We start from the raw sequence: 43614 nt of genomic DNA, 5'->3' as shown, positions 1-43614 counted from the left end.
TTCCGCCGCCTCGTAAAGGATTATGAACGTTATGCCCAGACGCTCGCTGGACTGCACGTCGTCGCGTTCGCGTGCATCATGATGAAGCAAGCTGTGGCAATCGCGGCGGGTTCATAACAGCCTCTAGTGCAATGTCCAGAAGTCGGCTTCGGGTTGGACTTTTCAAAGAGCGACCTATTTGAACAGAAACATGAGAAGCTGCTTAATAAATTGCAGACGTCCTCGATGTTTCTGGATGCCACCGTGGACATGAAAGTGACTGGCTATTTTGAAACGGTTCAACAACGCAGAATGTTGTTTGTCACCCGCATCCATCGCTGAACTTATTAAGGCCGCTTTTCTGGCTGCGCCTACCAAGAGCAGTCAGTCCTCTAACTACTCCCCCTCCCCCCGATACACCGGCAACCCCAGCCCGCGCCAGATCGCCACGGCCCGCAGCCCGAACCCCAGCAGCGCCGCGATCACCCCCGCGACCGGCACGTCCAGCCCGACCCAGCGCAGCGCCACGAACAGCCCCGACGCGAACGCCGCCGCCGTCACATAAAGCTCCGGCCGCAACAGGATGGACGGCTCGCCCGCCAGCAGATCGCGCATGATGCCGCCGACGCAGCCGGTGACGACCCCCATCATTCCCGCGACGAAGGGCGGCACGCCGAAACTCATGGCCTTGGCCGCGCCGAACACGGCAAAGGCGGCCAGCCCGATCGCGTCGAGCCAGTCCAGCGCCCGGTCGCTCCACCAGCGTCGCGGGGTGAACCACACGACCAAAGCCGCGCCCATGCAGGCGATCGCCGGCACCGCATCCACCACCCAGAAGACCGGCGCCCCGATCAACAGGTCGCGCACTGTTCCGCCACCAACCCCCGTCACCAGCGCGAAAAAAGAAAATGTCACTAGCGTCTGCCGCAACCGTGCCGCCGCCAGCGCCCCGGACGCAGCGAACACGAACGTGCCCACGATGCTCAATGTCTCGAGCACCGGGCCGATGGATGTAACGAGCAGGGGAGTGGGAGGAAGCATCCCCCGATCTAGCGCCCCATATCCATTCGTGTCGAGCGTAGTCGAGACATGACTAGCATTGCGCTGGCCGCTTCTCGACTACGCTCGAAGCGAACGGAAAAGAGTCCCCAAAAAAAACCGTTCGGGCTGAGCGAAGTCGAAGCCCTCCACTGAGCGCAGCGAATTGGCTTCACTCCGCTCAGCCACGCCCTTCGACTTCGCTCAGGACGAACGGAGGTTGGGCACTCCCCCTATTTCCGCCCCTTCTCCCCCGCCAGCCGGCTCATCAATATCGCGGCGCGCTTGGCCTGCCGCTTCATGGTGGACAGGTCCGCCTTTTCCGCCGGGCTATGGTCGCCGCTGGACGCCAGCCCCAGCCCCACCAGTCCGTCCGTATCGGCCGCCACGAAGCTGATGTCCCCCGCCCCGCGCTTCAGCGGATCGAGCGCCGCCATTTCCGGCAGGCCAAGGTCGCGGTTGATGCCGTTCAGCTTGCCGAGCAGCGCCTTGTTCCCCTGGGTCGGAGCCATGGACGGATAGCCTTGATCGAAGGCGATCTTCGCCGATGTGCCGTTCAGATGCTCGCGGTCTACGATCGCCTGCATCTTGCCCCGCACCCGCTGCGTCTGTTCTTCGCTCAGAGTGCGGAAATCGCCCTTCGCCACCGCGATCGGCGGGATGATGTTGGTCTTGCCCGTCACCGCGATGCGCACGCCGTCCTTGTCGATGTCCGCGCTCTGCCCGCCGCCGATCAGCCCGGCATTGAAGGTCAGGTTCGGCTCCGGCAATTCCTTGCGGAAAGCGACCAATATCCGCGCCAGTTCATAGACCGCCCCGTCCCCCGCCTCGGCAGAGAAAATGCCCGAACTATGGCCCGACTTCGCCGTCGTGGTCAGCGTCCAGTTGTTGGAGGAGCGGCGGGCGATCGACCCCATATCCTTGCCACCCTCCTGGCTCAGCCCCTCGAAATCGAGCGCCACATCGGCCCGCTTGCCAGCCTGAACCAGATCGGCCCGCGCAATCTCCACCGGATCGCCCGAATCCTCCTCGTCCCCGGTCAGCACTACTTCGATATTCGCGCTCTTCAGCGTCCCCGCCGCCTGCATGGCCTTGAGCGCGAGGATCATCGTCACCACGCCACCCTTGTCGTCAGCGACACCCGGACCGCGTGCCCAATCACCACCAGAGGCGTCACCTTCGCGGACGAATTTCTGGAATGGCGAATCCGGCTCGAACACGGTGTCCAGATGCCCGATCAGCAGCATCTTCGTGCTGCCCGCCTTGCCCTTGTGCACCGCGATCAGGTGACCGGCACGCTTGGCAGCCTCCATCGGCTTCCACGTCACGGCAAAGCCCAGCGCCTCGAACTCCGGCCGCAGCATGTCGGCCACCGCCTTCACCCCCGCCAGATTCATCGACCCGCTATTCTGGTTCACCAGCTTTTCGAGCAGCGCGACCGACGGCTCATAGCCCGCCTCCACGGTCGCACCGATCTTCTGCTCCGCCGGGCTGAGCGCCGCATGCGCCATTGGCGCGCCGCCCAGCAGCAGCGCGCTTGCAATCAGACTCCGCGCGATCACTTGGCCAGTTCCGCCTCGATCGCCGCGACCAGCGCCGCATCATCCGGCGCGGTCGTCGGCGCAAAGCGCGCCGCCACGCTGCCATCCTTGGCGATCAGGAACTTCTCGAAATTCCACAGCACTTCCGGCTCAGGATTGGGCGTAATGCCATAGCCGGTCAGCTTCTCGCGGAACGCCGCGCCATCGCCCTGCGCATCGGGCTGCGCGCTGGTCAGCGCGGCATAGAGCGGATGCTTGTCCGGCCCTGTAACGACGATCTTTTCGAACATCGGGAATTCCACGCCGAAATTGGTGGTGCAGAAGGTCGCGATCTCGTCATTGCTGCCCGGTTCCTGCGCACCGAAATCATTGGCGGGGAAGCCGGCGACCACCAGCCCCTTGTCCTTATAGTCGGCATAGAGCTTTTCCAGCCCCTCATATTGCGGGGTCAGGCCGCATTTGGACGCGACATTGACCGCCAGCACCACCTTGCCCGCATAGTCGGCCAGGCTGGCATCCGCCCCCTTGATGGTCTTGAGCGGAATTTGCTGGATATCGGTCATAGGGCGTCTCCTTGGGAATCAGGTTGGGCCGGACCTTGGCATCAAATCGCCGCGCCGAACAGATGCCCCGCACCCGCCGTCACCGCCATAGCCAGCACACCCCAGAACAGCGTCCGCACGATCGACCGCCACGGCTTCGCCCCGCCCAGCTTCGCACCGGCATAGCCCAGCAACGCAAGGCAGAGCAGGCACATGCCCACAATCGCCGCTATGGCGCCACCTGCCGGCGCCATCGCCGCAGCCACCACCGGCGGCGCAGCCCCCGCAGCGAAACTCGCGGCCGATGCCAGCGCCGCCTGCACCGGCCGCGCCGTAACAGAATCGGAAATGCCCAGTTCGTCCCGCGCATGGGCGCCCAGCGCATCAGCCGCCATCAACTGCTGCGCCACCTGCCCCGCCAGATCCGGCGTCAGCCCGCGATCGACATAGATGTCGCGCAACTCCACCCATTCGGCATGGGGCTGGGTTCGCAGCGCTTTCTCTTCCTTGGCCAGATCCGCCCGCTCCGTATCCGACTGCGCACTGACCGACACATATTCGCCCGCGGCCATCGACATGGCGCCCGCGACTAAAGCCGCCACGCCCGTCAACAAAATGGCCTGCGAAGACGCTCCCGACGCCGCAATGCCGGTCATCAGGCTGGCGGTCGACACGATCCCGTCATTGGCCCCCAGCACCGCCGCACGCAGCCAGCCGACACGGGTGACATAGTGGACGGCATGATGGGGGATTGGCGTAGCTTGCGTATCCATGGTGGCTCCCAGTTTCCCAACATCCGTTCGTCCTGTTTGATCGAGCCACTTGTCTCGATCAAATGTCGAAGGGCGCAATCAGGTCAAGCCATGCGCGCGTGCTTCGACAGGCTCAGCACGAACGGGGAGGGGTCAGTTCGCCAACCCCTCGGCCTTTTCCGCCAGTTCCAGCCAGCGCTCCTCGGCCGCATCCTTCTCCGCCCGCGCCTTCTCGATCGCCCCGGTCAGCGCCGCGAATGTCTTCGGATCGCGCGTATAGAGCGCCGGATCGGCCAAAGCCTCCTCATCCCGCACAATCGCCGCCTCCAACTCCTCGATCCGCTTGGGCAGCAAGTCCAGATCGCGCTGATCCTTATAGGTCAGCTTGGCCGACACCGGCTTGGGCGGCGGCGGCGGCGCGGCTTCCTTCTTCTCGATCTTCGCGGCCTTGCGCGGATCGCGCTTGGCGATCCAGTCGGCATAGCCGCCTACGATCACGTCCACGACCCCGGTGCCATCCAGCCCCAAAGTCACCGTGACCGTACGATCCAGAAAGTCGCGGTCATGGCTGACGATCAGCACAGTCCCGTCATAATCCGCGATCACTTCCTGCAACAGGTCCAGCGTCTCCAGATCCAGGTCGTTGGTCGGCTCGTCCAGCACCAGCAGGTTGGATTCGCGGGCAAACTCCCGCGCGAACAAAAGCCGCGACCGCTCGCCGCCCGACAATGTCGCGACCTTCGCCTCGGCAAGACTCGGATCGAACAGAAAGTCCTTGAGGTACCCATGCACATGCTTGCGGACGCCGCGCACGTCGATCCAGTCGCCGCCTTCGGCCAGCACGTCGCGGACCGTCTTATCGCCCTGCATCAGGCTGCGCTGCTGGTCGATGAAGATCATGTCCAGCGTCTTGGCCAGCGTCACGCTGCCGCTATCGGGCGCCAGTTCGCCGGTCAGCAGCTTGAGCAGCGTGGACTTGCCCGCGCCATTGCCGCCGACGATGCCGATCCGGTCGCCGCGCTGCACCCGGATCGACAGGTCGTCGATGATCGTGCGCCTATTTTCCTCGGCACCGAATGTCTTGGTGACATGCTCGACCTTGATGACGCTCTTGGTCTTGCTGTCGTCGCTCGCCACCGCGATCTTGGCGGTCCCCTGCGGCCCCTGCATCGCCGCGCGCGTCTCGCGCATTTCCCACAGCTTGGCGAGCCGCCCCTGATTGCGCTTGCGCCGCGCGGTGACGCCGCGTTCCAGCCAGTGCGCCTCGATCTTCAGCTTGGCGTCCAGCTTCTCCGCCGCCCGCGCCTCTTCGGCATAGACCGCTTCCATCCACTGTTCGAACCCGCCAAAGCCGATCTCGTTGCGGCGCATCTGCCCCCGGTCCAGCCACAAAGTCTGGCGCGTCAACCGCGTCAGAAAGGCGCGGTCATGGCTGATGACGATGAAGGCGCCATTATAGCGCGCCATCCAGTTTTCGATCCAGTCGATCGCCGCGATATCCAGATGGTTGGTCGGCTCGTCCAGCAACAGCAGGTCCGGTTCGCTCGCCAGCGCGCGGGCGATGGCGGCCCGGCGCCGCTCGCCGCCGCTCGCCGTCTTCGCTTCCCGGCTGAGGTCGATGCCCAGCTGATCGGCGATCGCCTCCACCTCATGCGCGGGTGGCGCGAACTCGCCTGCCAGCGCAAAATCATGCAGCGTCTCGAACGGCGTGACGTCCGGATCCTGCTCCAGCGTAATGACCCGCGCACCCGGCTGCACCGACCGTACGCCCTCATCCGCCTCGATCTGCCCGCCCAGCAATTTCAGCAGAGTCGTCTTGCCCACGCCATTGCGCCCGATCAGCGCCAGCCGATCGCGCGCACCGACGGCGATATTGAGGCCGCGAAACAGCCAGTGAGAGCCTTGCGAAAGGCCAAGATTTTCGAACGAGAGAATAGGAGCTGCCATGAAGGTGCAGCTAAGCGCTGTCACTCTTCAGGGCAAGACCGGAACCGGAAAGCTTTCAGACGGCTTTCAACGCAGGACAGCGTCCATTCATCGCACCCCGGCCAAATATGGGGGCAAGGACTTACAGAGGAGAAACGTCCATGAAATCCGCTCTCGCCCTGATGGCGCTCGGCGCCGCCGCCCTTCCGATCGCGGCTGTTGCCCAGACCAGCGTCACCATCGCCGAGACGGCGCCGGTCGTGACATTGAACGTCACCGAAAGCGTCGAAGCCGCGCCCGATGTCGCGACCGTCGGCACTGGCGTCCAGACCCGCGCCCAGACCGCGCAGGCCGCCATGCAGGACAATGCCGCCAAGACCGAAAAGCTGATCGCCGCCCTAGCCAAGGTCGGCATCGCGAAAAAGGACATCCAGACCAGCGGCATCAACCTGTCCGCCCAATATGATTACAGCAATCAGAACGGCCAGCCCGAAGGGCCGCGCTTCATCGGCTATGAAGCCTCCAACCAGCTGACCGTGAAGCTGCGCGACATCAAGAAGGTCGGCGCCTCGCTCGACGCCTTCGTCGCGGCCGGCGCCACCAATATCAACGGCCCCAGCTTCTCGATCGACGATCCTTCGCCGATGATCCAGCAGGCCCGCGGTACCGCACTCAAGAGCGCCAAGGCGCAGGCGGACTTTTATGCGCAGGCGGCCGGCTATCGCACCGCTCGCCTCGTCTCGATCGCCGAAAGCAACAGCGGCGGCCAGCCGCCCATGCCGATGGCCATGACCGCGCGGTTCAAGGCCGACGCCGCGCCCGTCACCCCGGTCGAACCCGGTCAGGTCAGCGCGTCCGTCACCCTGACGGTGCAATACGCACTGGAAAAGTAACTCTGCCCTTCTCCGTCATCCCAGCGGAAGCTGGGATCTCTCTTCTTTCTGCGTCGAGACAAAGTAGAAGTGAGATCCCAGCATTCGCTGGGATGACGGATTGATTAGCCAATTTCCCGCCATTCACCACCTGTTCAATGCCATTCACCTATGCCATGCCCATGAATATGAAGTGGAACAGCCTCCCCCGCTCTCTGGGCGTTGCGATCACGGCAGCCCTTGCTCTGGCGGTGGCCATCCCCGCCGCCGACGCCGGCAATCGCCGCGACGAGCAGGATGCCGCGCGCCGTGCCATGCTGGACGGGCAGGTCATGCCCTTCTCCCTCATCAAGCGCCGCGTCGATGCGGCGGTCGATGGCGCTTCCTATGTCGGCAGCGAATTCAACCCGTCCTCCAATCGCTATCGCCTCAAATATGTGAAGGACGGCAAGGTCGTATGGGTTGATGCCGACGGCCGGACCGGCGATATCATCGGCATGGCGCGCTGACCCGCGCGCTCTTTAAGATTCACGCATAACAGAAACGGACAAAAGCCCCATGCGCCTGCTGATTGTCGAGGATGAACCGAATCTGGGCCAGCAGCTCAGGAACACGCTGGAAGGCGCCGGCTATGCCGTGGACCTCGCCACCGATGGCGAAGACGGCCATTTCCTCGGCGCGACCGAAAGCTATGACGCGGTCGTGCTCGACCTCGGCCTCCCCACCATCGACGGCCTGACCGTGCTGGATCGCTGGCGCAAGGAAGGCCGCAGCTTCCCCGTCCTCGTCCTCACCGCGCGCGACAGCTGGTCGGACAAGGTCGCCGGCCTCGACGCGGGCGCCGACGATTATCTCGCCAAGCCGTTCCAGAGCGAGGAACTCATCGCCCGCCTGCGCGCGCTCATCCGCCGCGCGTCGGGCAATGCGTCGAGCGAACTCACCGCCGGCGACGTCCGCCTCGACACCCGATCGGGCAAGGTGACGCTGAACGGCGATCCGGTAAAGCTGACCGCGCAGGAATATAAACTGCTCTCCTATCTGCTCCATCACAAGGGCAAGGTGGTCAGCCGCACCGAACTGATCGAACATATTTACGATCAGGATTTCGACCGCGATTCCAACACGATCGAAGTCTTCGTCACCCGCATCCGCAAGAAACTCGGCGCCGACGTCATCACCACTATCCGTGGCCTCGGCTACAGCCTGGACGAGCCGGGGCGCTGATCGGCACGACTGCCCCTCAACCCGTTCGGTTCGAGCTTGTCGAGAACGGACCCTGACGCTGTCGTTCTCGACAGGCTCGAACCGAACGGTGAATAGTGACTGACGCAGTAAGCCCTCCCCCCGTCCGCTCTACCGGCTCCATCAGCCGGCGGATGATCGGCATTGCCGCGCTGTGGATCAGCGTGCTGCTGATCGGCGGCGGCGTGGCGCTGGACCGGGTGCTGGCCGACGCGATCACCCGCAATTTCGACGACGGCATGAACTATGTGCTGACCGCGATGATCGCGGCGTCGGAAATCGGCCCGGACGGCGAAGTCCTGTTCAACCGCGAACTCGCCGACCAGCGCTTCCTCGAACCCAGCAGCGGCCTCTATTATCAGATCAGCGCGAAGGGGCATGAAGACTGGCGCTCCCGCTCGCTGTGGGACCGCGCGCTCAAGGTGCCGGCCCAGCATAATGACCGCCACCTCCACACCTATAACAGCAAGCAGTTTCCCGGTGAGGATCTGCGCATCATGGAACGCACCGTCGTCCTGCCCGGCTCCAACACCCGCTGGCTGTTCATGGTGGCGCAGGCGCGCGAAGGGCTGGACGGCCAGATCCGCACGCTGCGCACCACCCTGTTCAACAGCTTCGCGCTGCTGGCGGTTGGCCTGTTCATGCTGGCGACGCTCCAGACCATCTACGGCCTGCGTCCGCTGCGCAAGGTGCGGCTGGAAATCATCAAGATGCGTGACGGCCAGAAAAGCCGCGTCACCGAACCCATGCCCGCCGAAGTCCTCCCCATGGTCGAGGAACTGAACGCCCTGCTCGCCCATAATGAGCGGCAGGCGGAGGAAGCGCGCACCCATGCCGGCAACCTCGCCCATGCGCTCAAGACCCCGCTGACCGTCATCATGAACGCCGCCACCGCGCAGGCGCCCGACCTTGGCGACGCCGTGATCCGCGAAGCGACGACGATGCGGCGACAGGTCGACCATCATCTCGCGCGCGCCCGCGCCGTCGGCCGTCGCGGCGCCGCGCAGAGCCGTGCAGAAGTCTGGGCCAGCCTCACCGCCGTCGAGCGCGCCGTGCAACGTCTCTATCCCGAAGCCCGCGTCGACATGGACGGCGACAAGGACGCCGCCGTGCGCGTCGAGCGGCAGGATCTGGACGAAATGCTCGGCAATCTCATCGAAAACGCCGCCAAATATGGCGGCGGCAGCGTCTTCGCCACCGTGGTAGCCCGTACCGGCGGCATGGTGGAAATTCAGGTCGAGGATGACGGCATGGGCATACCGGAAGCCGACCGCGTCCGCATCTTCGATCGCGGCGTCCGTCTGGACAGCGGCAAACCCGGCACCGGCCTCGGCCTCGCCATCGTCCGCGACGTCGCCGAAATCTACGGCGGATCGGTGGCGCTGGAAGAAAGCGAGGATCTGGGCGGATTGCTGGTAAGGCTGAGATTGCCGGCGGCGTAAGACAACGGCTCGCGACCAAAGACACCCCTCCTTCTCCCTCGGAGGGAGAAGGATACGAAGCCTTACCGCGCAGCGGTTAGGCGAAGTTGGATGAGGGGGACTGGCGCAAGTCCAACCCGTTCTCGCAAGGTGCCCCCTGAAAAGAGAGGGATAAGAGAATGGCAGTTCACGACCAGAAATTGCTGTTCCGCTTTACCTTGTTCTTGTCCGAAACCGGCCACTGAGCCAGATGTGAACAACGTTGCGTCTGGGGATCAATATCATATGCCATTTGAACCTTTTGGCTATCGTTTTGAAATCAACTCGCCGATGTCACCAAGTGAAGTAAAAATCGCCATTAAGTCGCGTAAGAAGGGGTGGCTCGACGCCAAGAATGGTGCGCGCGGTTGGGTTGTCGGACCGTTGATATGCCTCTGGTTTAGTGCGTTTGACCAAAACGGCCCGATGTTGTTCGGAGTGATTTCCAAGGATGCTGCAGGGACGCGAGTGCGTGGCAGAGCGGGGTCCGACCTCAACGGTGTGGCCATGTTTTCGCTCCTTATCCCGTTTATGATTTTCTTAATATACAAACTAATTTTGGAAGGGGCTGCGTCATTTCCTCAGCTACTGGTGATCGCGGTGTTTTTCCTCCTTGGAGGGCCGCTTATCTATTGGTTGGCGCACAAAGATCGACGAGAGGCTGAACCTCTCACCCGATTTCTTCGTGACACTCTAACTGTCTCTGGAAAAACGCTTCGAAGGAAATCAGCCGCAGCCGCCATCTCCAGCGAGTTGGTCATGTTTATCGGGGGGGAAAGATTTTCAGGCATAGTCACGCCCAATGCGATCCATGATGCGTTAATCGCGGTTGGAACCGGCAGTTTTGTGATCTTGGAGGCAGGTCCAGAAACTTACATACAAACTGCCTCTCGCGACGGTGCCTATATCGTGGAGAAGCGAGATGGAGGAAGTTTTGAGCACTTCCGAGCGTTACGCCGCAAAGATAATTTGCGGCTCGCTGAACGCCAAAAAGATCTGTTTGATTTCGAGGAAGTGCGAGAAGTGTTCATGGCTTACGCTTCTGAAGCTCCCGTGCCCCCCATTATAACTTGGGAGAAAATTCACCTCGGCGAGTGAATCTTGTGGCTGATATCACTCAACTGCTTTCCGAAGCCGCCAACCTGCTCTCCACCCACCCCCATCATCCCTCCCCACAACCACCTTGCCATCCCACCCCGCACCTGCGAAGCAATAGCAGCACCAACCTCACCCCACAGGACACCCCATGCGGCGGCACCTCTATCTCATCGCAGGGTTCCTCTCGATCGGCCTCGGCACGATCGGCGCGTTCCTGCCGCTGCTGCCCACCGTCCCCTTCATGATCCTCGCCGCCTTCTGCTTCGCCCGCTCCAGCCCGCGCCTTGAAGCCAAACTACTGGATCACAAGCATTTCGGCCCGCATATCCGCCGCTGGCGCGAACATGGCGCGATCAGCCGCCGGGGCAAGAAGGCCGCCCTCGCCGCCTTCGCCTTCAGCGTCATATTGGCGCTGATCTTCTCGCCCTGGCCCTGGTATCTCGTCCCCGTCGCCGCCGCGCTGATCGGCGGCCGCTGGATATGGACCCGCCCGGAACGCTGACCACCGCGCCGCCATGGACATCCGCCATCGCCGCAGCCAGACTATGCCCGCACCACCGGGAACCAGCCTATGTCAGACGCTTTCGCCCACGGCACGGTCCATGAAGCCGCGCAAGACCTGCAAGCCGCCCTCCGATCGGACCCACACATCCTCCAGCTTTGGGAAGGCCTGCCCCCGCTCGGCCGCAACGAATTCATCTGCTGGGTCGATGATGCCAAACAGGCAAAGACCCGCGAACGCCGCATCACCCGCACCTGTGAGGAATTGCTGGAGGGCAAGAAGCGCCCCTGCTGCTGGGCGGGCTGCATCCACCGCACCGACAAGGCCCCCGGCACATGGCAGCAGGCCGTCCTGATCGACAAGCAGAAAAAGGGCTGACCGGGGCAACCCGCTACCCCACCAAAATCTGTCCTACACGGCGCCGCGCTGGTAAAAGCCTGTCGGCTCTTTCCCATCGTCAACGCCCGTCCCACCCGACGACAAAACGTAACTTCCTGTCGCCGTCACGCACGGAAATATCAAAATCAGTGGGAAATATGCGAAGTTAAGCCGCGCCGATCCTATCGCGCGGCCCGCCCTCAGTTCATCGCCAGGATCATGTTCCGCACCTGCGGATAGACCTGCTTTTCCCATTTGCTGCCGGAAAACACGCCATAATGGCCGACGCCCGGTTGCAGATGGTGGCGCTTCATATGCGGCCGCAGCCCGGTGCACAGCGCATGGGCCGCCGACGTCTGGCCCACCGCGCACACATCGTCGCGCTCGCCTTCGACCGTCAGCAAAGCCGTATTACGGATCGCGCCCGGATTGACCTTACGCCCGCGCACCGTCAATTCGCCCTTCGCCAGCAAGGTCCGCTGGAACACCATGTCCACGGTTTCGAGGTAGAATTCCTTGGTCATGTCGAGGACCGCGAAATATTCCTCATAGAATGTCTTGATCTTGTCGGCCTCGACCGTCTTGCCGTCGGCGAGCAACTGATACAATTCGCGATGCTGCGACCCGTGCCGGTCCATGTTCATCGCCATGAAGGCCGACAGTTGCAGGAAGCCCGGATAGACCTCCCGCCCGCGCCCGGCATAGCGGAACGGCACGACGGAGATCAGATTCTCCTCAAACCATTCGATCGACTTCTCATTGGCCAGGTCATTCACTGCGGTCGGCGCTGCATTGGGGTCGATCGGCCCGCCCATCAGCGTCATCGACCGGGGCGTCGCCCGGTCCTTGTCCTCCGACATCAGCGCCACCGCCGCCATCGCCGGCACGCAGGGCTGGCACACCGATACCAGATGCGCGCCCTCGCCCAGTTCCTGCAAATACTGGATGATGTAATCGACATAATCGTCGAAGCCAAAGCGCCCGGCTTCCAGCGGCACGTCGCGCGCATTTTTCCAGTCGGTGATATAGACATCATGGTCCTGTAACAGCGTATGCACCGTACTGCGCAACAGGGTGGAAAAATGCCCCGACATCGGCGCCACCACCAATACGCGCGGCTGTTCCGCCTCGACCTCATCCTTCACGAAATGCAGCAGGTCGCCGAACGGCAGTTCCAGCGCAATCTCCTCGCGCACCGACACTTCGGCATTGCCGCTCGTGACGGTATGAATGTCATAGGCCGGCCGCTTGTGGGTCAGCTTGGCCCCCTGAAACACGTCCATCAGCGCGAACATGCGGCGCGGCATCGCCCAGTCGGCCATCGGCCCCATCTTGTCGCGCATGCCCAGCGCGACCTGCGCCCCGAACCGCGCCGGGGCCAGCATGTCATTCAAAGCCTGATAACCGCTGTAGAGCATGCGCATGATGATGGCTGAGCCTTGTCCTGTGAACCCGAAATCGAATCAGTATTTTGATGCAACGCTATACATGCTTTTTATGTTGCGCTGCATCATCATAAATGTGACTTTGGTCTAAGTTAGGAGAGTCACCATGGCGGTCGCGACACTCACTCTGTCCAGCAAGAATTATTCCTCCTGGTCGCTGCGCGGCTGGCTTTTGTGCCGACTCGCGGGGTTGCGGGTGGTGGAACAGATGGTTGCGCTGGATGACCCCGAAAATCGCGCCGAACTGCTGCTTCTCTCCCCCTCCGTGCTGGTCCCCCGCCTGACCCATGAGGGCGCCAGCGTATGGGACACGCTGGCCATCGCCGAATATCTGCACGAACTTTATCCCAATGTCGGCATGTACCCCGCCGATCGGAAGGCGCGCGCCCATTGCCGGTCCGTCTCCGGCGAAATCCATTCCGGTTTCGCCAATCTCCGCTCCGCCCTGCCGATGAACCTCAAGGTCCGGCACAGCAAATTCCCGGTCTTCCCCGGCGCCCGCCCGGATATCGAGCGGGTGGAAACCATCTGGGCCGAATGTCTGGACAGCTATGGCGGCCCCTGGCTGTTCGGCGACGAACCGACCGTGGCCGACGCCATGTTCGCGCCCGTGGCACAGCGCTTCCTCACCTATGCCGTGGCCGTATCGCGCAAATCCGCCGACTATTGCGAAACCATCAACAGTTGGCCCCTGATGCGCGAATGGATAGAGGATGCCCGCGCCGAACCGGACGAGATGATCGAACTCGAAACCGAGTTTTAAACAGCCTTTCCCCCATCGCACCGGGGGGTTAGAGCGGGGCCATGATGACACGCACCTTCGCTCTGGCCCTCGGCCTGACCGCCGCCCTTCCTGTTCACGCCCAGACCGTCGAGCCGGCCCGCCTCGAACAATCGGTCCGCACGCTGGCCTCCGATCTGTTTCAGGGCCGCGCGCCCGGCACCATCGGCGAAGAACGCACGATCGGCTATCTCGTCGCCCGCTTCGAGCAACTGGGGCTGGAACCGGGCGGCCCGGACGGCCAGTGGGTGCAGACCGTGCCCCTGCTCCACACCCGCCTCGGCCAGTCGGAAACCCTGTCGGTTGCCCAGAATGGCGCCGCTGCCCCCTGGACCTTCGGCAAACAAGTCTATCTCTCCACGCTCCAGCCCAAGGACAAGGTCGCCGTCGCCAATGCGCCGATGGTCTTCGTAGGCTATGGCGTCTCCGCCCCCGAACGCGGCTGGGACGATTTCAAGGGCGCGGACCTGAAGGGCAAGGTCGCCGTCTTCCTCATCAACGACCCGGATTTCGAAGCCGCCAAGGGCGAGGACCCGTTCGGCAAGTTCGGCGGCAAAACCATGACCTATTATGGCCGCTGGACCTACAAGTTCGAGGAAGCCGCCCGTCGCGGCGCGATCGGTGCGCTGATCGTCCATGACACGCCGGGCGCCGGCTATGGCTGGAACGTGGTGGTCAGCCCCAGCGGCGAAAATTACGATCTCGTCCGCCCCGCCGACAAGCTGACCAGCCTGCAAGTGCAGGGCTGGGTCGAGGGTGACGCGGCCAAAGCCCTGTTCAGCGGCGCCGATCAGGATCTCGCCACCCTGCGCAAACAGGCCCGCTCGGCGAAGTTCAAGCCTGTCGAACTGAAGGGCGCAACCTTCTCCGCCGCCTTCCCGGTCAAACAGGAAGTGGTGCAAAGCGCCAACGTCCTCGCCCGCATCCCCGGCGCCAAGCGCCCCGACGAAACCGTCATGTATGGCGCGCATTGGGACGCCTATGGCGAAGGCAAGCCCGACGCGCAGGGCCGCATCTACCGCGCCGGCGCCAATGACGATGCGCTTGGCCTCGCCGGTCTGTTCGAAATCGCCCGCGCCTTCAAAGCTGCCCCGGCGCCCGACCGCTCCATCGTCTTCGCGGCATGGACGGCGGAAGAACGCGGCCTGCTCGGTTCCGAACATTATGCCCAGAACCCGGTCTATCCGCTGGACAAGACCGTCGCGAACCTGACCATCGACGTCCTCCAGACCGCCGGCAAGGCGAAGGACGTGATCCTGATCGGCAAGGGCCAGAACAGCCTTGAAGATGATCTGGCCAAATTCGCCACGGCGCAGGGCCGCGTCATCACGCAGGAAAGCCTGCCCGAACGCGGCCTCTTCTATCGCGCCGACCATTTCTCCATGGCCAAGCGCGGCGTGCCCGTGCTGCTGATGATGGGCCTCGCCGGCGCATCCGACATGGTGGAGGGCGGCCGGGCAGCGGGTCAGGCGTGGATCGATGCCTATACCGGCAAATGCTATCATCAGGCCTGCGATGCCGTGGACGACACATGGAAGCTGGACGGCGCCGCGCAAGACGTGGACCTGATGCTCGACATCGGCCGCGACCTCGCCACCTCCACCCGCTGGCCGCAGTGGAAAGCCGGATCGGAATTCAAGGCAGCGCGCGACAAGAGCACGGCGGCAAGGAAGTAACGCAACCTACTCCCCTCCCTTTCAAGGGAGGGGCAGGGGGTGGGTAGCGAGCGCAGCGAGCCTCCTACGAAGGCCCCACCGTTCAAAGTTTGATCCGTTCGCTTCGAGCCCTGCGGCAGCCGAAGGGCTCGAAACGAACGGCCCTTTTTAACCCAACCGATACAACGCGCTCCCATGCGCCGGCAGCATCGCCGACACCCGCTCCGCCTGCTGCCCCAGCGCCGCGCCGGCCCACAAATCCCGCACCGCCACCGGCCCACTCACGCCCAAATCGCGCAACGTGACGCCAACCTCGCGCGGCTTGTCGCCGGTGTTGAACAAAGCGACATAGCGCCCTTTCCCATCCTCCGGCACCGCCGACCAGACCCGCACGCCATCCTCCACGAAATGCGGACAATTGCCCTGGCTCGCCTGATTGACCGCGATCACCTCTCTATTGGTCAGCAACGCCAGCGTCGCCGCATCCAGATGCCGCAAATCTCCGCCCATGATCAGCGGCGACCGCGCGATCGCCCACAAGGTCATCAGCGTCTTCTGCTCATCGGGCGTAAAGCGCGTATCCCGCTCGCCCAGCGCCAGCCGCCCCAGCGGCAGCATGTCCGCATCCGGCCAACTGCCCGGCCCGCGATAAGGCGTCCAGTTCTCCAGCCGGGTAAACTGCGCCTCCAGCATTCCCCAGTCATCCCAGAAGTCATCGGAAATCCGCCACATCTGCGCATATTTGCGCACATGATCGCCCCGGATCACCGGCGTTTCCCCCGGCGACAGGCTGAGAATAATCTGCCGCCCCGTCGCGACGATCGCCTTGTGCGCCGCCTCGATCTCCGGCGCATGGGCGTCATAGGGCCGGCTCATATCGTCCATCTTGACGAAATCGACGCCCCATTCGGCATAGAGGCGGAAGATGCTGTCATAATAGGCCTGCGCGCCCGGCCGCGTCATGTCGACGCCATACATATCCGGATTCCAGGAACAGACGCTGCTCTTGTCCGCCACATCGGCCGCGCGATAGCTGGTGCCCAGGATCGGCAGGTTCGCCTCCACCGCAGCACGCGGGATGCCGCGCATCACATGAATGCCGAATTGCATGCCCAGCGCATGAACCTCTTTCGCCAATTGCGTAAACCCCTTGCCCCCCGCACTAGACGGAAAGCGATTGGGCGCCGGGATCATCCGCCCATAGCCGTCCATCGCCGGCTTGGGCTTCGCATTATAGGTGTAGCTGGATGCGTCCGGTTCATACCACTGAATATCGACCGTGAAGATGTCATAGCCGAACGGCAGCAACTTCTCCGCCATGATCTTGGCGGTTTCGCGCGCTTGGCGCTCGGTAATGGTCGTGGCAAAGCTGTTCCAGCTATTCCACCCCATCGGCGGGCGTGGCGCCAACATGGCCCCACCCCGCTCCACCGGTGCTGCCCCCGCGCGCACTGCTCCCGCAGCCGCAAGCCCTGCCACACCGCCCGCGAGCATCTCGCGGCGGCTGGCCTTCATAGTCATCCTCATCATTTGTCGGAGTTAATAGGACGGCGCTGCGAAATGCAACCTCCGTCATCCCAGCGAAGGCTGAGATCTCATTTTTCTCCAAGACCGAAAAAAGAAAGGGAGATGCCAGCCTTCGCTGGGATGACGAAAAGGGTTAAACTTCAATCCCCGCCAGCCATTCGTCGATCATCGCGCGCCCCGCCGCCACTGCGACAGGACCATGCAGGCCATGATCCGCCCGCAACGCAATCCCGCATTGCTGCGCCACATCCAGATCCGCCCAGAAATGCGTCAGCCAATCCTCGAACCGCGGGTCTTCTCCCATCTCCGCATGAAATTGCAGCGCCAGCACATTGCGCCCGCGCCGAAACGCCTGATGCGCATATTTGGCCGTCGATCCCAGCAATTCGACATTGTCCGGCAAATCGAACGTATCGCTATGCCAATGCAGGACCGGCACGCCGTCGATATGGCGCAGCGGCGACTCCGCCCCCGCCGCATTCACACTCACCGGCGCAAAGCCTAATTCCATATGCCCGCCCGGATAGACCTGCGCGCCCAGCGCCGCCGCGATCATCTGGCTGCCCAGGCACACGCCCAGCGTCGGCCGATCCGCCGACAGCCGCGCCGCCAGCTTCGCGATCTGCACCGGAATCCACGGATGCAGTTCCTGCTCATAGACGCCCATAGGCCCGCCCATCATGATGAGCAGGTCAGGCTCGCACAGGTTCACATCTGCAAAATCGGGACTGGCCACATCGATACGATCGATATGATAACCAGCGGCCTCTATGGGCTGGAGATACCCTGCCGCACCCTCGCGCGGCACATGACGGACGATCAACGCTCTTTTCATTGCTGAGTCGGACGCTAGACAATCCCGCGCGCCACTGCCACCCCAGCCTTTCTTCATGCCGCCAAATCAACGCTATTGGACAATGGTAAAAGCCATGATTTAACGCGGTGCATGAACGCCTTCCGCATCGCCCGCACGGCCATCGCCGCCAGCCTCCTCGCCGGCACCGCCCTTCTCGCCCAATCCCCTGCGAGCGATGACCCGGTGGAAGCGGTCGATCCCTTCATCGGCACCTCTGGCGAAGGCCACACCTTCCCCGGCGCCGTCGCGCCCTTCGGAATGGTGCAATTGTCGCCCGACACCCATGTCGGCCCCGCACGCCAGACCTATAATTGGGCCGCCGGCTACCGCCACGAAGACCCGACGATCCTCGGCTTCTCCCACACCCATTTCTCCGGCGCGGGCCATAGCGACCTCGGCGATTTCCTCGTCATGCCGGTCAGCGGCGACACTGTCCCACTGGAGCCCGGCGACGACAAGACACCGGGCTTCCGCTCCCGCAAGGCCGACGAAACAGCATCCGCCGGCTATTATGCCGTCACCCTGACCGACCCCGGCGTCCGCGCGGAACTGACGGCCGGCACCCGCACCGGCGTCCACCGCTATAGCTTCCCGGCAGGCAAGGCCGCACATCTGGTGCTCGACCTGCGCTCGATCATCTATGACTATCCCGGCAAGATCCTCTGGTCCTCCATCCGCGTCCGCCCCGATGGCACCATCACCGGATCGCGCGAAGTCCGCGGCTGGGCCACCCCGCGCCGCATCTTCTTCGCCATGCGCTTCTCCGCGCCGCTGACCGGGCACCAGTTCGTCAGCACGGAGAAAGACGTCCTCTACAAGGGCTTCAAGGGACCGGGCCGTGGCCCCGAAACGCTCGACTCCCTCTCGGGCCGCGCCATCGTCGCGCAACTCGACTTCGGCCAGCTTACAAAGCCGCTGGAGGTGAAAGTCGCGCTGTCCGGCGTGGACGAAGATGGCGCCATCGCCAACCTCGCCAGCGAAGCGGGCGATTTCGACGCGATCCGCGCGAAGACCCGCACAGCCTGGAACGACGCCCTGGGCGCGATAAAGATCGCCGCCCCCGCCCCCATGCGCCGCAACATCTATACCGCCCTCTATCACAGCCTGATGGCGCCGAGCGTCTGGAGCGATGCCGACGGTCGCTGGCGCGGTCCCGACGATCAGGTGCATGCCGGTGCAGGCTTCACCATGCACTCCACCTTCTCGCTATGGGACACATTCCGCGCCGAACATCCGCTGCTGACGCTGATCCAGCCCGAAACGAAGAATGCCGATTTCGTGAACTCGCTGGTGGCGGGACAGAAGACCAGCCCCTTCGGCATCCTCCCCGTCTGGCAGTTTGGCGGCAAGGAAACCTGGACCATGATCGGCTATCACGCTGTCCCGGTGATCGCCGACGCCTGCCTGAAAGGCATCAGGGGCATCGACTGCGCCGCCGCGCTCAAAGCCATGGTCGCCAGCGCCGACTATGCCCCCTATGGCGGCCTCGGCGACTATATGAAGCTCGGCTACGTCCCCATCGACCGCGAACCCGAAGCCGCGTCCAAAACGGTCGAATATGCCTATGACGACTGGACCATCGCCCGCCTCGCCCGCCAGTTGGGCGACAGTGCGACCGCCCAGCGCTTCGAGAAACGCGCCCAGAACTGGCGCAACAGCTTCGATCCCAAAACCGGCTTCCTGCGCGCGCGCAAGGCGGACGGCAGCTTCCGTACCCCCTTCGATCCCACCGCCATCAACTATGGGTCCGATTATACGGAGGGCAATGCCTGGCAATATAGCTGGTTCATGCCCCATGATCAGGCCGGTCTGTTCCGCCTGCTGGGCGGCGACGCCAAGACCGTCGCGAAACTCGACGCCATGTTCGACTATGACAACAGCAAGATCGACTATAGCCATGCCGAGGATATATCCGGCCTGATCGGCCAATATATCCATGGCAACGAACCCAGCCACCATGTCGCCTATCTCTACAACTATGCGGGCCAGCCCTGGCGCACGCAGGAGCGGCTGAAACAGATCGTCGAGAGCCAGTATAAGCCCACGCCCGACGGCCTCGCCGGCAATGACGATCTTGGCCAGATGTCCGCCTGGCTCGTCTTCACCGCGCTCGGCTTCTATCCGGTGGCACCCGGCAGCAACGAATATGTGATCGGCCGCCCCTTCGTGGACCGCGCCGACATGGCGCTCCCCAACGGGAAGCGCTTCACCGTGACGGCAGACGGCCTGTCGGACGCCAATCGCTATATCGGCAAGGTGACGCTGAACGGCAAACCACTGGACCGCAGCTACATCACCGACGCCGAAATCCGCGCCGGCGGCGACCTCCACTTCACCATGCAGGCGACGCCCAACAAGACATGGGCCACTGGCGTGAAGGCACGGCCGTTTTCGATGACGGGTTATGGGCGGTAAACATGGGCTGGTTCGATTGGCTGATCGGTCAAAGGCGAGTATCCGTCACCAATGACGAAGGGCCTCCTCCCTACGTGCCTTTAGCCACCGCCTATGGAACACTCTCAGGAGTCGCGCCCGCGTCTCGCTACCGAAATGATGGTGAACCGGGATGGGAGTTGAACCTTCACACCCATCTCGGTGATGACCAAGCGCCGCACCGCCCGCTGATCGAGAAACTGTCTGACGCTTATCGGGAATTTGCCATCACCCTTCCAACATGGGAACGATATGAGGATTTCGTTGAAGGAGTAGCGCATGTCGATGGGCATGACGTGGACATCTATTACGAAACTACGTTCAGCTATCTCAACTTCTGGTGCGCCGAGCGGGCAGCACTTGATCGTCTCCGTAGCGCCCTCTTGACCTTGTAATTCAAATCATCGCGAACGCCCGCACCGGAAACGTTCCCATTCCCACCACCTTGGGCGGCACCGCCGTAAAGGCGAACCCGCCCTCCGGCAGCGCCCCCAAATTGGTCATATGCTCGCAAATCAGCACGCCCGCGCCCAGCAGTTCGCGATGCACCGGCCGCCCGGTGCCGGGCCTTGTATCGTCGATATTATGGCTGTCGATCCCGACCAGCTTCGCGCCCCGCTCCACCAGCCACCGCGCCGCCGCCTCGGTCAGGAAGGGATGCTCTTCGAAATAGGCGGGAGTCCGCCAGTGCCGGTCCCAGCCGGTATGCACCAGTACCGCCCGCCCCGCCACGTCGATCCCGTCCAGATCGGCCGCATCGGTCGCCAGCCCCACCGTCTCGAACGGCCGCCGCACCACGATCGCGGGCAGGCTCGCCAGCCGGCCAAGGTCCAGCATCGACAGGTCGTCGCCCTCCTCGAACCGGTGGAACGGCGCATCCAGATAGGTGCCGGTATTGGACACCATATCGATCCGCCCCATTTGGAACGCGCTGCCATCGGCATAGTTGGCGCGCGACTGTTCGCGGGTCCAGTAATCGCAGATATGCGGCGGCGCGACGCCCTTGTACGTCTGCATGCCATGTTCGATCGCATGGCTCAGGTCGATGAAACGGGTCATGAAGGCGATAATCTCCGGCGGCCGATCCGCCATAGGGTGACGAAGCCGACGATGCTCCAGATGATATTCAGCACCATCGACGGAAAGGCGCCATGCCACCATGTGTTGAGCACGAACAGGGCGGCACCGACCGCATTGAGCCACTGAAACGTCGCCGATCCGCCCGACAGGCGCCCGGTCGACACCCCGACATAGGCCGCCAGCACCAGCAACGCGCCGGTCCAGCCGGCAATCTCCACGAACAACGCCATGCCCGCCCCAAAAGAAAAAGGCTCCTCCCACCCGGAAGAAGCCCTCTTCTCTTAACTCAGCGCGTCAGCCGATCAAGCGGCCAGCTTGCGCAGCACATATTGCAGGATGCCGCCGTTCAGGAAATAATCCAGCTCGTTGACGGTATCGATGCGGCACAGCGCGGTGAAGGTGAAGGTCGAACCATCGGCCCGCTTCACGATCACCTCCACATCCTGACGCGGCTTCAGGTCCGCGACGCCCTGAATGGTGAACGTCTCGTCCCCCGTCAGGCCCAGCGTATCGCGCGTATCGCCATCCTTGAACTGCAACGGCAGCACGCCCATGCCGACCAGATTGGACCGGTGGATACGCTCGAAACTCTCCACGATCACCGCGCGAACGCCCAGCAAATTGGTGCCCTTAGCCGCCCAGTCGCGCGACGATCCGGTGCCATATTCCTTGCCGCCAATGACGACCAGCGGCGTGCCATCCGCCTTGTGCGCCATGGCCGCGTCATAGATCGGCATGACCTCGCCCTCATAACGGGTCATGCCGCCCTCGACCCCATCCAGCATCAGATTCTTGATGCGGATATTGGCGAAGGTGCCGCGCATCATCACCTCATGATGGCCACGCCGTGAGCCGTAGCTGTTGAAGTCCGCCTGAGCGACCTGATGCTCAGACAGCCACTTGCCCGCGGGCGACGATGCCTTGATCGACCCGGCCGGCGAAATATGGTCGGTGGTGATGGAATCGCCGAAGATCGCCAGCGGCTTCGCCTCGATGATGTCCGTCACCGGCGCCGGCGTCATGCTCAGCCCCTCGAAATAAGGCGGATTGGCGACATAGGTCGATCCCGCGCGCCACTTGTACGTGTCAGACCCCGTCACCTCGATCGCCTGCCAATGGGCGTCGCCCTTGTAGACATTGGCATAGCGCGCCTGAAACATCGGCCGATCGACGGCGCCCGCGATGGTGGTTGCGATCTCGTCATTGGTCGGCCAGATGTCCTTCAGATACACGTCGTTACCCGCCGTGCTGACGCCGATCGGCGTGGTCAGAAAATCCTCGATCACCGTGCCCTTAAGCGCATAGGCCACCACCAGCGGCGGACTGGCAAGGAAGTTCGCCCGCACATCCGGCGACACGCGCCCTTCGAAATTGCGGTTGCCCGAAATCACGGCCGCCGCGACCAGCCCATTATCGTTGATCGCCTTGCTGATCGGCTCGGCCAGCGGCCCCGAATTGCCGATGCAGGTGGTGCAGCCATAGCCGACCAGATTGAAGCCGATGGCATCCAGATGCGACTGCAAGCCAGCCTTCTCCAGATAATCGGTCACGACCTGGCTACCGGGCGCAAGGCTCGTCTTGACCCAGGGCTTGGGCTTCAGGCCCAGTTCGTTCGCCTTCTTGGCGACGAGGCCGGCGGCGATCAGCACGCTGGGATTCGATGTGTTGGTGCAACTGGTGATCGCCGCGATGGTGACGTCTCCGTCGCCGATATCGAACGCCTCACCCTCCACCGGCACACGGGCCTGTTCCTTCTTGTAGGTCTTGGCCATGTCGGCATTGAACACGTCATCGACCTCCGGCAGCGCGACGCGGTCCTGCGGGCGCTTCGGCCCGGCGAGACTTGGCACGACGGTACCCAGATCCAGTTCCAGCGTGTCGGTGAAGATCAGGTCCGCGTCCGGGTCGATCCAGAAACCCTGTTCCTTGGCATAGGCTTCGACCAGCGCGATATTGTCGTCGCTGCGCCCGGTCAGGTGCATATAGTCGAGCGTCTTCTGGTCGATGCCGAAGAAGCCGCAGGTCGCGCCATATTCCGGCGCCATGTTCGCCAGCGTCGCCCGGTCCGCCAGCGACAGGGTGCCAAGGCCCGGACCGAAATATTCCACGAACCGCCCCACCACGCCACGCGCGCGCAGCATCTGGGTACAGGTGAGGACGAGGTCGGTGGCGGTCACGCCTTCCTTGAGGTTGCCGGTGAACTTGAAGCCCACGACTTCGGGGATCAGCATCGATACCGGCTGGCCCAGCATCGCTGCCTCCGCCTCGATGCCGCCCACGCCCCAGCCCAGCACGCCCAAACCGTTGATCATGGTGGTATGACTGTCGGTGCCGACGCAGGTGTCGGGATAGGCGACCGTCGCGCCATCCGCATCGACCGAAGACCACACGCCCTGCGCGATATTCTCCAGATTGACCTGATGGCAAATGCCCGTGCCCGGCGGCACGGCGTAGAAATTGGCGAGGCTCTTGCTGCCCCATTTCAGAAAATCGTAGCGCTCCATATTGCGCTGATATTCGATCTCCATATTCTGCTCGAACGCCTTGGGCGTACCGAACTCGTCGACCATCACCGAATGGTCGATCACCAGATGCACGGGCACCTGCGGATTGATCTTGGCGGCGTCCGCGCCCAGCGCATTCATTGCGTCGCGCATCGCTGCCAGATCGACCACGCAGGGCACACCGGTAAAGTCCTGAAGCAGCACGCGTGCCGGCCGATACTGGATTTCCCGCTCGGCCTTGCCCTTGTCCTTCTGCCAGTCGACGATCGCCTGGATATCCTCGACCGTGACGGTGACGCCATCCTCGAAACGGAGCAGGTTTTCCAGCAACACCTTCATCGAAAAAGGCAGTCGCGACACATCGCCCAGCTTCTCGGCCGCCTTCTTCAGCGAGTAATAACCAATGTCCTTGCCACCGACATCCAGCGTGTCGCGCGTGCCAAGTGTATCCTGTCCGATTGCGGTCATAAGATGTGCGTCTCCTCGCATGGCCTCGGCCCAGGGATGACGCGTTTCCACCAGAGGCTCCCCGAACGGCAATAAACAACCGCACGGCAAGGTGGCAGGGAGCGCCCCAACCCATGGTCGAAGCAGATATGTCCCGATGCTGCGGTGCCATAACATTTGATCGGTTCAAATCAAATGGCATTGCAGTCTGAAACCCTTATGTAGGGATACGTTTCGCCCCTTTAAACGTTGCATCGGCAGAAAAGGGAAGACAGTCATGGACACAGCTTTTTCGCGCGGTGAACCTGCGATAATTGCTATCAATCCGCAATATTATCAGGGCCGCAAAACCCACTGCCCCGACTGCGGCGGCAACCAGTGGATCGTCGGGCGCGTAGTGGCCGAATGCGCCCATTGCGACACCCCCCTGCCCCTTGCTGCATCGCAACATCGCGCGTGGTTCGGCGGTGCCACCAATTCCCTCATCCCTACCCGTTCGTCCTGAGTAGCCGCTGAGCCCTTCGACTGCCTGCTTGCAGCAGGCGCTCAGGGTAAACTTCACCAGAGGTGAAGTCGAAGCGGCGTATCGAAGGATAGCGCAGATCGCCCACTTCGATATGGGACTTCGACAAGCTCAGTCCCTGCTCAGGGCGAACGGATCAATTTTAACTCTAACCACAAACGACAAGGCCGCCGCCACACTCCCCGCATGAAGCGGACAGCATGGCAGCGGCCTTATCACCAAAGGGCCTTAGCCCCCGGCGCAGATCAATGCGCGGCGGGCGGTGCGAACTTGGTCAGGTCGATGCCCGTGACGGCGCTCCGATACTCGTCCATGTTCGGTGTGCGGCCAAGAATGGTCGACAGCACCACCAGCGGAGTCGAAGCCAGCAGCGACTCCCCCTTCTTGTTGGCGGTGTCTTCCACGACGCGGCCCTGGAACAGGCGGGTCGAGGTGGCGAGGACGGTGTCGCCCTTCGATGCCTTTTCCTGATTGCCCATGCACAGGTTGCAGCCCGGACGCTCCAGATAGAGCATATTTTCATATTCGGTGCGGTTGCTGGTCTTGGGGTTCACGTCATCGAACTCGAACCCGGCATATTTCTGAAGAACGTCCCAGTCGCCTTCGGCCTTCAGTTCGTCGACGATGTTGTAGGTCGGCGGAGCGACGACCAGCGGCGCCTTGAACTCGACCTTGCCCTCGGTCGCTTCGATGTTCTTGAGCATCTGGGCCAGAATCTTCATGTCGCCCTTGTGCACCATGCACGATCCGATGAAGCCCAGATCGACCTTCTTGGTGCCGCCATAATAGGACACGGGGCGGATCGTGTCGTGGGTGTAGCGCTTGGACACGTCGGCATTGTTGACGTCCGGGTCGGCAATCATCGGTTCGTCGATAACATCCAGATCGACCACGACCTCGGCGAAATATTTCGCATTGGCGTCGGGCGTCAGCGCCGGCTTCTCACCCGAGCGGATTTCGGCGATGCGCTTGTCGGCCAGAGCGATCAGACCCTTGAGCGTACCGGCGGCATTTTCCATGCCCTTGTCGATCATGATCTGGATGCGCGACTTGGCGATTTCCAGCGATTCGATCAGCGTTGCGTCTTCGGAGATGCAGATCGACGCCTTGGCCTTCATTTCGGCCGTCCAGTCGGTGAAGGTGAAGGCCTGGTCGGCCAGCAACGTGCCGATATGGACTTCGATGATGCGGCCCTGGAACACATTTTCGCCGCCGAACTGGTGCAGCATCTGCGCCTGCGTCGCGTGGACAACGTCGCGGAAGTCCATATAGGGCTGCATCTTGCCCTTGAACGTGACCTTCACCGACTGCGGGATCGGCATGGTCGCCTCACCGGTCGCCAGCGCCAGCGCAACCGTGCCAGAGTCCGCGCCGAACGCCACGCCCTTCGACATGCGGGTATGGCTGTCGCCGCCGATGATGATCGCCCAATCGTCCACGGTGATGTCGTTCAGCACCTTGTGGATGACGTCGGTCATCGCATGATAGACGCCCTTGGGGTCGCGCGCGGTGATCAGGCCGAAATTATTCATGAAGCTCATCAGCTTGGGGATGTTGGCCTGCGCCTTCTTGTCCCAGACCGATGCCGTGTGGCAGCCCGACTGATAGGCGCCATCGACCAGCGGCGAAATGACGGTGGCCGCCATCGCTTCCAGTTCCTGCGCGGTCATCAGGCCCGTCGTGTCCTGCGACCCGACGATATTCACCTTCACGCGCACGTCCGAACCGGCATGCAGCACCTTGCCCGGCGTCACGCCCACGGCGTTGCGGTTGAAGATCTTTTCCACGGCGGTCAGGCCCTGGTCCTCGACCGTGATTTCCTTGTTCGGCGCGAACACCTTGGGCGCTTCGATACCCAGCGTCTCGGCGGCGAAGGTCTGGAGCTTCTTGCCGAAGACGATGGCATAGCTGCTCCCCGCCTTCATGAACTCCATCTTCTGCGGCGTGAAGGACGCGGCGACATCGACCAGTTCGTTGCCGGCCTCATCCGTCAGCTTCTTGTTCTTGACGTCGATCTTCAGCACCGTGCCGGTCGCGACCGAGAAGGCCTCTTCCAGCACCGGATTGCCGTCATTGTTCAAAATGACCTTGCCGTCCGGACCGGTCATCTTGACCCAGTTCTTCAGGTTGAGGCCGATGCCGCCGGTCACGTCCACGGTGGTCGCGAAGATCGGCGAAATGCCGTTGGTGCCCGCGACGACCGGCGCATAGTTGACGAAGGGCACATAGGGGCTCTGCTGCTTGCCGGCCCACAGCGCCACATTGTTGACGCCTGACATGCGCGACGAGCCGACGCCCATCGTGCCCTTTTCGGCGATCAGCATCACGCGCTTGTCGGGATGCTGGATCTTGAGCGCCTGAATTTCCTGCTGCGCGGCCGGCGAGATCATGCACTGGCCATGCAGTTCGCGGTCGGAACGCGAATGCGCCTGATTGCCCGGCGACAGCAGGTCGGTCGAAATATCGCCTTCGCCGGCGATGAAGGTCACGACCTTGATCTCGCCCTCGACGTCGGGCAGCTTCACGAAGAACTCAGCGTTGGCGTAGCTTTCCAGCACATCCTTCGCCACCGCATTGCCCGCCTTATAGGCGTCGCGCAGGCGGAACATGTCGGCGTCATACAGGAACACCTGGGTCTTCAACACATCGCCGGCCTGCTTGGCCAGAGCGGCGTCATCGCCCAGCGCAATATCGAGCAGCACGGCGATCGAGGGACCGCCCTTCATATGGCTCAGCAGTTCCAGCGCGAAGGCCGGGGTGATTTCCGCGACGGTGACGTCGCCCAGCACGATCTTCTTGAGGAAGTCGGCCTTCACGCCCGCAGCGCTCGTGGTGCCGGGCAGCGTGTTATAGATGAAGAATTGCAGCGCGTCGGCGCGATGTTCGCTGCCCGCATCCTCGATCAGCGTGATGAGGGCTGCCACCAGTGCGCCATCGTCGATCGGCTTGGGCGCGAGTCCCTGAGTCTTACGGCTTTCGATTTCGGCCAGATAATCCAGGTAAATGCTCATCTCGTTCCCAACGTCATATAAAGTGCACGGAGTCGACGCGCAGCGCCACTTGCCGACTTATATGCCCGGTCCGGGAGCTGACGCCGCCCCGGTACGCCAAGAGACGCGAATTGGCAAGCCGCCGCAGCGCAGCAAAATGTTGCTGCCAACCGGCCAAATCGGCCGAAAACCGCGGTTTTTCTATTACTCTGAGTAAAGAATGGACTTAAGTAGGACGGCTATCCCCGCGCCTTCTCCGCCGCGATCCACCCGTCGATCTGGCTTTCCAGCACGGTCAGCGGCACCGCCCCCTGCGCCAGCACCGCATCATGGAAGCGCCGCAGGTCGAACTTCGGCCCCAACGCGGCCTCCGCCTTCGCCCGCAGCGCGCGTATCCTGATCTCGCCCAGCTTGTAGCCCAGCGCCTGACCGGGCCAACTGATGTACCGATTGACCTCCGCATCGATATTCGCGTCCGATAGGGCACTGTTGGCCTTCATGAAAGCGACCGCCTTCGCCTTGTCCCATCCCTTGGCATGGATACCCGTATCGACCACCAGCCGACAGGCCCGCCACATCTCGTAGGACAGGCGCCCCATCATCTTCTCGGGCGTGTCGTACAGGCCCATCTCTTCGCCCAGATATTCGGTGTAGAGCGCCCACCCCTCCACATAGGCGGTGAACCCCGCCAGATATTTGCGGAACGGCGGCAACGGCAATTCCTGCTGCAACGCGATCTGGTTGTGATGGCCCGGCACCGCCTCATGCGCAGTCAGCGCGGGCACTTCCCAGAAAGGGCGCTGGTCCAGCTTCGACGTATTGACCCAATAGGTGCCCGATATGCCGCTCTCCGGCGCACCCGGCCCATAATAGGCCGTCGTCGTCCCTTCCGCCTCCGCCGCCGGGATCGCCTTCAACCCATAGGGCAGGCGCGGCAGCGTGCCGAAATAGCGCGGCAGCAGCCCGTCGATCGTCTTCGCCTGCCGCGCCGCGACGCGCAGCAATTCCTCCGGGGTCTTCGCATAATAGCTGGGATCGGTGCGCAGATGCTGGATATAGGCAGCGCGACTGGGATAGCCGGCCTTGGCCGCAATCTCGTCCATCCGCTTGCCGATCCGCGCCACCTCATCCAGCCCGATCTGGTGAATCTGGTCCGGCGTCAGGTCGGTCGTCGTATGCGCTTTGACCCGGCTGGCATACCAGGCCGCGCCACCCGGCAGGGCCGACGCACTGTCGTTCTTGCGGCAATTGGGCAGATAGTCGGCCACGAACAGGTCATGCCATTTGCGATATTCCGGCGTCAGCACGTCGCGGATGATGGTAACGGCCCGCGCCTGCATCGCGCTCCAGTCCGCGTTGCTGATATCGCGCGGTTTCGCTCGCTTGAACGGCTCGTAGAAGCGCGTGTCCTCCGGCTTGCCATCGACAATACCGCTGATCGTCCCGGCATAATTTTGCAGCACCGAACAGGGCTGGACATAGCCGCCCTTGATCGCCTGCCGCGTAATTGCGAGCGCATCGCCATTCTGCTTGGGATAAAGCGCCAGCCGCTTGAGATAGCTGTCATAATCGGCGCGATTATAGAAAGGCAGGCCGTCCGCCATGCCCGAAAAGCCCTGATGCCAGCCATAATAAGTGGTGAACAGCATCAGCCGCTCGGCCGGATGCCGGTCACTATCGATATCGTCGCGCAGCATCCACAGCAGCACGTCACGATTCACCCGGTCAGCGGCGTCGAGTTGATCCACCGACACCGCCTCCAGCCGCGAGACGAAGCCCTGCTCGGCCTTCACCTGCGCATCGCGCGCGGCCAGCGACATGTCATAGATGCGATCGTCATAATCGCGCACGCCCCGCGCCGTCGCCTCGACCGGATGGGTCGACAGATACCAGGCCCAATGGTCATCAATGACCTTAGTCAACTGGTCGTGTGGAGTCGTCTGCGCCTGAACCAGAACGGGGGCGGACACGGCGATGAGGAAAGAAAGAATCTTGCGCATGGACGCAATGGTTCGCGCGTCCCGCCCCTTTTGGCAAGGGGCCTGATCCGACAATCAGGCGGCGGCCACGCCTTCCGCCTCGACTATACCATCGCCGGCATAATAGCCCTGCACCCGCACCCGCTTCTCGACATGATCCACGGGCACGCGGAGCAGCACAAGGCGGTAACTGCCGCCCAGATCACGCTGGAGCAGGAAACCGGCCTCGTCACGCAGCAACCTGCCAGTCTCGTCCACTCCAGCGCCAATCTCCGTCATGCCGTCAGTCTATAGCATCCTTGATTCCCTTGCCAGCCAATACGCCGAGCACCAGAAACAGCACGAACACGGCAATAGCGATGAAGAAAAGGATTTTGGCGATGCCGACGAAAGTACCGGCCGCGCCGCCAAAGCCCAGCAGGGCCAGCACGGCGGCGATGACGAGGGAAATGATCGCGAGCTTAATCATGGAAAGCGTCCTTCCGTGGGAGGGTGATGCCGCTTCAACCGACGATCCTGCCACTTGTTCCGCCTCCGCCACGAAGATGGATAATGTCGGATTAAGGTCGATTTTCAGACGCTTGATTGAACAATCCCGAACGACCAGCAGTTGTTACCGGATCGAAAGGAGAAGGCGATGTCGAACAATCATGCCATCAGTAAGCTGGACGATCTGATCACGACCCTGATCGACAGTGTGAAGGGTTATGAACATAGCGCCGACAAGGTGAAGTCCGCCGAATATCAGATTCTCTTCCGCGATCTGGCGAGCGAACGCACCAAAGCCGTCGACCTGTTGCAGGCCCGCAGCCGTGCACTGGGCGGCAAGCCTAATGAATTCGGCTCCATGGCCGGCACCGTGCATCGCCGTATGGAGGACATCTTCGTGGCGCTGGGCGGCGGCGACAAGGCCGTCATTCAGGCGATCGATCGCGGCGAGGATTATCTGCGCGAGGAATTCGAGCGGGTGCTGAAGGATGAGGCGATCGACGTCGAAACCCAGGCCATCGTGCGCCAGGCGCATGAATCCGTGGCCCATGGCCATATGGTCGTGAACGGCCTCAAGGACCAACTCGCCACGGCGTGACCGCGCACCGATTTGCTCTTAAAAGCAACGGCATCCTGCACCTGTTCAGCATGACGATTTGCGGCGGAGATAATAAAGGAAATTCAACAGAAAGGCGGTTCCGTCAAGGCCGTCAGACCCACCCCTCCAGCACCTGATTGGGCGGCCGATGGCCGTCCACCCAGGTACGGATATTGGCGATGACCCGCGCACCCGTCGCATCGCGCCCCTCGAACGTCGCCGACCCCATATGCGGCAGCAGCACGACGTTGGACAGCGCCAGCAGCCGCGCATCCACCGCCGGCTCATGGGTATAGACGTCAAAGCCGGCTCCGGCGATACGCCCCTCGTCCAGCGCCGCGATCAGCGCCTGCTCGTCGGTAATCTCGGCCCGCGACGTGTTGATCAGATAGGCGTGCGCCGACATCAGCGCGACCCGGCGCGCGTCAATCATCCCACGGCTGTCTGCATTGAGCGGACAATGGATCGACACGATATCGCTCGCACCAAGCAGCCCATCCAGATCGCCATACCATTCCGCCTCCAGTTCCTGCTCGACCTCGAAGGGCAGGCGGTGGCGGTTATGATAGGCGATAGACAAGCCGAAGGCACGGGCACGCCGGGCGACGGCGCGGCCAATGCGCCCCATGCCGATGATCCCCAGCTTCTTGCCGCCGATGCGATGGCCCAGCATGCCTGACGGGCTCCAGCCGCGCCATTCGCCGGTGCGCACCAGCTTCTCCCCTTCCGCCAGTCGCCGGGGCACAGACAGGATCAGCGCCATCGTCATGTCCGCCGTATCCTCGGTCAGGACGCCGGGCGTATTGGTGACGATGACGCCCTTCTTCCGCGCCGCCGTCAGGTCGATATGATCGACTCCGCTGCCGAAGCTGGCGATCAGTTGCAGCCGCTCCGGCGCACCCTCGATCAGACTCGCGTCGATCTGGTCGCTGATACAGGGGACCAGCACATCGCATTGGGCCATCGCCCGCGCCAGTTCGGTGCGGTTCATCGCAACGTCGCCGACATTGAAGCTGGCGTCGAACAATTCGGCCATGCGCGCCTCCACATTGGGTGGCAGGCGGCGCGTGACGATGACGCGCGGCTTGGCGGGACGCGGTTTTCTGGCCATGCCCTCGCCGCTATTCCTGCCTGCGCGCCCGGTCAAGCGGATATGGCGCGGCGGGCAAGATCAGCGCTTGTCGCGGCGCCCCGGCAGGGAGTAAGGGACAATCATGGGTGACATCGGCAATGGGTCTGGATTGAAGCGTCTGCTGCTGGGCGTGGGCGTGGCTGCGGCTTTGGCAGCAGGCGGCGCAGCGCTCGCCGGCCCGGCCAAGAAGACGCCCTATTGGGCATCGCTCTCGCATGACGAAGCGCGCATGCGCGTCGGGCCCAGCCTCGACTATCCGTCCAACTGGATCTACCGCCGCCGCGACCTGCCGGTGAAGGTGGTGCAGGTGCTGGGCCTGTGGCGCAAGGTGGAGGATGCCGACGGGGCGCAGGGCTGGATGCACGTCCGCCTGCTCAGCGACACGCCGACTGCCATCGTCCGCGCCGAAGAAGCCCCTTTACGCGAATCCGCCAGCGACGGCGCCCGCGCGCTGTTCCGTGCCCAACGCGGCGTTGTCGGCCGCCTCAGCGACTGTTCGGGCAGTTGGTGCGCCTTCGATGCGAAGGGCCAGCGCGGCTATGTGAAGACCAGCGACATCTGGGGCGCGACCGACAAATAGAGCGTTTTCCAGGCAGGTTGAATCACCTGCTGACTCGGAGCCGTAAGGCCAGCGCAGCTAAAATGCGGATCGGCTGCTCGGGCGCCGCGCCCTGTAGGATATTTTCATGCGCGAATAGGACATGATGTTACGCACAGGCCTGAACGCAAAAAGCCCAAATACCTGTCCAACTCGCTGTCTCAATGCGGCGTCGCGCGCCCTTTCAGCATTGTCTCGGTTTAAAGAAAAGGGGGCCTCAGCCCCCTTCCCCTCTTACCATTCATACGCCTTGGGCATCGCCCCTTCCGTCGGCGTGGCATAACGGTCGCGCAGCTTCGTCTGGCGATTTTCCAGCGGCTGCTGGACCCCGTCGATCCACACCGCGACCGGCGCCGACGTCATTTCCAGCGGGTCGCCGTCCCAGATCACCACATCACCCGCCTTGCCGGTCTTGAGCGACCCGAAGCGATCGCCCAGCCCCATCGCCTCGGCCGGGGCCGACGTGATGGTGCGCAGCGCCTGCCCCCAGCTCAGCCCGGTCGCGCCCGGAACCTTGGTCAACGCGACCATATTGCCCGCCTGTTGGGTCGCCGCGCGCAATTGCAGCGCGTCGTCGCCGGTCAGCAGCCCCATGGACACGCTGACGCCCGCCTTCACCATCCGGCCCACATTGCTCTGGGTCGCGGCCAGCTTCTCGAAGCTGGATGGCAGGTCTTCCAGCCCCGCAGTAATAACCGGCACCTTGGCCGCCGCGATCTGCGGCGCGACCATCCAGCCTTCGGTCGCCCCCGCCAGGATCAGCTTCAGCGCCGGGAAATCCTGCCGCAGCGACAGCACGGTCAATATGTCGCGTGCACTCTCGACATGCACCATCAACGGCATCGTGCCGGTCACCACCGGCACCAGCGCCTCGGCATCGACCCGGTTCAGCAACGCATCCCGCGATCGCCCGTCATAGCTGGCCGGCGCCCTGGCAAATTCCTGCGCCTCGCGCAGCATCATGCGGAATGTCAGGACGGTTGCCGCGCGGCTCCCCCCGGCCTCATCCGCGCCGGCCTCGCCCATTTCGACATATTGGAACGCGCGCGCCTTGGTGATCGGATTCACGTCCGCCCCCAAATCGACTACCGCGCCCTGCCCGGCAAAAATGCTGGTCGCGGCAACCGGCGCGACCACGGCGCGGGTCACGCCAGCGGTGCGGCTGATCGCGATCGGGTTGGCGAAGGGGTTGATCGCCGGCGCCACGTCGATCGCTGCCGAGAAGGGAGACTTGGTCGCGCGCATGTCGTTGGTTTCCCGCACTCCCGGCACTTCGGCCAGCCCGACGCGCGAGAAGCCCGACACGATACCCGGCGTCACCCATTTGCCGCCGGCATCGACGGTCTTGGCCCCGGCAGGAACGGCCACACCCGCCCCGGCCGCGACGACCTTGCCGGCGGTGATGACCACCGTGCCATTCTCGATCGGCTCCGACCCGTCCCCGATCGCCAGCTTCGCGCCGGTAATCGCGATAGACTGCGCCAGCGCAGGGGTGGAGATGGCGAACAACAGCCCCCCCAACAGCGTTCGGGCTGAGCCTGTCGAAGCCCCGGTCTTCTTCGCAAGGAGAGAAAGGGTCTGCATCATTTCACGTCTCCCGCGCCGATCTGGCCCAGTTCAAAGTCGGTCACCGGCCGCAGCTTGGGATTGCTGCTATCATACATCAGCGCCCCGTCGACCCAGACCTTCTCCGGCCGCGTATAGGTGCTGAAGGGATTGCCATTCCACAGCACGACGTCCGCCATCTTGCCGACCTTCAGGCTGCCGGTTTGCTGGTCGATGCCCATAGCCCGCGCAGGATTGATGGCGAGCCAGGTCCAGGCCGCCTCGTCGGAAATATTGATCCCCATGCGCCGCCCCGCGCCCAGAGCCTTGGCGGCTTCCTGATTCAGGCGCTGAATCCCGTCCTGATCGTCACTGTGCACGATCGCGCAGGCACCGGCCTGATGCACCAGCGGGACATTCTCCTTGATCCCGTCATAGGCTTCCATCTTGAAGCCATACCAGTCGCCCCACATGGCCGAGCAGATGCCATTCTCGCGCAGCAGATCGGCAATCTTGTAGCTTTCGACCGCATGGTGGAAGGCGGTGATCCGGTAACCGAACTCCTTCGACATATCGATCACATTGGCCATCTCGTCCGCGCGATAGCAATGGTTGTGGACCAGGATCTTGCCTTCCAACACGTCGGCCAGCGTCTCCATGCCCAGGTCGCGGGTCTGGTCCTTCCCGGCCGCACGCTTCTTCTGATATCCGCGCGCCTTGATCCAGGTCTGGCGATCGACCGCCATATTGCCCATGCGGGTGCTGGGTTCGCGTCCCTTGCCGCCATAGACGCGCTTGGGATTTTCGCCGCACGCCATTTTCAGGCCATAAGGCGCGCCCGGAAACTTCATCCCCTGCTGGGTGCGGGCGGGGACATTCTTCACCGTCACGCTGCGCCCGCCGAACAGGTTGCCCGATCCGGGCAGAATCTGAAGCGTCGTCACACCGCCATTGGCCAGCGCGCGGCCGAAACCGGGATCTTGCGGCCAGATACTATGTTCGGCCCACACATGCGGCGTCACCGGCGAAGTCATCTCATTCCCATCCGACAGCGCATCCACGCCGGGGGAGGCATAGACGCCCAGATGGCTGTGAATGTCGATCACGCCCGGCGTCACATATTTGCCGGTCCCGTCGAACACCGCGATATCGGCCGGGATCGGCGTATCCGGCCCGCCGATCGCGACGATCCGGCCTTCGCTCAGGAAGACCACACCCCCGTCGATGCGCCCACCTTCTCCGTCGAAGATGGTGGCATTGCGGATCACCGTCGGCCGCCCCGGATAGGGCTTATAGGTGGAAGGATAGGGATTGTCGGGCTCAGCCGAAGACCCCTGCGAAGCGGGCTGTGCCTCCTTCTCCTTCTTCGCCGCGACCGGGCCAGCGGTTCCCGCCAGCAACGCCGCGATCAGCAGCAGTCTGCCGCTCATGTTCATGCCTTTTCCTCCGAACCGATCAGATCGAGATGCATCAGCCGCTTCACATAGGGGGAGACGAGCAGCACTAATCCCCCCACCACGATCGCGAACCAGCCGATGCGGGTATAGACGTCCAGCACCTGCGTGACGTTACCCGCCTCGCCGCTCCCCGTCGCGCGGGCGATGAGGCCCGCAATGAAATTACCCGCCGCCATGGCAAGGAACCAGGTGCCCATGACCAGCCCCACCATCGACGACACCGACAGGCGCGTCATGGCGGACAGCCCCACCGGCGAGAAGCAAAGCTCCGCCATGGTGTGGAGCAGATAGATCAGGAATACGAAGATGACCGGCGTGAGATTCTCGCCCGCCATTGCCGCGCCCGCGACCAGCACAAGGAAGCCCGCGCCGCACAGCACCAGCCCGATACCGAATTTGGCGGGCGAGGACGGCTCCAGACGCCGCTTGTCAAGGAAAGTCCACAGCACCGCAAAGAGCGGCGCGAGCAGGATGATGAAGACCGAATTGACCGACTGGAACAGCGAGGCCGGCACTTCCCAACCCAGCATATTGCGGTCGACATTGCGGTCGGTGAAGATGTTGAGCGACGATCCGGTCTGCTCGAACAGGCCCCAGAAGAGCGGGTTGAGCGCGATCAGGAAGAGCGCTGCAAACATGCGATCGCGATCGACTTTGCCCAGCGTGCCGACCGTCCGCCAGAGGATATAGACGACCGTCAGGGCCGAAAAGCCCAACAGCGCATAACCCAGCAGTTCAGCATAGCGAATGACCAGCCAGATGGCGGCTACGCCCAGCGCCGCCGCCAGATAGATGATCCATTCCTGGCTAAGCCCGGTGGCCGTACGCGCACGCAATTGCTGCGGCGCCGGCGGTTCGCCCTTACCCAACAGCCAGGGTTTCAGCCACACGAACATGACCAGCCCCGCCAGCATACCGACGCCAGCCGCGCCGAAACCCCAACTCCAGCCCCACAGTTCGCCGAGCAGGCCGCAGACGATCGGCCCCAGCATCCCGCCCATATTGATCCCCATGTAGAAGATGGAGAAGGCGGGATCGCGGCGATGATCGTCGCGGGCATAAAGTTCGCCCACCAGCACGGAGATATTGGCCTTCAGGAAACCGGTGCCCACGATGATCGACGCCAATGCCAGATAGAAGCCGTTGAGGAACAGCGGGTCTTGCCCGCCCGGCCCTTCGGTAATCGCGATGAGGAAATGGCCGATGGCGATGAACACACCGCCGACCAGCACCGCCTTGCGCGGCCCCAGAAACCGGTCGGCCAGATAACCGCCGATGACCGGCGTGATGTAGACCAGCGAGGTATAGGCGCCGTAGAGGAGATAGGCCTTGTCCTCACCAAAGAGGAAATGTTTGGTGAGGTAGAAGATCAGGATGGCGCGCATCCCGTAATAGGAGAAACGCTCCCACATTTCCGCGAAAAAAAGCAGATATAGCCCACGCGGATGGCCGAGCCAGGTTTTCCCTGCCTCGGCGGAAATCATGTCCGAAGTCGCCATTCGGCACCCTTTGCTTATTCTTGTGTCCGGCCCGCCATGCTGGGGGCCGCTTATGGGGGCGAACCTAGAGCGGATCGGTCCGCCCTGTCAAAAGGGCGTCTGAACCCTTGCGCCGAAGCGTTGGGCACGCCATCTGTCGGCACGATGTTCAACGACCTCTCCTCCCCGCTCGCCCTGCTCCAGACCCGCCGCTCCGGCAAGCCGCGCGACCTGATCGCGCCCGGTCCGGACGACGCGCAACTGCGCCAGATATTGGAGGTGGCGCTGCGCACCCCTGATCATGGCAAGCTGGCGCCATGGCGCTTCGTGATCGTGCCGCAGGACAAGCGCGCCGCGCTGGCCGAATTGCTGGAAACCGCCTATCGCGCGGAAAAGCCGGACGCCGGACGGCTGGAGATTGAGGCAATGCACCAGTTCGCGCATCAGGCGCCGACCTTGGTGGTGGCCCTGTCCACCCCGGTCGCGGGCAGCAAGATACCGGTCTGGGAACAGGAATTGTCGGCCGGCGCGGCCATCATGAACCTGCTCCACGCCACGCACGCACTGGGCTTTGCCGGCGGCTGGCTGACCGGCTGGCCCAGCTTCAACGACGATGTCCGCGACGCCTTCGGCAAGGACGGTGAAAAAATCGCCGGCTTCGTGTTCATCGGCACATCCGGCAAGCCGCAGGAAGAACGGCCCCGGCCAGAATATGACGCCATCGTATCGACCTGGGACAGATAATTATAACCGCAAAGCATTGCCGAACAACCTCTGCGGATTGACCCGCATGGCTGTATTATGGCACTGATGCACTATGGCCGACGAATCCAAACCCGTCTATCTCCGCCTGCGTGAGATCATTGCCGCCTCCATCCTCGATGGAGACTATGCCGATGGCGAGTTGTTGCCATCGGTGCGCGCCTTCGCCGCCGCGCAGGGCGCCAATCCGCTGACCGTGGCCAAGGCCTATCAGAGCTTTCAGGACGATGGCCTGGTCGTGGTGAAGCGCGGCGTCGGCATGTTCGTAGCCGATGGGGCAACCCGCCGCCTGCGCGAAGCCGAACGCGAACGCTTCCTCGACAGCGTGTGGCCGCCGGTCGCGGCGCAGATCCGGCGGCTTGGCCTGCGGATCGACGATCTGGATCTGGCGAAGGCGTAATCAGCCCACATCCGTTCGTCCCGAGCCTGTCGAAGGGCGCTAGCCCTAAAGTCCCGCCAGCGCGTCCAGCGCATCCTTCCGACCGCTAAAGCCCCGCGCCGCAGCCGCGCGGTTCAACGCCTGCTTCGCCTCGCCCTTGCGCCCCGCCGCCGCATAAGCCTGCCCCAGATGCAGTTGCAGCGCAGGCGCACCCGGCGCCAGCGCCACCGCCTTTTCCAGCAGATCGACGGCGGCTGATCCTTTTTCGCCGGTACGCAGCAACACCCAGCCGAACATGTCCGCCATCACCGGATTGCCGGGCATCAACCGATAGCCATGCGCGGCATAGGCGCGCGCGGCACTACCATCGCCATCCTCCATCGCCGCACGGGCCATATCGGCCATCAGCACCGCGTCATTATCGCCAATCTGCGCACGCACAGCCTGCAACATCCGCCGCGCGCTCCGCCAGTCCTGCGCCTGCATCGCCATGTCGGCGGCCAGCCGCTGCGCCTCTACATCATTGGGATTCTGATTGAGGAACAATTGCATCACCTGCCGCGCATGGGCCGGATTGCCGATGCGGGTCCAAATAGCGGCCAGCCGCAGCGCCGCCGCCCGATCGAACCGGATATTGGCGGCCGCCTCATAGGCGCGCGCTGCGTCTTGCGGTTGATCCGCCGCGCCCAGCGTGTCGCCCAGGATCAGCCAGGCATCGGGCGCACCGGGATTGGCTCGACTGAGCAACCGCGCCCGCGCCAGCGCATCGCCATTACGGCCCGTGCTGAGCAGCGCACGGATATAGGGAATATTGTCGCGCGCCGTCGCGCTGCTGGCCGGTCCCGAACCGGACGCCAGCCCATTATCCGACGCACTGGCAAAAGCATCGCTCGAAGCCCGCACCGGCCAATTGGCCCGCGCCAGCATGTCGTCCGCCATCGCCCGGTTGCCCAGCGCCTCCTGCACCCGCGCGCCAAGCGTCAACACATAAGGATCGGCATCCCGCTGCGCCACTATGGGTGCCAATGTCGTCGCGGCCGACGCGAAATCATCATTATCATAGAGCGCCCGCGCCAGCAGCGTGCGCGCTGAGCGGTTGTCCGGCTGGGCCGCGACCAGCGGCGCCAGTGCCTCGGCGGCCAGCACCGGATTGCCGTCCTGTAATTGCAGCACGCCGCGCAGCAAGTGGGTCGCCGGCTCGTCATCCAGCCGCCCCTTGGTCCGTTCCAGCAGCTTCCGGGCCAGATCGCCCTGCCCCGCCCGCGCCGCCATCACCGCCTGCATCATCCACGCCCGCGGATTGGACGGATCGAGCGCCAGCAGACGGCGGGTCAGCCCCAGCATCCGGCTCGCCTGTCCGGCATCGGCCAGTGTGGCTGCATATTGTTCGAGTGTGGTAACGGAATCGGGATTGGCCGCCAGCGCCCGCTCGAACCAGGGGAGCGATGCCGTCAGCCCATATTGCGCACGGGTCAGTTCCCCCCGCAAAGTCAGCGCCTTCGCGTCATTGGGTGCCAGCGCCACAGCCCGGTCCGCCGCCGCAATCGCGCCAGCCTGTTCCCCTGCCACCATCTGCAACCGGCCCAGTTCCACCCAATTGGCGGGGTCACCGGGCGCGCTCGCCAAAGCCCGTTGCAATGCCACGCGCGCGCCTTGCAGGTCGCCCTGCGCCAGAGCCACCTGGGCAATCACACGCTCCGCGGCGACGCGTGCTTCCGGGGGCAGATCGGCGGCGCGGGCTTCACGCAGCGCCCCGTCCATATCGCCCTGCAACAACAAAGCCTGCGCCATGACAGCGTGCGTCGTCGCCGCTGCCCCACCCAGCGCTCTTGCCCGATCGACGGCGGTCTGCGCGCCCGCCCCGTCGCCCAGATCGACCAAGGCCTGCGCCTGCGCCGCATGGGCCGCCGCCGACCTCGGATCGCGCTTGATCGCGTTCATCAGTTCGACCCGCGCCGTGCGTGCGTCCCCCTTGTCCAGCGCCGCCAGACCGCGCGTCAATGCCGCGCTGCCGTCCTTTTCATGCGCGCGCCATTGCAGCAGCCCGGCGCCACCCAGCGCCAGCAACGCCACCCCGACGATCAGGGCCAGACGGGACCGTCGCATCGGCGTCAGCCCTGCATCTGATATTGTTTGAGCAGATCGTACAGCGTCGGCCGGCTGATCCCCAGCATCTTGGCCGCCCCGGAAATATTGCCATCGGTCCGGGCAATAGCACGGCGAATGGCACGACGATCAGCCATTTCCCGCGCCGCCTTCAGATTGACGACATCGCCGCCATCCGCGCGCTCATCGTCCAGATCCAGGTCAGCGGCGGTGATCAGCTTGCCATCCGCCATGATGACCGCGCGCTTCATCCGGTTCTCCAGTTCGCGCACATTCCCCGGCCATCCCCAGGCGTCGAGCGCCGCCAGCGCATCGGGCGCGAGTCCCTTCACCTGCGGGTTCATGTCGCGGGCAAAGCGCGTGAGGAAATGCCGTGCCAGCAGCGCAGGATCGCCGGGCCGGTCCTTGAGCGCCGGAATACGCACCACGATTTCGGCGAGGCGATAGTAAAGATCCTCGCGGAAACTACCGGCCTCGATCATCTGCTCCAGATTCTGGTGCGTGGCGCACACGATCCGCGTGTCGACGGCGATGGGCTGGCGCCCGCCGATCCGCTCGATCACCCGCTCCTGAAGGAAGCGCAGCAACTTGACCTGCAAGGCCAGCGGAATGTCGCCCACCTCGTCCAGGAACAGGGTGCCGCCCTGCGCCTGCTCGATCTTGCCCGGCGTGGTCTTGATCGCGCCGGTAAATGCGCCCTTCTCATGGCCGAACAGTTCGGATTCAAGCAACGTTTCGGGGATCGCCGCACAGTTGATCGCAACGAAAGCCCCGCCGCGCCGCGGGCTGGCATCATGCAGCCCCTGCGCCAGCAACTCCTTGCCCGTCCCGCTCGCACCCAGCAGCAGCACGGACACCTGCGCGCCCGCAACCCGTTCGATCGTGCGGGCGACCTTCATCATTTCCGGCGCACCGGATATGATCCGACCCAGCACCCGGCTGTCCTCCGGCGCGGTTTCGGCCAGCCGCGCATTTTCCCGCTCCAGCGCATGGACATGGAAGGCGCGGCGAACGATCAGGCCCAGTTCGTCGATATCGACCGGCTTCTGGTAGAAGTCATAAGCCCCACCGGAAATCGCATCCAGCGCGCTTTCCCGCGCGCCATGGCCGGACGCCACGATGATCTTGGTGTCCGGCTTGATCTTCAGCATCTCCGCCAGCGTGGCAAAGCCTTCGCTGGTGCCATCGGGATCGGGCGGCAGGCCCAGGTCGAGCGTGACCACGTCAGGCGCTTCCGCGCGCAACATCTCGATCGCTTCCTGCCGGTCACCGGCGATGAACAGCTGATAATCCTCATAGGCCCAGCGCAACTGGCGCTGAAGGCCCGGATCATCTTCCACGATCAGCAATTTGGGGCGGGTGTCGCTCATCAGGCGGCCTTCTCTCGTGTATCGCTATGGGGCGCCAGCGGCAGGCGCAATGTGAAGCGGCTGCCGGCACCGGGCTTGCTTTCCACCTCGATCCGCCCGCCCATGGCCTGCGCCAGCGTGCGGGCCTCGAACGCGCCCAGGCCAAAGCCTGCGGCCTTGCTGGACGAAAAGGGCTTGAACAGGTCGCGGCGGATATATTCCGCGCTCATGCCCTTGCCCCGATCAATGATGGCAACCACCGCCTCGCCGGCTTCCGCGGACAGGCGCAGGTCGACAGGGCTGTCCGCTGCGCTGGCATCGATGGCATTTTGCAGCAAATGGGTGACGATCTGCTCCACTCGCGCCGGGTCGGCCAGCACCAGCGGCGCGTCACCGCTGACATGCACCGGATGCTGCCGCGCGCGCGTGCGGGCGACCTGCTGCAACAGGTCGATCAGTGCCATCGGACGCGGCTCTTCCGCCCGCCCCTTGTTATGCTGCGACAGGCGGGCCAGCATGTCGTTCATCTTGCCCACCGATTCCTTGAGCGTCAGCACCATGTCGGCGCGAAATTCGGGATTGTCGGCGTGCCGCTCCGCGTTGCGCGACAGCAGCGACAACTGGCTCACCAGATTCTTGACGTCGTGAATGATGAAGGCGAAGCGGCGGTTGAACTCCTCGAACCGCTGGGCGTCGTCCAGCGCCTGTTGCCCCTGCGCCTCGCTGATATGCGTCGCGGCCTGCCGCCCGGCGGCGCGCAGCATGTCGAAATCCTCCCAGTCCAGCCGCCGGTCGATCGGTGGCGGCGCCAGCAGCAACGCACCGATCATCCGGCCATAATGGATCAGCGGCACCAGCGCCCAGAAGCGCCGCTCCTGCGTCATCCACTCGGGCAGGTCGAGCGCCCCATCGCCGCTCTTCAGTCGCCCCAGATCGACGATCCAGCCGCTCTGCTCCAGTTGCGCGACGATGGCAGGCGCCACCGTGCCCACGTCGGACAGGTCGCCGCTCCAGTTCCACTGCGTCTCAAACGCCAGCCCGCCTTGCTCGTCGCGCAACAACAGCAGCGCGCCCGGTGAATCGGTGATATCGGCCATCGCCTTCGCCACCCGCTGGCCGAGCGGCGCGGCATCCTCGCCCGGACGGCCGATCGTGTCGCCAAAGCGCATCCATTCGGTGCGATAGTCGTAGCGATGCTGGAAGAAATGCTTGGCGACCTGCACCTTCCACAGCGCCCGCAGTTGCGGCGAGGGCAGCAGCACCAATGCGGTGACGGCGGTGAAGAAGACGGCGGCAATCTCCACCACCCGCGCATAGGGACCGGCGATCAGTTCGATCAGCACGGCCGCAGCAGTCAGCACCGCGACATACAGGCCGACCGCAACGATCGATAGCGACTGAAAGGTGATGGCCCGCGACAATTGCAGCCGTCCCGCCATCCCCTTGCGCATACCAACCGCAATGACCGGCGCAACCAGCCCCATCAACAAGCCGCGCAGCGCATACAGCTCATTCACCCGATGCGGCGCAAACCAGCAAATGGCGTAGAGGTTGAGGTCATAGGTCCACATCGCCGCCAGTGACCCCAGCAGCAACGACACCCCGCCCCGCGCCCGCGAAGGCCAGGCAGTATAGAGATGATGGACCAGCAACAGGCTGCCGATGGCCGTCATCATGCGCAGGATCAGCGAGCAGGTGACGAGCGCGTGGTGCAGATCGCTGGCCGGCGACAATTGCCGCCAGGTCAGGTCGGTGAAGGTCTGGAGCAGGATGAGGCCCGAAACCGCCGCATAGACGGCGCTGACTGCCATGGTCGGCCCGGCCCGGCCCACCGGCCCGCGCCGCAGCATGACATACATGGCCAGCAGCCAGGCCGCGTTACGGATGCTCTCGCCGACGCCGGACAGCGGCTTCGACACACCGCCGAAGGAGACGTAGAGCGCCCAGCAGGAGGTCAGCAGCAGCGCAGCAGCCAGCAGGCGCGGCTCGGGCGCCTCATCGCGGCGACGGAGCAGGAATATGCCGAGCGCCGCAAAGAGCACCGCAGCCAGTGCATGGCCCCAGTCACCGACAAATTGAAGAAGCGCGCCCATCGTCCGCTAACGCCTCAGCGCGCGCCGTCGGGCCAGAGGACGACCCGCACGGTCTGGATCAGGATCAGCAGATCCAGG

General features: G+C 63.5%; 39 protein-coding genes and 1 pseudogene (1 of these 40 running past the window's edge). 17 read left to right on the top strand and 23 right to left on the bottom strand.

The window, feature by feature from the left end; genetic code table 11:
• Positions 1-117 (top strand): annotated as a pseudogene (locus tag RQH62_RS18190) (IS5/IS1182 family transposase); the annotation flags it as partial.
• A gap of 258 nt (positions 118-375) precedes the next feature.
• Here RQH62_RS18190 and RQH62_RS18185 read toward each other — a convergent pair.
• The 5 genes from RQH62_RS18185 to RQH62_RS18165 all read right to left on the bottom strand — a co-directional run bounded on the left by RQH62_RS18185 (position 376) and on the right by RQH62_RS18165 (position 5799).
• Positions 376-1020: a trimeric intracellular cation channel family protein gene (locus RQH62_RS18185; RefSeq protein ID WP_311270131.1), complete on the bottom strand. Its 645-nt coding sequence runs from the start codon at positions 1018-1020 to the stop codon at positions 376-378.
• Positions 1021-1250: 230 nt separating this feature from the next.
• Positions 1251-2528, bottom strand: coding sequence for a M20/M25/M40 family metallo-hydrolase (locus tag RQH62_RS18180; RefSeq protein WP_311270139.1), 1278 nt, complete (start codon positions 2526-2528; stop codon positions 1251-1253).
• Positions 2529-2575: 47 nt separating this feature from the next.
• Complete coding sequence (locus RQH62_RS18175; protein WP_311270130.1) at positions 2576-3121, bottom strand: glutathione peroxidase; 546 nt, start codon at positions 3119-3121, stop codon at positions 2576-2578.
• 41 nt (positions 3122-3162) lie between these two features.
• Complete coding sequence (locus RQH62_RS18170; RefSeq protein WP_311270129.1) at positions 3163-3873, bottom strand: VIT family protein; 711 nt, start codon at positions 3871-3873, stop codon at positions 3163-3165.
• A 132-nt stretch (positions 3874-4005) separates the two neighbouring features.
• A complete protein-coding gene (locus RQH62_RS18165) occupies positions 4006-5799 on the bottom strand; it encodes an ABC-F family ATP-binding cassette domain-containing protein (RefSeq protein ID WP_311270128.1) in 1794 nt (597 codons plus the stop codon).
• 140 nt (positions 5800-5939) lie between these two features.
• Between RQH62_RS18165 and RQH62_RS18160 the strand changes: the two genes are divergently transcribed.
• The 7 genes from RQH62_RS18160 (at position 5940) to RQH62_RS18130 (ending at position 11330) form a co-directional block, all read left to right on the top strand.
• Positions 5940-6671: an SIMPL domain-containing protein gene (locus RQH62_RS18160; RefSeq protein ID WP_311270127.1), complete on the top strand. Its 732-nt coding sequence runs from the start codon at positions 5940-5942 to the stop codon at positions 6669-6671.
• 137 nt (positions 6672-6808) lie between these two features.
• Entirely contained in the window at positions 6809-7159 is a 351-nt protein-coding gene (locus tag RQH62_RS18155; protein ID WP_311270126.1) for a hypothetical protein, read from the top strand.
• Positions 7160-7208: 49 nt separating this feature from the next.
• Positions 7209-7874 carry a response regulator transcription factor gene (locus RQH62_RS18150; RefSeq protein ID WP_311270125.1) on the top strand — a complete coding sequence of 222 codons (666 nt, stop codon included), beginning with the start codon at positions 7209-7211 and terminating at the stop codon, positions 7872-7874.
• Positions 7875-8026: 152 nt separating this feature from the next.
• The gene (locus tag RQH62_RS18145; protein WP_311270138.1) at positions 8027-9334 is read left to right on the top strand and encodes a HAMP domain-containing sensor histidine kinase; all 1308 of its coding nucleotides are present in this window, start codon (positions 8027-8029) and stop codon (positions 9332-9334) included.
• A 231-nt stretch (positions 9335-9565) separates the two neighbouring features.
• Positions 9566-10450, top strand: a complete 885-nt coding sequence (locus RQH62_RS18140) for a hypothetical protein (RefSeq protein WP_311270124.1) — start codon at positions 9566-9568, stop codon at positions 10448-10450.
• A 148-nt stretch (positions 10451-10598) separates the two neighbouring features.
• On the top strand, positions 10599-10952 hold the full coding sequence (locus tag RQH62_RS18135; protein WP_311270123.1) for a YbaN family protein: 354 nt from the start codon (positions 10599-10601) through the stop codon (positions 10950-10952).
• Between the two features lie 69 nt (positions 10953-11021).
• Positions 11022-11330 carry a YdeI/OmpD-associated family protein gene (locus tag RQH62_RS18130; RefSeq protein ID WP_311270122.1) on the top strand — a complete coding sequence of 103 codons (309 nt, stop codon included), beginning with the start codon at positions 11022-11024 and terminating at the stop codon, positions 11328-11330.
• 200 nt (positions 11331-11530) lie between these two features.
• On the opposite strand, the gene RQH62_RS18125 is transcribed toward RQH62_RS18130, so the two are convergent.
• Positions 11531-12754, bottom strand: a complete 1224-nt coding sequence (locus RQH62_RS18125; RefSeq protein WP_311270121.1) for a polyhydroxyalkanoate depolymerase — start codon at positions 12752-12754, stop codon at positions 11531-11533.
• A gap of 127 nt (positions 12755-12881) precedes the next feature.
• Here RQH62_RS18125 and RQH62_RS18120 point away from each other — a divergent pair, with 127 nt between their 5' ends.
• Positions 12882-13538: a glutathione S-transferase gene (locus tag RQH62_RS18120; RefSeq protein ID WP_311270120.1), complete on the top strand. Its 657-nt coding sequence runs from the start codon at positions 12882-12884 to the stop codon at positions 13536-13538.
• A 44-nt stretch (positions 13539-13582) separates the two neighbouring features.
• Positions 13583-15232, top strand: coding sequence for a M28 family metallopeptidase (locus RQH62_RS18115; protein WP_311270137.1), 1650 nt, complete (start codon positions 13583-13585; stop codon positions 15230-15232).
• Positions 15233-15379: 147 nt separating this feature from the next.
• On the opposite strand, the gene RQH62_RS18110 is transcribed toward RQH62_RS18115, so the two are convergent.
• The gene (locus tag RQH62_RS18110; protein ID WP_311270136.1) at positions 15380-16732 is read right to left on the bottom strand and encodes a glycoside hydrolase family 27 protein; all 1353 of its coding nucleotides are present in this window, start codon (positions 16730-16732) and stop codon (positions 15380-15382) included.
• Between the two features lie 139 nt (positions 16733-16871).
• Positions 16872-17573, bottom strand: a complete 702-nt coding sequence (locus RQH62_RS18105; protein WP_311270119.1) for a glutamine amidotransferase — start codon at positions 17571-17573, stop codon at positions 16872-16874.
• Between the two features lie 111 nt (positions 17574-17684).
• Between RQH62_RS18105 and RQH62_RS18100 the strand changes: the two genes are divergently transcribed.
• Positions 17685-20009 (top strand): GH92 family glycosyl hydrolase, encoded by a 2325-nt coding sequence (locus RQH62_RS18100; RefSeq protein ID WP_311270118.1) that lies wholly within the window; start codon positions 17685-17687, stop codon positions 20007-20009.
• A 2-nt stretch (positions 20010-20011) separates the two neighbouring features.
• Positions 20012-20422 (top strand): hypothetical protein, encoded by a 411-nt coding sequence (locus RQH62_RS18095; RefSeq protein WP_311270117.1) that lies wholly within the window; start codon positions 20012-20014, stop codon positions 20420-20422.
• 1 nt (position 20423) lies between these two features.
• Here the strand turns inward: RQH62_RS18095 and RQH62_RS18090 are convergent, their stop codons facing one another.
• The 3 genes from RQH62_RS18090 to acnA all read right to left on the bottom strand — a co-directional run bounded on the left by RQH62_RS18090 (position 20424) and on the right by acnA (position 24079).
• Positions 20424-21086: a cyclase family protein gene (locus RQH62_RS18090; protein WP_311270116.1), complete on the bottom strand. Its 663-nt coding sequence runs from the start codon at positions 21084-21086 to the stop codon at positions 20424-20426.
• Positions 21083-21337, bottom strand: a complete 255-nt coding sequence (locus RQH62_RS18085) for a hypothetical protein (RefSeq protein WP_311270115.1) — start codon at positions 21335-21337, stop codon at positions 21083-21085. Before RQH62_RS18085 ends, RQH62_RS18090 begins: the two co-directional genes overlap by 4 nt.
• Positions 21338-21409: 72 nt before the next feature.
• Positions 21410-24079 carry an aconitate hydratase AcnA gene (gene acnA, locus RQH62_RS18080; protein ID WP_311270114.1) on the bottom strand — a complete coding sequence of 890 codons (2670 nt, stop codon included), beginning with the start codon at positions 24077-24079 and terminating at the stop codon, positions 21410-21412.
• 256 nt (positions 24080-24335) lie between these two features.
• Between acnA and RQH62_RS18075 the strand changes: the two genes are divergently transcribed.
• The gene (locus RQH62_RS18075) at positions 24336-24563 is read left to right on the top strand and encodes a hypothetical protein (RefSeq protein ID WP_311270113.1); all 228 of its coding nucleotides are present in this window, start codon (positions 24336-24338) and stop codon (positions 24561-24563) included.
• 263 nt (positions 24564-24826) lie between these two features.
• Here RQH62_RS18075 and RQH62_RS18070 read toward each other — a convergent pair whose 3' ends face one another.
• From RQH62_RS18070 to RQH62_RS18055, 4 genes are all read right to left on the bottom strand, one after another.
• Complete coding sequence (locus tag RQH62_RS18070; protein WP_311270112.1) at positions 24827-27592, bottom strand: bifunctional aconitate hydratase 2/2-methylisocitrate dehydratase; 2766 nt, start codon at positions 27590-27592, stop codon at positions 24827-24829.
• Between the two features lie 218 nt (positions 27593-27810).
• On the bottom strand, positions 27811-29571 hold the full coding sequence (locus RQH62_RS18065; protein ID WP_311270111.1) for a DUF885 domain-containing protein: 1761 nt from the start codon (positions 29569-29571) through the stop codon (positions 27811-27813).
• 54 nt (positions 29572-29625) lie between these two features.
• Complete coding sequence (locus tag RQH62_RS18060) at positions 29626-29829, bottom strand: DUF5818 domain-containing protein (protein WP_066603497.1); 204 nt, start codon at positions 29827-29829, stop codon at positions 29626-29628.
• 4 nt (positions 29830-29833) lie between these two features.
• Positions 29834-30019 carry a DUF1328 domain-containing protein gene (locus RQH62_RS18055; protein ID WP_120250451.1) on the bottom strand — a complete coding sequence of 62 codons (186 nt, stop codon included), beginning with the start codon at positions 30017-30019 and terminating at the stop codon, positions 29834-29836.
• 168 nt (positions 30020-30187) lie between these two features.
• Between RQH62_RS18055 and RQH62_RS18050 the strand changes: the two genes are divergently transcribed.
• Positions 30188-30637 (top strand): PA2169 family four-helix-bundle protein, encoded by a 450-nt coding sequence (locus RQH62_RS18050; RefSeq protein ID WP_311270110.1) that lies wholly within the window; start codon positions 30188-30190, stop codon positions 30635-30637.
• Positions 30638-30749: 112 nt separating this feature from the next.
• Here RQH62_RS18050 and RQH62_RS18045 read toward each other — a convergent pair whose 3' ends face one another.
• Positions 30750-31748: a D-glycerate dehydrogenase gene (locus RQH62_RS18045; RefSeq protein WP_311270109.1), complete on the bottom strand. Its 999-nt coding sequence runs from the start codon at positions 31746-31748 to the stop codon at positions 30750-30752.
• A gap of 103 nt (positions 31749-31851) precedes the next feature.
• Here RQH62_RS18045 and RQH62_RS18040 point away from each other — a divergent pair, with 103 nt between their 5' ends.
• Positions 31852-32349: an SH3 domain-containing protein gene (locus tag RQH62_RS18040; RefSeq protein WP_311270108.1), complete on the top strand. Its 498-nt coding sequence runs from the start codon at positions 31852-31854 to the stop codon at positions 32347-32349.
• A 252-nt stretch (positions 32350-32601) separates the two neighbouring features.
• Here the strand turns inward: RQH62_RS18040 and RQH62_RS18035 are convergent, their stop codons facing one another.
• Genes RQH62_RS18035 through RQH62_RS18025 form a run of 3 tightly spaced genes read right to left on the bottom strand, consistent with a single transcriptional unit; the run spans position 32602 to position 36868 of the window.
• A complete protein-coding gene (locus tag RQH62_RS18035; protein WP_405053567.1) occupies positions 32602-33951 on the bottom strand; it encodes an amidohydrolase family protein in 1350 nt (449 codons plus the stop codon).
• Positions 33951-35348, bottom strand: coding sequence for an amidohydrolase (locus tag RQH62_RS18030; RefSeq protein WP_311270106.1), 1398 nt, complete (start codon positions 35346-35348; stop codon positions 33951-33953). Before RQH62_RS18030 ends, RQH62_RS18035 begins: the two co-directional genes overlap by 1 nt.
• Positions 35345-36868, bottom strand: coding sequence for a peptide MFS transporter (locus RQH62_RS18025; RefSeq protein WP_311270105.1), 1524 nt, complete (start codon positions 36866-36868; stop codon positions 35345-35347). Before RQH62_RS18025 ends, RQH62_RS18030 begins: the two co-directional genes overlap by 4 nt.
• A 144-nt stretch (positions 36869-37012) precedes the next feature.
• On the opposite strand from RQH62_RS18025, the gene RQH62_RS18020 reads away from it, so the two are divergent.
• Positions 37013-37591, top strand: a complete 579-nt coding sequence (locus RQH62_RS18020) for a nitroreductase (RefSeq protein ID WP_311270135.1) — start codon at positions 37013-37015, stop codon at positions 37589-37591.
• Positions 37592-37664: 73 nt separating this feature from the next.
• Positions 37665-38009: a GntR family transcriptional regulator gene (locus RQH62_RS18015; RefSeq protein WP_311270104.1), complete on the top strand. Its 345-nt coding sequence runs from the start codon at positions 37665-37667 to the stop codon at positions 38007-38009.
• Between the two features lie 45 nt (positions 38010-38054).
• Here RQH62_RS18015 and RQH62_RS18010 read toward each other — a convergent pair whose 3' ends face one another.
• The 4 genes in view from RQH62_RS18010 to RQH62_RS17995 are tightly spaced (at most 14 nt apart) and all read right to left on the bottom strand, a layout consistent with a single transcriptional unit that may run on beyond the window.
• Entirely contained in the window at positions 38055-40094 is a 2040-nt protein-coding gene (locus tag RQH62_RS18010; protein WP_311270103.1) for a tetratricopeptide repeat protein, read from the bottom strand.
• A gap of 5 nt (positions 40095-40099) precedes the next feature.
• Positions 40100-41464: a PEP-CTERM-box response regulator transcription factor gene (gene prsR / locus RQH62_RS18005; RefSeq protein ID WP_311270102.1), complete on the bottom strand. Its 1365-nt coding sequence runs from the start codon at positions 41462-41464 to the stop codon at positions 40100-40102.
• Positions 41464-43536, bottom strand: coding sequence for an XrtA/PEP-CTERM system histidine kinase PrsK (prsK, locus tag RQH62_RS18000; protein ID WP_311270101.1), 2073 nt, complete (start codon positions 43534-43536; stop codon positions 41464-41466). The genes prsR and prsK overlap by 1 nt, the downstream gene beginning before the upstream one ends.
• Positions 43537-43550: 14 nt before the next feature.
• On the bottom strand, positions 43551-43614 hold the 3' end of the coding sequence (locus tag RQH62_RS17995; RefSeq protein WP_311270100.1) for a TIGR03013 family XrtA/PEP-CTERM system glycosyltransferase. 1325 nt of this gene lie beyond the right edge of the window; 64 of the gene's 1389 nt are visible here — the last part of the coding sequence; its start codon lies beyond the right edge, outside the window; its stop codon occupies positions 43551-43553.

Source organism: Sphingobium sp. WCS2017Hpa-17, assembly GCF_031843765.1.
Lineage (GTDB): Bacteria > Pseudomonadota > Alphaproteobacteria > Sphingomonadales > Sphingomonadaceae > Sphingobium.
This window is presented reverse-complemented; position numbering and strand designations above follow the sequence as displayed.

Excerpts from the sequence above, each read along its gene's own strand:
- RQH62_RS18045 (WP_311270109.1), bottom strand. The coding sequence starts at position 31,748 with ATGGCCAGAAAACCGCGTCCCGCCAAGCCGCGCGTCATCGTCACGCGC.
- RQH62_RS18095 (WP_311270117.1), top strand. The coding sequence starts at position 20,012 with ATGGGCTGGTTCGATTGGCTGATCGGTCAAAGGCGAGTATCCGTCACC.
- RQH62_RS18120 (WP_311270120.1), top strand. The coding sequence starts at position 12,882 with ATGGCGGTCGCGACACTCACTCTGTCCAGCAAGAATTATTCCTCCTGG.
- RQH62_RS18085 (WP_311270115.1), bottom strand. The coding sequence starts at position 21,337 with ATGGCGTTGTTCGTGGAGATTGCCGGCTGGACCGGCGCGTTGCTGGTG.
- RQH62_RS18185 (WP_311270131.1), bottom strand. The coding sequence starts at position 1,020 with ATGCTTCCTCCCACTCCCCTGCTCGTTACATCCATCGGCCCGGTGCTC.
- RQH62_RS18055 (WP_120250451.1), bottom strand. The coding sequence starts at position 30,019 with ATGATTAAGCTCGCGATCATTTCCCTCGTCATCGCCGCCGTGCTGGCC.
- RQH62_RS18110 (WP_311270136.1), bottom strand. The coding sequence starts at position 16,732 with ATGACTATGAAGGCCAGCCGCCGCGAGATGCTCGCGGGCGGTGTGGCA.
- acnA (WP_311270114.1), bottom strand. The coding sequence starts at position 24,079 with ATGACCGCAATCGGACAGGATACACTTGGCACGCGCGACACGCTGGAT.
- RQH62_RS18100 (WP_311270118.1), top strand. The coding sequence starts at position 17,685 with ATGAACGCCTTCCGCATCGCCCGCACGGCCATCGCCGCCAGCCTCCTC.
- RQH62_RS18150 (WP_311270125.1), top strand. The coding sequence starts at position 7,209 with ATGCGCCTGCTGATTGTCGAGGATGAACCGAATCTGGGCCAGCAGCTC.
- RQH62_RS18015 (WP_311270104.1), top strand. The coding sequence starts at position 37,665 with ATGGCCGACGAATCCAAACCCGTCTATCTCCGCCTGCGTGAGATCATT.
- RQH62_RS18035 (WP_405053567.1), bottom strand. The coding sequence starts at position 33,951 with ATGCAGACCCTTTCTCTCCTTGCGAAGAAGACCGGGGCTTCGACAGGC.
- RQH62_RS18065 (WP_311270111.1), bottom strand. The coding sequence starts at position 29,571 with ATGCGCAAGATTCTTTCTTTCCTCATCGCCGTGTCCGCCCCCGTTCTG.
- RQH62_RS18020 (WP_311270135.1), top strand. The coding sequence starts at position 37,013 with ATGTTCAACGACCTCTCCTCCCCGCTCGCCCTGCTCCAGACCCGCCGC.
- RQH62_RS18130 (WP_311270122.1), top strand. The coding sequence starts at position 11,022 with ATGTCAGACGCTTTCGCCCACGGCACGGTCCATGAAGCCGCGCAAGAC.
- RQH62_RS18125 (WP_311270121.1), bottom strand. The coding sequence starts at position 12,754 with ATGCGCATGCTCTACAGCGGTTATCAGGCTTTGAATGACATGCTGGCC.
- RQH62_RS18180 (WP_311270139.1), bottom strand. The coding sequence starts at position 2,528 with ATGGCGCATGCGGCGCTCAGCCCGGCGGAGCAGAAGATCGGTGCGACC.
- RQH62_RS18030 (WP_311270106.1), bottom strand. The coding sequence starts at position 35,348 with ATGAACATGAGCGGCAGACTGCTGCTGATCGCGGCGTTGCTGGCGGGA.
- RQH62_RS18170 (WP_311270129.1), bottom strand. The coding sequence starts at position 3,873 with ATGGATACGCAAGCTACGCCAATCCCCCATCATGCCGTCCACTATGTC.
- RQH62_RS18145 (WP_311270138.1), top strand. The coding sequence starts at position 8,027 with ATGATCGGCATTGCCGCGCTGTGGATCAGCGTGCTGCTGATCGGCGGC.
- RQH62_RS18070 (WP_311270112.1), bottom strand. The coding sequence starts at position 27,592 with ATGAGCATTTACCTGGATTATCTGGCCGAAATCGAAAGCCGTAAGACT.
- RQH62_RS18175 (WP_311270130.1), bottom strand. The coding sequence starts at position 3,121 with ATGACCGATATCCAGCAAATTCCGCTCAAGACCATCAAGGGGGCGGAT.
- RQH62_RS18160 (WP_311270127.1), top strand. The coding sequence starts at position 5,940 with ATGAAATCCGCTCTCGCCCTGATGGCGCTCGGCGCCGCCGCCCTTCCG.
- RQH62_RS18075 (WP_311270113.1), top strand. The coding sequence starts at position 24,336 with ATGGACACAGCTTTTTCGCGCGGTGAACCTGCGATAATTGCTATCAAT.
- RQH62_RS18155 (WP_311270126.1), top strand. The coding sequence starts at position 6,809 with ATGCCATTCACCTATGCCATGCCCATGAATATGAAGTGGAACAGCCTC.
- RQH62_RS18165 (WP_311270128.1), bottom strand. The coding sequence starts at position 5,799 with ATGGCAGCTCCTATTCTCTCGTTCGAAAATCTTGGCCTTTCGCAAGGC.
- RQH62_RS18060 (WP_066603497.1), bottom strand. The coding sequence starts at position 29,829 with ATGACGGAGATTGGCGCTGGAGTGGACGAGACTGGCAGGTTGCTGCGT.
- RQH62_RS18090 (WP_311270116.1), bottom strand. The coding sequence starts at position 21,086 with ATGACCCGTTTCATCGACCTGAGCCATGCGATCGAACATGGCATGCAG.
- prsR (WP_311270102.1), bottom strand. The coding sequence starts at position 41,464 with ATGAGCGACACCCGCCCCAAATTGCTGATCGTGGAAGATGATCCGGGC.
- RQH62_RS18010 (WP_311270103.1), bottom strand. The coding sequence starts at position 40,094 with ATGCGACGGTCCCGTCTGGCCCTGATCGTCGGGGTGGCGTTGCTGGCG.
- RQH62_RS18135 (WP_311270123.1), top strand. The coding sequence starts at position 10,599 with ATGCGGCGGCACCTCTATCTCATCGCAGGGTTCCTCTCGATCGGCCTC.
- prsK (WP_311270101.1), bottom strand. The coding sequence starts at position 43,536 with ATGGGCGCGCTTCTTCAATTTGTCGGTGACTGGGGCCATGCACTGGCT.
- RQH62_RS18025 (WP_311270105.1), bottom strand. The coding sequence starts at position 36,868 with ATGGCGACTTCGGACATGATTTCCGCCGAGGCAGGGAAAACCTGGCTC.
- RQH62_RS18040 (WP_311270108.1), top strand. The coding sequence starts at position 31,852 with ATGGGTGACATCGGCAATGGGTCTGGATTGAAGCGTCTGCTGCTGGGC.
- RQH62_RS18105 (WP_311270119.1), bottom strand. The coding sequence starts at position 17,573 with ATGAAAAGAGCGTTGATCGTCCGTCATGTGCCGCGCGAGGGTGCGGCA.
- RQH62_RS18115 (WP_311270137.1), top strand. The coding sequence starts at position 13,583 with ATGACACGCACCTTCGCTCTGGCCCTCGGCCTGACCGCCGCCCTTCCT.
- RQH62_RS18050 (WP_311270110.1), top strand. The coding sequence starts at position 30,188 with ATGTCGAACAATCATGCCATCAGTAAGCTGGACGATCTGATCACGACC.